This is a genomic window from Streptomyces sp. NPDC054842, assembly GCF_053611025.1.
The window spans coordinates 1-55637 of sequence record NZ_JBSGZN010000042.1; the positions used below are offsets into that span (position 1 = coordinate 1).

Here is a 55637-nt window from a genome sequence, read left to right on the forward strand (position 1 = left end):
GTGCGTGGCCAAGGCCACGCACCCCGCCCGTCGCCGTTTGATCTACCCGTCGGTAGCATCCTGGCCATGGCAGACACCGAGCAGGTTGACGAGAGCACCGGCGCCACGCAGGACGCCAAGGCCGAGCGCAGGGCGGCCCGGCTCGCCAAGGAGATCGCCGCCTTCGCCAAGGCCCACGGCGGCACGGAAGGCCACGTCGAGTACCTCGGGCAGCGCGGCGCCCGGATCGTGCTCGTCGGCGCCGACGGCGGCTGGGGCGACATCGTGGCCCCCACCCACGAGATCGCCGAACAAGCGGTGAAGAAGGCGGGCATCACCGTTCACGAGGAGTTCGACGGCGAGTTCGCCGCCAAGGTGCAGACGGGCCCGTACGAGTGGAAGCGCATGGCAGGCCTCCAACTCGGCACCCCCACAGACCGCTAGACCCGCCCAACCTCCAAGCGGCCGGGCACAGCCCCGCCAAGGGACGCGGGGAACGGCGCGCCCAGCCCCCACAAACCCGCACCCAAGTGGCCGGGCGCAGCCCCGCCAAGGGGCGCGGGGAACGGCGCGCCAAGCCCCCACGAACCGGCACCCGGAAAGCCGGGCGCAGCCCCGGTAAGGGGCGCGAGGAACGGCGCGCCCAGCCCCCACGCAGGGGCACTCAAAAACGCGGACGCAGCCGGGAAACGCACCCCCTCCGCGCCCCCGCGCAGAAACCGGCGCCCACCCCGCAAACAGGTGACAAAGCGGAGCGCCTTCGCACGGGGTGTGCGCCAGCAACACCTCCCGCCCGCTCCACCCGTTAGGACCTGAGAAAGCACGGTCCACTCACGGGAGCCCGGATGATCGAAACGCCGTCCCTCGTGGACCAGTACTGCCACGGAGTGCTCCGCACGGAGCTGGGCCTCGGCACCTTCGAGGCCCACCTCTCCCGCACCGAGGGCCCCGCCGCCCCCGGCACCACGTTCTTCGACACGCAGACGGGCTTCGCGGTACGCCGCTGGTGCCCGCCCCTGCTGGGCCTGGAACCGCACTGCCCGCCGGCGCACTACCTGGCCAGGCGCCGCGAACTGGGCGTCCTGGAGTCGGGCCGCAGGCTCCTGCGGGGCAGCGGCATCACCACGTACCTCGTCGACACCGGGCTGCCCGGCGACCTCACGGGTCCCGGCGAGATGGCCTCGGCGGGGGCTGCCGACGCCCACGAGGTGGTCCGGCTGGAGCTGCTGGCCGAGCAGGTCGCCGACACCTCCGGCACCGTCGAGTCGTTCCTCGCCAACCTCGCCGAGTCCGTGCACGGCGCGGCTTCGAACGCCGTCGCCTTCACCTCCGTGGCCGGCATGCGGCACGGTCTCGCGCTGGCACCCGAGCCGCCGGGGCCGGGGGAGGTACGGGGCGCGGCGGGCCGCTGGCTGGCGGGGCGGCGCGTGGGCGGGGAGCTGAGCGACCCGGTCCTGCTGCGGCACCTGCTGTGGATCGCGGTGGCCTCGGGACTGCCGCTCCAGCTCCACGCGGGCGTGGGCGAACCCGGCCTGCGCATCGACCGCACCGATCCGGCCCTGCTCACCGACTTCGCCCGTGCCACCGCCGGGCTCGGCACCGACCTGGTGCTGCTGCACGGCTACCCGTACCACCGCCACGCGGCCCATCTCGCCGGCGTCTATCCGCACGTGTACGCCGACCTCGGAGCCGCGCTGGTGCGCACCGGGGCACGGGCCGCCGCGGTGCTCGCGGAGATCCTGGAGCTGGCGCCCTTCGGCAAGCTGCTCTTCTCCAGCGGCGCCCACGGCCTGCCCGAACTCCATGTGGTGGGCGCACGCCTGTTCCGTGAGGCGCTCGCGCGGGTGCTCGGCACCTGGGTGGCCGAGGGGGCGTGGTCGCTGGCGGACGCGCAGCGGGTGGCCGGCCTCATCGCGGCGGGCAACGCACGGCGCGTGTACACCCTGGAGTGAGCGTCCCGGGGGTGCGGGAGCGGGCGTCCCGCCGGAGCGGGACGCGGCTCACGCGCGCGTGAGTGCCGATTCCGCCGAGGGGCCGGGCACGTCCGCCACGGCGTCCGGCCGCTCGCGCAGCGCGAGCAGCACGCGCAGGACGCCGATCCACACCAGGCAGGAGCCGAGCATGTGGAGGCCGACCAGCGCCTCCGGGAGGTCCGTGAAGTACTGGACGTAGCCGATGACGCCCTGGCCGAGGAGGATCAGGAACAGGTCGCGGGTGCGGTCCAGCGGGCCCTTGGGGGCGTCGACGGCCTTGAGCACGAACCACAGGGCGAACGTCAGCGTCACCACGATCCAGGCCAGCACGGCGTGCAGCTTGGTGACGGTCTCCCAGTCCAGCGGCATGCGGTCGACGTCGCTGGAGTCCCCCGCGTGCGGACCCGCGCCGGTGACGACGGTGCCGACCGCGATCAGCAGCACGGACGCGGCGACCAGGAACCACACGAGCTGCTGCACGGCCTTGCCGACCAGGGGGCGCGGCTCGCCGTCGCCCTCCCGGGTGCGCTGCCACATCACCGTGGCGACCGCGATGAGTGCCGTGGAGAGCAGGAAGTGGGCGGCGACCGTGTACGGGTTCAGGCCGACCAGGACGACGATCCCGCCGAGGATCGCGTTGCCCATGACCACCCAGAACTGCGCCCAGCCGAGCCGGGTGAGGCCTCGCCGCCACGGCTTCTGCGAGCGGGCCGCGACGATCGCCCAGCCGACCGCGGCGCAGAGCACGTAGGTCAGCATGCGGTTGCCGAACTCGATGACGCCGTGGAGGCCCATCGCGCTGGTGGTGGTCAGCGAGTCGTCCGTGCACTTGGGCCACGTCGGGCAGCCGAGCCCGGAGCCGGTCAGCCGCACGGCGCCGCCGGTGACCACGATGACCACCGCCATGACGAGGGCGGCGAGGGCCGCCCGCCGCACCGTCCGGGGCGTGGGGGTCCAGTGTTCGGCGATGAAGGCGAGCGGACTGCGCGCGGCGAGGGCCACGTCGGCTCGGGTCACGTTTGGCACGTGCACCATCGTAGGCGGCGGCTTGTGCACGCCTTCACGAGGGGGAGGTCTCTACTCCCACCGGAAGAATCGGGCAGCCGCTCCGAGCCCCACGACCGCCCAGACGGCGAGGATGCCCAGGTCGCCCCACGGCATCCCGGCGCCGTGCTGGAGGACGTCCCGCAGTCCGTCCGACAGAGCGGAGACCGGCAGCAGTGCGAGCACGTCCTGCGCCCCGGCGGGGAACTTGTCGAGCGGGACGATGACGCCGCCGCCGACCAGGAGCAGCAGGAAGACCAGGTTGGCTGCGGCCAGCGTGGCCTCCGCCTTCAGCGTGCCGGCCATCAGCAGTCCGAGCCCGGAGAAGGCGGCGGTGCCGAGGACCAGCAGGAGCAGGACGGCCGCCGGGCTGCCGTGCGGGGACCAGCCGAGCGCGAGCGCGATCGCCGTCAGCAGGACCACCTGGAGGATCTCGGTGACCAGGACGGACGCCGTCTTCGCGGTCATCAGCGCCCACCGCGGCAGCGGGGAGGCGGCGAGCCGCTTCAGGACGCCGTAGCGGCGCTCGAAGCCGGTCGCGATGGCCTGACCGGTGAACGCGGTCGACACCACCGCGAGCGCGAGGATGCCGGGGGCCAGGAAGTCGACGGCCTCGCCCTTGCCGGTGTCGACGACGTCCACCGTGCTGAACAGGACGAGCAGCAGCGTCGGGATGACGACCGTGAGGAGGAGCTGCTCGCCGTTGCGCAGCAGCATCCTCGTCTCCAGGGCCGCCTGCGCGGCGATCATCCGGGGGAGCGGCGCGGCTCCCGGCCGCGGGGAGTACGTACCGGCGGCGCTCATCCGCGCAGCTCCTTGCCCGTGAGTTCCAGGAAGACGTCTTCGAGGGTGCGGCGTTCGACGGAGATCTTCTCCGGCATCACCCCGTGCTGCGCGCACCAGGAGGTGACCGTGGCCAGCAGCTGCGGATCGACCTTGCCGCCCACCCGGTACGCGCCCGGCGTCAGCTCGACCGCCGTCGAGTCCGCCGGGAGGGCCTTCAGCAGGGATGCCACGTCGAGCCCGGGGCGGCCGCTGAAGCGCAGGGTGTTCTCGGCGCCGCCGCGGCACAGTTCGTCGGGCGAGCCCTGCGCGACGACCCGGCCGGCGTCGATGATCGCGACGTCGTCGGCGAGTTCCTCGGCCTCGTCCATGTGGTGCGTGGTGAGGATGACGGAGACGCCGTCGGCGCGCAGGTCGCGGACGAGGTCCCAGGTCGCGCGGCGGGCCTGCGGGTCGAGGCCGGCGGTGGGCTCGTCGAGGAAGACCAGCTCGGGGCGGCCGACGACGGCCATGGCGAGCGCGAGCCGCTGCTGCTGGCCGCCGGACAGCCGGCGGTACGTCGTCCGGCCGCAGCTGCCCAGCCCGAGCCGCTCGATCAGCGCGTCCACGTCCAGCGGGTGCGCGTGCAGCCGGGCCACGTGGCGGAGCATCTCGTCGGCGCGCGCGCCCGAGTAGACACCGCCGGACTGGAGCATCACGCCGATCCGCGGACGCAGCCGGGCGGAGTCCCGGACCGGGTCGAGACCCAGGACGCGCACGCTGCCGGAGTCCGGTCTGCGGTACCCCTCGCAGGTCTCGACGGTGGTGGTCTTGCCCGCGCCGTTGGGCCCGAGGACGGCGGTGACGCCCGCCCCGGCCACCAGGTCGAGGCCGTCCACCGCGGTCTTCGTGCCGTACCGCTTCACCAGGGCCTGGACCTGGACGACGGGCTCGCTTCGCATGAGGCGCAAGTCTAGGGACGCGTCGGGGTGCCGCGGCGGGCGGGGGCCACGACCCCGGGGGCCCTAGGCGGTCCCGGGCGGCCCCGCGACGGCTCCCCGGTGATCCACTCCTCGCGCGGGCGGTGCAGCGCGAGCCACCGCTCGGCGTACGCCACGGCGGCGGCCACGGGGAACAGCCGGGCCCCGGCGGCGCCCACCCGGCCCCGTACGACCGCGCGGTCCCGCTCGAAGTCGGCGCCCAGTTCGTCGAAGCGCTCGGAACTGACCGACACCTCGGTCACCACCTCCCAGCGCGCCGCCCCGTCGGGTCCGGTCACCGGGCGTCCCACCTCGGCCAGGGGCGACGGGATGCGGTACTCGGCGAGGTGGAAGGCGGTGCACGTGTCGTATCCGGCGCCGAGCAGCAGGACGCGGGCGTCCATGGCCTCCAGGCGGGCCAGCGGGCTGCGCTCACCGAGGCGGCAGTCCGGGGCGTGCCCGTCGACGACGTGCGCGGCGCGCGGCCCCACGGCGGCGAACGAGGTCTGCGGGTGCGCGCTGCGCAGCGCGCCGGGCCAGGTGCGCACGGTCTCCGGGATCACGCCGACCCCCCGGCTGGGCGTGACGCGCGGGTCGTACGGGGGCATCGTCGCCCGGATGGCGGCCCACCACTCCTCGGGGACCGGCGGGTTCGCCCACAGCGCCGGGTCGGAGAGATCACCCGTCTGGGTGGGGACCACCAGGGTTCCTTCGGGGCCGAGCGCGTCCAGCAGTCCCTGGACGACGGCCGGCGCACCGCCGCAGACCCAGCCGAGCGAGCTGAGCGAGGTGTGCGCGAGGAGGGTCTCGCCGGGGCGGACACCGAGCGTGCGGAGCTGCTCGGCGACGTCCGCGCGGGTGACGAGTGGGCCGGTCGGAGGCGGTATGGGCACGTCCGGCAGTCTGGTGGACCGCCTCCGGGATTACCACCGTATTGATCGATCAAAGATCGTTTCCGCAGGTCAAATTAGGTATACCTAAGTGATGCAGCGCACCGTCCGCCCCGAGGGGCGCGGGTTGTCAGGGTCGAAGGAATTACGCAACAATGGCGTTGTGAAAAAGGTTGGCGAGGCTCCGCAGGAGGAACTCGCGACCGGTGAGCGGTCCACCCGCAACCGTGTCGCGCGCTCCATCCTGGACCACGGCCCGTCCACCGTGGCCGACCTCGCCGGGCGGCTCGGACTCACGCAGGCCGCCGTCCGCCGCCACCTCGACGCACTCGTCGCCGACACCGTCGTGGAAGCCCGCGAGCAGCGCGTCTACGGCGCGCGCACGCGCGGACGCCCCGCCAAGGTCTTCGCCCTGACCGACTGCGGCCGGGACGCCTTCGACCAGTCCTACGACAAGCTCGCCGCCGACGCGCTGCGCTGGATCGCCGAGCGAGAGGGCGGCGACGAGGCGATCGTCGCCTTCGCCCGCGCCAGGATCGCCGCACAGGCCGGGGCGTACCGCGAAGCCATCGAGGCCGCGACCCCCGAGGAGCGCACCGAAGCGCTGGCCAGGGCCCTGAGCGCGGACGGGTACGCTGCTACGGCGCGCAGCGCGCCGGTCGGCGAGCAGCTGTGCCAGCACCACTGCCCGGTCGCCCACGTCGCCGAGCAGTTCCCGCAGCTGTGCGAGGCGGAGACCGAGATCTTCTCCCAGCTGCTCGGCACGCACGTGCAGCGGCTGGCCACCATCGCCCACGGCGACGGCGTGTGCACCACGTTCATCCCCAAGATTTCCCAGACCACTGACAACGCATCTGCAAGCACGGCCGGGAGGAACCCCGCATGACTCTCCCCACGGAGACTGCTCACCCCGAACTCGAGGGTCTGGGCAAGTACGAATACGGCTGGGCCGACTCCGACACGGCCGGCGCCTCTGCGAAGCGCGGCATCAACGAGGACGTCGTCCGCGACATCTCGTCGAAGAAGAACGAGCCGGAGTGGATGACCAAGCTCCGTCTCAAGGGCCTGCGCCTGTTCGAGAAGAAGCCCATGCCGAACTGGGGCTCGGACCTGTCGGGCATCGACTTCGACAACATCAAGTACTTCGTGCGCTCCACGGAGAAGCAGGCGGAGTCCTGGGAGGACCTGCCCGAGGACATCAAGAACACGTACGACAAGCTCGGCATCCCCGAGGCGGAGAAGCAGCGCCTCGTCGCCGGTGTCGCGGCCCAGTACGAGTCCGAGGTCGTCTACCACCAGATCCGCGAGGACCTGGAGGAGCAGGGCGTCATCTTCCTGGACACCGACACCGCTCTCAAGGAGCACCCGGAGCTCTTCAAGGAGTACTTCGGCACGGTCATCCCGGTCGGTGACAACAAGTTCGCCTCGCTGAACACCGCCGTGTGGTCCGGCGGCTCGTTCATCTACGTCCCCAAGGGCGTGCACGTCGAGATCCCGCTCCAGGCCTACTTCCGTATCAACACGGAGAACATGGGCCAGTTCGAGCGGACGCTGATCATCGTCGACGAGGACGCCTACGTCCACTACGTCGAGGGCTGCACGGCGCCGATCTACAAGTCGGACTCCCTGCACTCCGCGGTGGTCGAGATCATCGTGAAGAAGGGCGCCCGCTGCCGTTACACGACCATCCAGAACTGGTCGAACAACGTCTACAACCTGGTCACCAAGCGCGCCGTGGCGTACGAGGGCGCGACCATGGAGTGGATCGACGGCAACATCGGATCCAAGGTCACCATGAAGTACCCGGCCGTCTACCTGATGGGCGAGCACGCCAAGGGCGAGACGCTCTCCATCGCCTTCGCCGGCGAGGGCCAGCACCAGGACGCCGGCTCCAAGATGGTCCACATGGCGCCGAACACGTCGTCCAACATCGTCTCCAAGTCCGTGGCGCGCGGCGGCGGCCGCACCTCCTACCGCGGCCTCGTCGAGATCGGTGAGGGCGCCCACGGCTCGAAGTCCAACGTGCTGTGCGACGCGCTGCTCGTCGACACGATCTCCCGCTCCGACACGTACCCCTACGTGGACGTCCGCGAGGACGACGTGTCCATGGGCCACGAGGCGACCGTCTCCAAGGTCTCCGAGGACCAGCTCTTCTACCTGATGAGCCGCGGTCTCTCCGAGTTCGAGGCGATGGCCATGATCGTGCGCGGCTTCGTCGAGCCGATCGCGAAGGAACTCCCCATGGAGTACGCCCTCGAACTCAACCGGCTGATCGAGCTGCAGATGGAAGGCGCGGTCGGCTGAGACCCGTCCTGACAGCAGCGGCAATTTTCTGACGTAGGAAAGAGAGCAGACCGACAGCCATGGCTGAGGCTACGAATATCCCGGTGGGGTCCACCACCGCCGGCCAGATCGCGGTGGCCGCCGAGTCGACCGTCGCCACGCGCATGAGCGCGCCCCCCTCCTTCGACGTGCGGGACTTCCCGGTCCCGCACGGCCGCGAGGAGGAGTGGCGGTTCACCCCGCTGGAGCGCCTGCGCGGACTGCACGACGGCACCGCGGTCGCCACCGGCGAGGGCGTGAAGGTCGACGTCCAGGCCCCCGAGGGCGTCACCGTCGAGACCGTCGGCCGTGACGACGCGCGCCTCGGCAGGGCGGGCACCCCGGTGGACCGCGTCGCCGCCCAGGCCTACTCGGCGTTCGAGAAGGCCGGTGTCGTCACCGTCGCCAAGGAGACGGTGCTCACCGAGCCGATCCGCATCGCCGTGCACGGCCAGGGCGGAGTCGCCTACGGCCACCAGGTCATCGAGCTCGGAGCCTTCGCCGAGGCCGTCGTCGTCATCGACCACACCGGTGACGCCGTGCTGGCCGCCAACGTCGACTACGTCCTCGGCGACGGCGCCAAGCTGACCGTCGTCTCCGTCCAGGACTGGGACGACAAGGCCGTGCACGTGGCCCAGCACAACGCGCTGATCGGCCGCGACGCCACCCTGAAGTCGTTCGTCGTCACCTTCGGCGGCGACCTCGTACGGCTGCACCCGCGCGTCGCCTACGCCGGCACCGGCGGCGAGGCCGAGCTGTTCGGCCTCTACTTCACCGACGCCGGCCAGCACCAGGAGCACCGCCTCCTCGTCGACCACAACACCCCGCACTGCAAGTCGAACGTCGCCTACAAGGGCGCGCTCCAGGGCGACGGCGCCCACGCGGTGTGGATCGGCGACGTCCTCATCGAGGCCAAGGCCGAGGGCACCGACACCTACGAGATGAACCGCAACCTGGTTCTCACCGACGGCGCCCGCGTCGACTCCGTGCCGAACCTGGAGATCGAGACCGGCGAGATCGTCGGCGCCGGCCACGCCTCGGCGACCGGCCGCTTCGACGACGAGCAGCTCTTCTACCTGATGGCGCGCGGCATCCCGGCCGACGACGCCCGCCGTCTGGTGGTCCGCGGCTTCTTCGCCGAGCTGGTCCAGCAGATCGGCGTCGCCGACATCCAGGAGCGCCTCCTCGCCCGCATCGACGAGGAGCTGGAGGCGTCGGTCTGATGACTGCTGCGTCCTTCGTACGCGCCTGTGCGCTGAGCGAGCTCGAGGAGGACACCCCCAAGCGGGTGGAACTCGACGGCACGCCGGTGTCCGTGGTGCGCACCGAGGGCGAGGTGTTCGCGATCAACGACATCTGCTCGCACGCGAACGTCTCGCTCTCCGAGGGCGAGGTGGAGGACTGCCAGATCGAGTGCTGGCTGCACGGATCTGCCTTCGACCTCCGCACCGGCAAGCCGTCCGGCCTTCCCGCGACGCGCCCCGTCCCCGTATACCCCGTAAAGATCGAAGGGGACGACGTGCTCGTCTCCCTCTCCCAGGAGTCCTGAGGCACCCATGGCAACGCTTGAAATCCGAGACCTGCACGTCACCGTCGAGGCCGACAACGCCACGAAGGAGATCCTCAAGGGCGTCGACCTCACCGTGAAGCAGGGCGAGACGCACGCCATCATGGGCCCGAACGGCTCCGGCAAGTCCACGCTCGCCTACTCGCTCGCGGGTCACCCGAAGTACACGATCACCGGCGGCACCGTCACCCTCGACGGCGAGGACGTCCTGGAGATGTCCGTCGACGAGCGCGCCCGCGCCGGCCTGTTCCTGGCGATGCAGTACCCGGTCGAGGTCCCCGGCGTCTCGGTCTCCAACTTCCTGCGCACCTCCGCCACCGCGATCCGCGGCGAGGCCCCCAAGCTGCGCACCTGGGTGAAGGAGGTCAAGGAGGCCATGGAGCGCCTCAACATGGACCCGTCCTTCGCCGAGCGCAACGTCAACGAGGGCTTCTCCGGCGGCGAGAAGAAGCGCCACGAGATCCTCCAGCTCGAACTGCTCCGGCCGAAGGTCGCCATCCTCGACGAGACGGACTCCGGTCTGGACGTCGACGCGCTCCGCATCGTCTCCGAGGGCGTCAACCGCGTCCGCGAGACCGGCGAGGTGGGCACCCTGCTCATCACGCACTACACGCGCATCCTGCGCTACATCAAGCCCGACTTCGTGCACGTCTTCTCCGGCGGCCGCATCGTCGAGTCCGGCGGCGCCGAACTCGCCGACAAGCTGGAGAACGAGGGCTACGAGTCGTACGCAGTCGACGCGAAGGGTGGCGTATCCGCGTGACACAGCTGCCGGGCCTCCTCGACACCGAGGCGATCCGCAAGGACTTCCCCATCCTGGACCGCCAGGTCCACGACGGCAGGAAGCTCGTGTACCTGGACAACGCGGCGACCTCGCAGAAGCCGCGCCAGGTGCTCGACGCTCTGAGCGGTTACTACGAGCGCTACAACGCCAACGTCCACCGCGGTGTGCATGTGCTCGCCGAGGAGGCCACGGCGCTGTACGAGGGCGCGCGTGACAAGGTCGCCGCCTTCATCAACGCGCCGAGCCGCGACGAGGTGATCTTCACCAAGAACGCCTCGGAGTCGCTCAACCTCGTGGCCAACATGCTGGGCTGGGCCGACGAGCCCTACCGCGTGGACCACGAGACCGAGATCGTCATCACGGAGATGGAGCACCACTCCAACATCGTCCCGTGGCAGCTGCTGTCGCAGCGCACCGGCGCGAAGCTGAAGTGGTTCGGCCTCACCGACGACGGCCGCCTCGACCTGTCCGACATCGAGGAGGTCATCACCGAGAAGACGAAGATCGTCTCCTTCGTGCTGGTCTCCAACATCCTGGGCACGGTCAACCCGGTCGAGGCGATAGTGCGCCGCGCCCAGGAGGTCGGCGCGCTGGTCCTCATCGACGCCTCGCAGGCCGCCCCGCACATGCCGCTGGACGTGCAGGCGCTGCAGGCCGACTTCGTCGCCTTCACCGGACACAAGATGTGCGGCCCGACCGGCATCGGCGTCCTGTGGGGCCGCCAGGAGCTGCTGGAGGACCTGCCCCCGTTCCTCGGCGGCGGCGAGATGATCGAGACGGTGTCGATGCACTCGTCGACGTACGCTCCCGCTCCGCACAAGTTCGAGGCGGGCACGCCCCCGATCGCGCAGGCGGTCGGTCTCGGCGCGGCCATCGACTACCTGAGCTCGATCGGCATGGACAAGATCCTCGCCCACGAGCACGCGCTCACCGAGTACGCGGTGCGGCGGCTCGCGGAGGTCCCCGACCTCAGGATCATCGGCCCGACGACGGCCGAGGACCGCGGCGCCGCGATCTCGTTCACGCTGGGCGACATCCACCCCCACGACGTGGGCCAGGTCCTGGACGAGCAGGGCATCGCCGTCCGGGTCGGACACCACTGCGCGCGCCCGGTCTGCCTCCGTTACGGAATTCCTGCGACCACGCGAGCGTCGTTCTATCTGTACTCCACGCCTTCCGAGATCGACGCCCTGGTCGACGGCCTGGAGCACGTACGGAACTTCTTCGGCTGAGGAGCTGGCTGAGTCGTGAAGCTTGATTCGATGTACCAGGAAGTCATCCTGGACCACTACAAGCACCCGCACGGGCGCGGTCTCCGGGATGGCGACGCCGAGGTGCACCACGTCAACCCCACGTGCGGCGACGAGATCACGCTGCGCGTGAAGTACGACGGCGAGCAGATCGCGGACATCTCGTACGAGGGCCAGGGCTGCTCGATCAGCCAGGCCTCGGCCTCCGTGCTCAACGAGCTCCTCGTCGGCAAGGGCCTGTCCGAGGCGCAGAAGGTCCAGGAGACCTTCCTGGAGCTGATGCAGTCCAAGGGCCGGATCGAGCCGGACGACGCGATGGAGGAGGTGCTGGAGGACGCGGTCGCGTTCGCCGGTGTCTCCAAGTACCCGGCCCGGGTCAAGTGCGCCCTCCTGAGCTGGATGGCATGGAAGGACGCGACGGCCCAGGCACTGGGCGAGAGCGCCGAGAGGAAGACGGCATGAGCGAGAACGAGACCTTGACGACGAAGCCCGCCTCGGAAGAGGAAGTCCGCGAGGCGCTGTACGACGTCGTCGACCCCGAGCTGGGAATCGACGTCGTCAACCTCGGCCTGATCTACGGCATCCACATCGACGACGCGAACATCGCGACGATCGACATGACGCTGACGTCCGCGGCCTGTCCGCTCACCGACGTCATCGAGGACCAGGCCAAGTCCGCCACGGACGGCATCGTCAACGAACTGCGCATCAACTGGGTCTGGATGCCCCCGTGGGGCCCCGACAAGATCACGGACGACGGGCGCGAGCAGCTCCGCGCGCTCGGGTTCAACGTCTGACGCACACCCCGTGAACGAGGCCCCCGGCATCCCGCCGGGGGCCTCGTCCGTGTCCGCCGACGTCCAGGGTCGTGTTGTGTACGCCTGTACACAACGATGTGTACCCTCGTACACATGGGATACCTGCTGCTCGCCGGGGCCATCGCCGCCGAGGTGGCCGCCACGACCGCCATGAAGTACAGCGAGGGCTTCAGCAGACTCTGGCCGTCGCTGGTGACGCTCCTCGGCTACGTCATCGCTTTCGCGCTGCTGGCGCAGACCCTCAAGACCGTGTCGGTCGGCACGGCGTACGCCATCTGGGCCGGCGCGGGCACCGCCGTCATCGCCGCCATCGGGATGGTCTTCCTCGGCGAGGGCCTCACCGCGGCCAAGCTCGCCGGCATCGCGCTGATCATCGCCGGGGTCGTCGTGCTGAACCTGGGCGGGGCCCACTGATGGCCCGCCGCCACGACCCCGAGCGGCGCCGGCGGATCGTCGAGGCGGCGATCCGCGTCGTCGGCGCCAAGGGCATCGCGGGGCTGACCCACCGCTCCGCCGCCGCCGAGGCCGACGTGCCGCTCGGCTCCACCACCTACCACTTCGCAACCCTCGACGAACTGCTGGTCGCCGCGCTGCGCCAGGCCAACGAGGGCTTCGCCAAGGTGCTGGCGGCGCGCGGCGCCCTGGAGGACACCCGGACCGACCTGGCCGCCGAACTCGCCGGGCTGGTGGGCGAATGGCTGGCCGGGGACCGTACGGGCGTCGAGCTGGAGTACGAGCTGTACCTCGCCGCGCTGCGCCGCCCGGCGCTGCGGCCGGTCGCCGCGGAGTGGTGCGAGGACCTCGCCGGACGGCTGGCCCGCCGCACCGACCCGCTCACGGCACGGGCCCTCGTCGCCCTCGTGGACGGGATCTGCCTCCAGGTACTGCTGACGGGGACGCCCTACGACGAGGAGTACGCGCGGGAGGTGCTGGCGCGGGTGATTCCCTGAGGGTGGGTGATCCCTTGAGGGGTGGTCTTTTGGGGGACGGGCGTCGGCGCGGGCCGACGCGGTGGGCAGTGACGCCGGTGTCTCCGGGCCGCTCATCGGGGGTGTCGTGGCCGCCGGAATTCGTGGCCTTCCCCTGCCGGCGGTGGACCGGGGAGCGGGGTCCGTGGCCGCCGTTGTGCTCGGCTCCCTCGATCGGCGGGGTGAGAACGGGGTTCGTGGCCGCGTGCGATCGGCGGTGGGCCGGGAGCCGGGTGTCGTGGTCGCCGGTGTTCCTGGGCGCCCTCCGCCGGGCGGTGGGCGTGTCGGCGGTGGGCCGGGCGGCCCGGTCTCTGAGACGCCTCGCGCACGGGTTCGCCTCCGCGGCCCTCGGCCGGTTAGGTTGCCCTCATGACCGACACGACTGCTACTCGCACCACCGGCGCCGTCGCCGCCGGGCTCGCCACCCTCACCGCCGACGGCACCGTCCTCGACACCTGGTTCCCCGCCCCCGAACTGTCCGCCGAGCCCGGCCCGGCCGGCACCGAGCGGCTGTCCGCCGAGCGTGCCGTGGAGCTGCTCGGCGAGGGCGCCGCCAAGGCCATCGGGCCCGACGCCCGCCGTGGCGTCGAGGTGGTCGCGGTCCGCACGGTCATCGCCTCGCTCGAAGAGAAGCCGACCGACGCCCACGACGTCTACCTGCGCCTGCACCTGCTCTCGCACCGGCTCGTGCAGCCGCACGGCCAGAGCCTGGACGGCATCTTCGGCCACCTCGCCAACGTCGCCTGGACCTCGCTCGGCCCGGTCGCCGTGGACGACGTCGAGAAGGCCCGTCTGAACGCCCGCGCCGAGGGCCTGCACCTCCAGGTGACGTCGATCGACAAGTTCCCGCGCATGACCGACTACGTCGCCCCGAAGGGCGTCCGCATCGCCGACGCGGACCGCGTCCGGCTGGGCGCGCACCTCGCCGAGGGCACGACCGTCATGCACGAGGGCTTCGTGAACTTCAACGCCGGCACGCTCGGCACGTCGATGGTCGAGGGCCGCATCTCGGCCGGCGTCGTCGTGGGCGACGGTTCGGACATCGGCGGCGGCGCCTCCACGATGGGCACCCTCTCCGGCGGCGGCAACGTCCGCATCACCATCGGCGAGCGCTGCCTGATCGGCGCCGAGGCCGGCGTCGGTATCGCGCTGGGCGACGAGTGCGTGGTGGAGGCCGGGCTGTACGTCACCGCCGGCACCCGCGTCACGATGCCCGACGGCCAGATCGTCAAGGCCCGCGAGCTCTCGGGCGCCTCGAACATCCTCTTCCGCCGCAACTCGGTCACGGGCACCGTCGAGGCCCGCCCGAACAACGCGGTCTGGGGCGGCCTGAACGACGTGCTGCACAGCCACAACTGACGTACGCCCCCACCGAGCGCCCTCCCGTCGAGCACGCGGGAGGGCGCTCGGCTGTCAGCGGGGGTGGCCGCGGCGAACCGCGCGGGCATCTCGACGTCACCCTCGCGGACGGACGCCGGCCCGCGTACGCGAGGAGCACTTCCTTCCTGCGGTGGACCCCGTGCGGCCGCTCGGCCGGTGGCGCGTCCCGACGCCCGGTGTACGGCAGCTCGGAGCACGGCAGCGACCGACCGGGGTTCCTTTGTTTTTTCTCGCGGACGCAGGCATAGCGGGGGCCCGTCCGACGCGTCACATGGGGCAGAGGGGACGGGTACATGCCCGCCGGGGAAGAGAAGGTGACGATGGATGCCGAAGGGCAGGAAAGATTCCGGGAGTTCGTGGCGAACCGGTCGTCCGCGCTGCTGAAGACGGCCGTGCTGCTCAGCGGCGGCGACCGGCACGCGGCCGAGGACCTGCTGCAGAACGCCCTGATCAAGGCGGCCGGCCGCTGGCACCGCATCGACGAACCCGAGGCGTACGTACGGCAGATCCTCTACCGCCAGCAGATCAGCCGCTGGCGCCTGAAGTGGCCGCGCCGCGAACTGAGCGTCGCCGAACCGCCGGAGGGGACGGCGGACGCGGACACCTCCGCCGCGGCCGAGCTGCGCCTGCTGATGCGCGGGGCGCTGGCCCGGCTCACCGCCCGGCAGCGCACCGTGCTCGTGCTGCGCTACTTCGAGGACCTGCCGGAGGCCGACGTGGCCCGGCTCCTGAGCTGCTCCGTCGGCACCGTGCGGTCCACGACGCACCGCTCACTCGCCCGGCTGCGCGCCCTCGCCCCCGAACTCGCCCCCGCGGCCCCGGCCGACGGTGCGGAGCGGCCGTCCCGTGACTTCTCGCCCATGGAGGCGCGCCCGTGAACGTCGAAGAACTGGTACGAGAGTCGCTCCGGGAGCAGGCCGACGAACAGCCGCCGCTAGGGCCGGACTTCGCCGACCGGGTGCTCACCGCCGGGCGCCGGCGCCGCACACGTACCTTCGCCGTGGTCGCCGCGGCCACCGCCGCCGTGGTCGCCGTCGCCGTGGCGGTACCGCTGCTGCGGTCCGGCGAGGACGACGCGCGCCTCGCGAGCCAGATGAACCGCAGCGACATCATCGCCCACCCGGACCAGACGCCGCCCCGCGACCTGATCGCGGCCGGGGACACCGCGCTGGCCGCCTACTACACCCTGCACAACGTCCGGAAGAGCGCGAAGTCCGCCGTCAACACCCGCGAGTACTCGCTGCTCGACCAGAAGACCGGCAAGTACGTCAGGACCACCAAGTGGTCCTACCTGAGCGTCGCGCCCGGGATGCGGACCGCCGCCGTCCTGGAGAAGGACCTGCCCGCGAAGCGGATCGGCCTGCTCGATCTGCTCACCGGCAAGGTCGAGCGCTGGATCCCGGCCGAGCGGGGCGTCGCGAGCGTCGAGTTCTCCTCCGACGGCGGCAAGCTCGTCGCGACGACGTACGCCAAGAACCCCGATCTGCTGTACAAGGCGGACTACGACAGCGACGGCGACGGCAAGAACAACGACTGGACCCGGGACTTCGGCCGCAGCGACCGCACGGGGTTCTACGTCGTCGACGTGGACTCCGGCAAGAGCTCCTGGGCGGCGGTCACGGACACGCAGGACGTCAACGCCCGCCAGGACTTCGCCTTCAGCGCCGACTCGAAGCTGGTGTACGGCGGGCTCATCACGCTGCCCACCGAGCAGTTCTACGACTTCGAGGGCCGCAAGGTCGCCAAGCCCGCGAACGAGAAGTACCTGCACTGGCACGTTGAAGCGCGGCTCTCTCCCGACGGCAAGCTCGCCGCCGGTGACTTCGCCGGCGGGGCGAAGACGACGGCCTCCGAGATCATCGACCCCCACACCGGCAAGAGGGTGGCCAAGGTGCACGGCCAGCAGCTGCTGGCCTGGGCCGACGACAAGCGGCTCATCGCCTGGGACATCGAGCCCGGGACCAACGAGTTCCACAACCGGCTGATGCTCGTCACGATCGGCAGCGACAAGGTCGTCCCGCTCAGCGGTTTCCGCAAGGGCAACGACGGCGCGGGCGGGCGCTGGACTCCGGTCTTCGCCCGCCGCTGAGGCGCCGGGCGGGGCGTGCCGGGTAAGGAGGGGCAGGGGGCGGACGGGGGTCGGCCCCGGCCCCTCCGACGGGTGGGGCGGACGTCGGTCGGCCCCACCCGTCAGGACACCTCGGCGACCAGCCGCTCGTACGCGGCCAGCAGCCCGTCGGCCGCCTCGCGGCCGGCGGGCCGCAGCGGCGCGCGCACCGGCCCGGCGGGCAGACCCAGCCTGGCGAGGAGCGCCTTCGCGGTGACCGCGCCGGGCAGCCCCGCGGACATCATCAGCTCGGTCAGTCCGATGACCCGCCGCTGCCTGCGCGCCGCCTCCGCCGTGTCGCCCGCGTCGAACGCGTCCAGCACGGAACGGAACTGACGGGGCGCCACATTCGCCACCGTGGAGACGTAACCCGCGCCGCCGATGGCGTACAGGGCGAGGACCTGCTCGTCGCAGCCCGCGTAGAACGCCAACTCCGTGTGCGCCAGTACCTTCTGGGTGCCCAGAAGGTCGTACGCGCAGTCCTTGACCGCCACGATCCGCGGATGCTCCGCCAGCCGGATCATCGTCGCCGGTTCGATCCGGGTGCCCGTGCGGCCGGGGATGTCGTACAGCACGAGCGGCAGTCCGCAGGCGTCCGCGACGTCCCGGAAGTGGGCCTCGACGGCGTTCTGCGGGGGCCTGCTGTAGTAGGGCGCGGTGACCAGCAGCCCGTCCGCGCCCGCCTGTTCGGCCGCCAGGGCCAGCTCCACGGTGTGCCGCGTGTCGGCCGTGCCCACCCCCGCGACGACCGGGACGTGCGCGCCGACCGCCGAGCGCACCGCGCGCACGAGCGCGGACTTCTCCGCGTCCGAGGTCGTCGGCGACTCGCCCGTGGTGCCGGAGAGCACCAGGCCGTCGCACCCCTCGGCGATCAGCCGGACGGCGAGGCGCCCCGCTCCGTCGAGGTCGAGCGCGCCCGTGTCGTCGAACGGGGTGACCATCGCGCAGAGCGCGCGGCCGAAGGGGGCGCCGGGTGCCGTCCGTACGGCACCCGGGGCGGTGGTCGGCGTAGTCATGCGGTGTCCGGAGTGGTCATACCGACAGTGTCGGCACCCGGACAGTGAAGCTCCACTTAATTTTTCTACGAGATGCTAGGTGCTCTTGCTACACAATGGGGAGCCTCGGGAAGGTGGGGAGCACTGGTGGTGGCGCCGAACGGACCGGTGACGCCGCCTGCTCCCGACAGTGACGGACTCAGGGGCCGGGCGGCCGACGGGACGCCCCTCCCGACCGCCGGACGGGACCGGCGTGAGCCGGTCGCCGAGACCGCGCTCCGCCGGCTACGGCGCGGCGCGTCCGAGAACCCGTCGGCGTGTCCGGATGAACGGGGACTCAAGGGGTAGCCCCCGCCGGTCCGGGTACCCGGCCCTCCTCAAGTGAGAGGAGGCGGGACACCGTGACCGGGATCATGGACAGCAGGCCCGTGCGGGACGAACACGGGAATCAGTCGGTGGGCGAACTCGTCGGCCAGGCCACCGAGCAGCTCTCCCAGCTCGTGCGCCAGGAGATGAGCCTCGCCAAGGAGGAGCTGGCCGAGAAGGGCCGGCGTGCGGGTAAGGGCGGCGGGATGATCGGCGCGGCCGGCGCCGTCGGCTACGTCGGGCTGATGGCCCTGGCCGGAACCGGCGTGGCCGCCCTCTCCCTGGTACTGCCGGTGTGGGCCGCGGCACTCATCGTGACGGCGGTGCTCCTCGTGATCGCCGGAGTACTGGCGGCCATGGGCCGGGCACAGCTGCGCCAGGCCACTCCGCCCACCCCCGAACGGGCGCTCGACAGCGTCAAGGCCGATGTCGACGAGATCAAGGAAAGGGCGCATCGATGACGAACGACAAGACGGGCGCGGACGCCGCGAAGGCGGCGGGAGCGCAGGTCCCCGGGGTGCAGCCGGGTGCTGACACCTCCGGGGCCACCGCGGGCGCCAAGCCCGGCTCGGACGCCCCGGAGTCGGTGGGCGCCAAGGGTCCCGAGGAGCTGCGGCGGCAGATCGAGGAGACCAGGAGCCGGCTCGGCGACACGGTCGAGGAACTCGCCGCGAAGGCCGACGTGAAGGCCCGCGCCCGGGCCCGCGCCGCCGACCTCAAGGACCGGGCGGGTGCCATGACCGTCCAGATGAAGGGCACCGCCGGCCAGGCGGGACAGGTCGTGCAGACCAAGGCCGCCCACGCCGGGCAGGTCGTGCAGGGCAAGGCCGCGCAGTGCGGTCACGTCGTGCAGGAGAACATGCCGGAGCCGGTGCGCAACGCGGCGTCCACCGTCGTCCAGGCCGGACGGCGGCACCCCGGCCCCGTCCTGATCGGCGCGGGCGTGATCCTCGCGGTCTCCCTGATGCTGCGGCGCCACAACGGACACCGCTGACACCCCCACCTGCCGGCGCCCGCCCGGACGCCATCGCGGGCGCGACACCGCGCCAGTGCCGATGAGAATCCACCGGCACTGGCGCTTCGTCGTGTACGGGGGCGGGGCGTGGGCGCGGCAGCGCTGGAACACCCCCGTGGCGGGGGAGAGGGGCGCGGGAGCCGGACCTCGCGACGGTGACGGAGTCGCGAAAGCCGGGCGCCAGAGCCGAGTTCACGACGGTGACGGAGACGGGGAGACGGGCGCCGGAGCCGGAGCCGGAGCCCAGGACAGTGACCGTGGGAGGGGCGCGGACGTGAGCGCGGCAAGCGGTGCAGAAGCAGGCGGCGGGACCGGGTCGGTCCCGCCGCCTGCGTGCCTACATGCCGCCGTGCCTACGTGTCTGCGGGCCCGTGCCCCGTGCCCGCGCACGGTGGAGGCACCGCCCCTGCCCGTCGCGCGAGTCCAGTGCGTCGCCTCAGCCCGTCCTGCCGCCCTGCGCCGCCCGTGCCCGGGCCTCCCTGAGGGCCCGCAGCCGCGGCGGCCATTTGCGGGTGTCCCGGGGTTCCACGTACGGCTCCTCGGTGGCCGGCTGCCCACCGGTGATGGCGCGCTGGCGGGCGAGTTCCGCGTCGAACTCCAGGCCCAGCAGGATCGCCAGGTTCGTCAGCCAGAGCCACACGAGGAAGATGATGGCGCCGGCGAGGGCGCCGTACGTCTTGTTGTACGAACCGAAGTTGGCGGCGTAGACGGCGAATCCGGCGGAGGCGGCCAGCCAGACGAGCGTGGCGAGGACGCTGCCGGGACTCACCCAACGGAAGCCGCGGTCACGGACGTTGGGGGCCGCCCAGTACAGCAGGGCGATCATCAGGATCACCAGCACCAGCAGGACGGGCCACTTGGCGATCGACCAGGCCGTGATCGCCGCGTCGCCGAGCCCGACAGCGGTGCCCGCCCGTTCGGCCAGCGGACCGGTGAACACGACGATCATGGCGCTCGCCGCGAGCATCACCATCAGGGCGATGGTCAGGATCAGCCGCAGCGGGGTGACCTTCCAGACCGGGCGCCCCTCCGGCAGGTCGTACACCGCGTTCGAGGTGCGGATGAAGGCGGCGACGTAACCCGACGCGGACCAGAGGGCGAAGAGCAGGCCGACGATCGCCAGCACGCTCCCCGTTCCGCCGCTGTCACCCAGCTGCACGACCGCGTCGTGCAGGATGTCACGGGCCGGGCCGGGGGCCAGGTCGCCGACGTTGTCGAGGAGTTTGTCCGTGGTGCGCTGACCGGCCACGCCCAGCAGGGACACCAGCACCAGCAGCGCGGGGAACATCGACAGCACGCCGTAGTACGTCAACGCGGCCGCCCGGTCGGAGAGTTCGTCGTCCATGAACTCCTTCGCCGTGCGCCGCACCACCGCCCACCAGGAGTGCGCGGGCAACTCGGAGGGGCTGTCCTTCTCGGTCAGCCCCGCTCTCTCCGGATCCGGTCGCTTCTCGTCCATGACCTGACGTGTCTCCCGAAACGGCGGGGTGAAGCCGGTCCGGTGAGCCCAATCCTGCTTCGGAGGCAGGGCGGGGCGCCGCACGGGGCGGGAGGTGCGCGGGAGCGAGGCGGGCCGGTGATCGCCGGGCCGCCGGGAGGGGTGTACGGGGGTGCGGCGGGGGCATCCGTCGTCCCGTCCGGGAGCACGCGGACGCCGGCGGCCGCGGGGCCCTTCACCTGGTGCGTCGTCCCGTCCGGGAGCCGCGGAGAACCGACAAGCCGAGTCGCCTGGACAAAATAATTGTTCGGTGGGACGGTGGAGTCATGCTGGACGTGACCGTGATCGAGGACGCAGAGGCGGCCGCCGCCTCACTGGACCCGACGAGGGCCCGGCTGCTGGCGGAGCTGGCGGCCGGGCCGGCGTCGGCCGCCATGCTGGCGGGGCGGGTCGGACTGCCCCGCCAGAAGGTGAACTACCACCTGAAGACGCTGGAGCGGCACGGGCTGGTCGAACTCGCGGGCGAGCGCCGCAAGGGCAACGTCACCGAGCGGCTGATGCGCGCGACCGCGGCGTCGTACGTCATCTCGCCGCTGGCTCTCGCCGCCGTGCAGCCGGACCCGGACCGCTTCCGGGACCAGCTGTCCGCGCGCTGGCTGCTCGCGCTCGGCGCCCGGCTCGTCCGGGACGTCGGGGCGCTGATCACCGGTGCGGCGAAGGCGCGCAGGCGGCTGGCCACCTACGCCCTCGACGGCGAGGTGACCTTCGCCTCCGCCGCCGACCGGGCCGCGTTCATCGAGGAGCTGACGCAGGGTGTCGGCGCCCTCGTCCGCAAGTACCACGCCCCGGACGCGGAGGGCGGCCGGGACCATCGGATCGTCCTCGCCGTCCATCCCACGCTCAAGCCCGGACCCGGCGCGGACGAACCGCCCGCGCCGGAGATCGAGGCGCCGTCATGAGCGCCGCCACCGCCGTCCGACCCGCCCCCGAGTGCCCGCCCGGGGCCGAACCGCAGGAGTGACCGTCATGCCCAAGGAATTCGAGATCGCCCGGGAGTTCGAGGTCGAGGCCCCGCCGGAGAAGGTGTGGGAGGCGATCACCACCGGTACCGGCGGCTGGCTGTGGCCCATGGAGTACGAGCCCCAGGAGGGCGGCACCGGACCCTACGGGGCCACCATCACCGCCTGGGACCCGCCGCACCGCCTGACCAGCCGGGTCGAGGACGTCGAGGGGATCGACGTCCAGACGCTCAACCAGCTCGACCACACGATCGAGTCCCGGGACGGCGGGCGCGCTTCCTGGGTGCGCTACGTGCACAGCGGCATCTTCGTCGACGACTGGGACAACCAGTACGACGGCGCCGCCAAGCACACCGACTTCTACCTGCACACCCTGCGCGAGTACGTGACGCACTTCGCGGGCCGCCCGGTCGCCTTCACCACCTTCGACGGGCCGGTGACGTCCATCGACCCGGGGGCCTTCACCGCCGTCGGGCGGGCGCTCGGTCTCGCCGAGGACACCGCCGCGGGCGCGCGGGTGCGGGCCGAGGGGCCCGAGGGGAGCGTCCTGGACGCCGTGGTCGACTACCGCAACCCGTACTTCATCGGCCTCCGTACCGACGACGCCCTCTACCGCTTCTTCGGCCGCAACCACTGGGGCGCGCCCGTCGGCATCAGCGTGCACGACTTCGCGCCCGGCGCCGACGCCAAGGGCGCCGAGACGGCCTGGCGGGGCTGGCTCGACGGAGTCTTCGCCGGCTGAGTCGTCACCGGCCAGGGGTGTCGTCGGGCGGCACCCGGGTCACCGAACACGAGGAGCCCGGCCCCCTGACGCGGGGCCGGGCTCCGGCAGGTGGGCGGCCGTGGCGGCGTACGAGGGCCGCCGGCCGCCGGTGCTACGGCTTGAAGCGGAGCACCTGCGGGTCGTGGTCGCTGATCTGGTCCGAGAACTCCGCGTTGATGTGCACGCTGTCGTACTCGAGGTCGCAGCCGTTGCGGATCGACGGGCTGACCAGGATCTGGTCCAGGACCTGGCTGTTGCCCTGGTAGTCGTACGTGTAACGCTCGCTCTTCGGCAGCGACTTGATCGCCGACCAGAGCTCGCCGTCGCCCTCCAGCAGCTTCGCCGTCCCGGAGAACTCGAAGTCGTTGATGTCGCCGAGCGTGACGACGTCCGCGTTCTTCTGCACCGCGAGGATGTCCTTGACGAAGGCGTTCACCGCGGTCGCCTGGAGGTGACGCTGGGTCTCCGAGCTGCGCACCGGCGGCTGGAACTGCCCGTGCAGCGACTGGTCGCCGCCCTTGGACGCGAAGTGGTTGGCGATCACGAAGACCGTCTTGCCGCGGAAGACGAACTCGCCCGCGAGCGGCTTGCGGCTGTTCTTCCAGGCGTCCGAGGACGGGTCGACACGGCCGGGGGAGACCGTCAGTGCGGCCTTTCCGCGCTCCTTGACGACCCCGACGGCGGTCGCGGCGTCGCCGCCCGCGCGGTCGGTGAAGGACACCCGCTCCGGGTTGAACAGGAACACCTGCCGGATGTTGCCGCCCGGCTCGCCGCCGTCGGCGAGGTCGACCGGGTCGATGGAGCGCCACTCGTAGGCCGGGCCGCCCGCCGCCGCGATGGCGTCGACCAGCTTCTGCATCGTCACGTCGGCAGCGACCGTGCCGTCGTTCTTCGCGCCGTTGTTGTCCTGGATCTCCTCCAGCGACACGATGTCGGGCGACTGGAGGTTGTTCACGATCGCGGACGCGTGCTCCGCGAAGGTCGCGTCGCCCGGGTCCAGGTTCTCGACGTTGTACGTGGCGACGGCCAGTTCCTTGCGGCCCTGCGCGTCGGTGGTCTCCCGCTCCAGGCCGCCCTTGTCCAGGGTGCCCAGCCGGCCGGCGACGAGGGTGTAACCGCCGTACTGGTTGTAGTCGAGCGGGCCGGTGGTGGTGCCCGCCAGCTCGTCGCCCACGTTCGCGACGGGGAAGTCGGCCGCGGCGCCGAGGGACTGTATCTGCAGCCGCCCGGTGTTCTGCGAGTCGTACGAGCCGTACACCGTGCCGCCGCGGCGGTCGGCGTGCTCGCGCGGCTTCACCGTCACCCACAGTTCGGCGTACGGGTCGGTGGCGGTGACCACCCGGACGTCGGAGACCTGGACGCTCATGCCCTCCAGGGACTCGTAGAGGTCCAGGGCGTACGTCTCCGGCCGCAGCGGCAGACCGTTGACCGAACCGCCCGCGGCGGGGTCCCCGTCGGCGGTGTACGCGTCCGGGACGGAGTCGGCGTCCACGACCGTGGCGGCCGGCACCGCGTTGCCCGCGGAGACCACGGTCACCGTCGGCTTCGTGATCTCCGTCAGCGACTGGTTGCCGGTGGAGGCGCCGCCCGGCACGTACTCGGAGACGGTGCCCGTGACCGTCACCTTGTCGCCGACGGCGACCTTCGGGGCGGAGCTGGTGAAGACGAACACGCCCTCACTGGTGGCCGGGTCGGCGTCCGCGTCCGGGTCCTGGAACCAGAACCCCTTCGACGAACCGTAGGTGCGCACGCCCGTGACGATGCCGGTCACGTCCGTGACCTTCTGGCCCGCGAACGGGGAGACGCGGGTGGTGCCCTGGATGTCGTGGATGTGGACGGTGTCCGCGTGGGCGGGTGCGGTGAGCACCACGGCGGAGACGGTGGAACAGACCGCGGCGACGGTCAGCGCGGCGATGCGCGCGGTTCTCTTGCTCGGCAAGGGAATCCCTCCGGGGACGTACGTGAGCGCCGGGACGAGGGCGGAACGATGGGGGAGCGCATCCTGCGTGCGGGACGGTGACGCGCGTAGAAGCCGGTGGGCGGGCGCCCGTTCTACTTCTACGCGCGTCAATCTCGTGTGTGGCCGGGGGAGTTGTCAAGGTTTCGGAGGTGTACGACTCCTGACAGGGACATGAACCGGGCGGCATGGGTCCAAATCCGTCTAGGCTGAGCCGCCACGGCTGTGCGGTGCGGGCGGCGGGGGTCACGCGTCTCCACCACGCCCGCGTCGCCCTGCCGTATCCGCTTCGTCCGCCCCGCCGTCTCCGGCCCGTCCCGTCCGCCCGAACCCGCCCCGGTGCCGCTCCCGGCGCCGACCGCCCGCCCCGCGCCGTACGGCGTCCGCCCGGCCGCTCCGCCCGCCGTGCCGACCCGTTCACCGCGAGCCCCGCCCGTCCTGCTTGTCCGGAGGAGAACCAGCCGATGTCAGACAGCTCACCCCTGCCGCCCGTGCGGCTGTCGTCCGAAGCGGAGCTGGCGCGGGACGCGCTCGCCACCCCGCTGCTCTCCCGTGCCGCGCGGCTCGCCCGCTGGGCCGGTCCGGACACGCGTGTGGGCGCCGGCGGTGAACTCGTCGAGGAGCAACTGCCGCTGGCGGCCGGCGAACTCGGCCTCACCGGCGACGAGGCCGCGGCCTACGCCGGAGAGGCCTGGCGGGTGGCCGTGGACGCGGGTCTGGTCGAGATCGTGGACGAGGAGGAGGGCACCGTCACCGCGGGCGCCGACCTCGCGCAGCTCACCGCGGGCGCTCCGCACGACGTCCTCGGCGTGTGGCTCGCCGCCCTGGAGACCGTGCTGGCCGACGCGAGCGTGCCGGACCTCGACGACATCGCCGGCGCCATGGACGAGGGCGGCAACATCGACTTCTCCCGGCTCGACTGGGACCCCGAGGCCGAGGCCGCCTTCCTCGACGGCGTGCTCGGCAACCTGTACCTGCTGACGGTCGGCGAGGACGTGCCCGGCGAGAGCCCCGTCCCGCTGCCCGCCCTGGCCGCGTCGATGATCGTCCCCGACGGCATGGGCGAGCCCAGCAACGACGTGCTGGAGCGGGTGTCGGACGCGATGATGCGGCTGGACGACCAGTTCCGGCTGCTCGAACCGATCGGGCTCGTCGAGTTCCAGCCCGTGGACGAGGCGCTGATGGCGGACGCCGACGAGGAGCCGGCGGCGGTCGACGAGACGGACGTCTCGCGCTACGGGATGGTGCGGCTGACCCCGCTCGGCCTGTACGGGCTGCGGGCCCGGCTCCTGGAGTCCGGGATCGAGGCGCCGGCGGTCGGCGACCTGACCGACAAGGGCGCCGACGCGCTGCTGCACGGCACGTCCGCCTTCCCCCCGGCGGCGGCCCAGGCCGAGACCGAGCAGTGGCTCGCCCGCCGTGAGCCCCTCGCCGCCGCACGCGAACTGCTCGCCGCCGCCCGGGGCGCCGACGCCGGTGCGCCGCTGCGCCGGCTGAGCTGCCAGCAGGCCCTCTCGCTCGTCGGGGCCGACGCGGAACCGGCGCTGCGCGAGGTGCTCGACGACGCCGAACTCGGCGGCCTGGCACGGGTCTGGCTCACGGAGCGGGGCGCGGCCGACGTACCGGCGCCGTCGGAGGCGATGGTCTTCTGGCTCACCATCGACACCCTGGCCGCTCAGCTCGCGGCCGAGGGCAACTCCGACGAACTGCAGGGCCTCGTCGAGGGGCTCGCCCAGCAGCACGGCGGCTTCTTCGCGACCGCCTGGCGGGTCGACCACCCCGCCACGCCGGACGTCCTGGAGGCGATGGGCCGCCTGCACCCGGACCGCAAGATCGCCAAGGAGGCCCGCAAGGCGGCGTTCAAGGCGCGGTCGCAGCAGGGGGGTTGACGGACCCCGGCCGCTGACGGAGGCAGGCTTCCCGGCACCCCGTCCGCGAGGCCGGGCCCCGGGGCGCTGTCCGGCGCGCTCTGCGGCCTTCCTCGGGCCGCGGCGCCGGGACCGCCCGGATCAGCCGGGTTCCCGGATGCCGTCGATGATGCGGGTCCAGTTGTCGCCGCCGTGCCCGGCCTCGATCGCGCGCCGGTAGTGGGCCTGCACCGCCGACGGCAGCGCCAGGTCCAGGCCGAGTGAGGCGCTGGTCTCGACGATGTGGTCGGACGTCGCGCCCATCATGGTGACCGTGCTGAGGTCGCCGGGGTGCTCCCCGGCGTCCAGCGCGCTGCCGGGGTGCTCCTCCGCCGACCTCAGGATGGCGCCGATCGAGTCGGCTGACGAGAGCAGCTCCGGCAGGGCCTGGGCCGCCTTCATCCCCGCGGCGCCCAGCATCGCCGTCGCGTGCATCAGCCCGGACAGCGTGGTGAGGAACACCGCGAGCTGCGCCTGGTACATCATCTGGGCGAGGCCCGGGTCCTCGCCCAGGTACGTCGGCGTCCCGATCCGTGCCAGGGCCTGACGGTGACGCTCCATCACCTCGGCGGGGCCGCTGTAGTAGACGTGGGCCGCCTCCGTGCCGACCATCGGCGCGGGGACCATGACACCCCCGGTGAGGAACGCGGCGCCGTGGTCCGCCGCCCAGGCCGCGGCCCGGCGCGAGCGGTCGGGGGTGTCGGAGCTCAGGTTGACCAGCGTCCGTCCGGCGAGTGAGCCGGCGGCGTCGCCGAGGATGTCGTACATCGCCCCGTAGTCGGTGAGGCTGAGGATCACGAGGTCGCTCGCCGTGACCGCCGCGACCGGTGTCGCCGCGAGCTCGGCTCCGTCGGTGACGACGCCGTCGGCGCGGCCCGGGGTGCGGTTCCAGACGGTGACCGGGTGTCCGGAGGCGAGCAGGGTGCGGGTCATCGCCCGGCCCATCGGGCCGAGTCCGATCACGGTGACGGCGGTGTTCCGCCCGGTGGTGTCGTTCTGTCGTTCGTTCACCCCTCCATGCTCGGAGAGCGCCGCCCCGCCCGGAAGTACCTACTATTTTCTGCGGTACTCACCTTTAGGTAAGGGGGATCAGCGATGGCCAAGGCACCGAGAAACGGCCCCTACATCTGCGGGATCGACGCCGCGCTCGACGTGGTCAGCGGCAAGTGGAAGGGGCTGATCCTCTGGGAACTCCACGCGCACGGCGTACGCCGCTTCGCGGAGCTGCGCCGCGGGCTGCCGGGGGTCAGCGAGAAGATGCTGACCCAGCACCTGCGTGAGCTGGAGGCGGACGGGCTCGTGCACCGGAAGGTCCACGCCGAGGTGCCCCCGCGGGTCGAGTACACGCTGACCGAGCACGGGCGCACCCTGAACGAGGCGCTCGGACCGCTGGGTGCCTGGGGCGTCGAGCGGATGCGCCGCGAGGGCTGCGAGACAGTCGGCACGGCCGGGACCGGGCACGGGTGAGCGTCCCCGCCGGTGACCGGGTGGATTCACGTGATGGGGTCCCCCGATGTCGGGCGGCGTTCAACCGCCGTTCAGCCGCGGGCGGGACCGTGGCGCCGCAACGAGGTCCGCCACCCCCCTCACGCAGTCCCACTCCACCGTCACAGGAGACAGCATGTCGCTCACCCGCAGGGACTTCGCCACACGATCCGCGCTCACCGGCGCCGGCGTCGTGCTGGCCGGCAGCGTCGGCGCCCTCGCCACCGCGCCGAACGCCCTCGCGTCCACCGACACCGAGAGCACGGGCGACGACTCGGCGGACCGGCACGGGGGTGTCGGCTACGGACCGCTGATCCCCGACCCCGAAGGTCTGCTCGCGCTGCCCGCCGGGTTCAAGTACCGCGTCATCACCTACAGCGGCCGGACCAAGCTGGAGTCCGGCGAGTTCACCCCGTCCAACCACGACGGCACGGCCACCTTCGACGGGCCGCGCGGCGCCACCCTCCTGGTCAACAACCACGAACTGTCCGGTGCCCGGTCCAAGTGGAAGTATCCCGTCCCGCTCACCGAGGGCCTGGTCTACGACCCGGCCGCGTCCGGCGGCTGCACGGTCGTCGAGGTCCGCCACGACAAGGTCGCCGAGTGGGTCGGCATCGCCGGCACCGCCACCAACTGCGCGGGCGGCAGCACTCCTTGGGGAACCTGGCTCACCTGCGAGGAGACCGAGGACAAGGCCGGCCAGAACGGCATGACCAAGGACCACGGCTACGTCTTCGAGGTCGACCCCGAGGACCGCCGCCGCAACCGTGACCCCAAGCCCATCAAGGCCCTCGGCCGGTACGCCCACGAAGCCGTCGTCGTCGACCCCAAGCGCGGGCGCCTCTACCTCACCGAGGACGCCTCGAACCCGAACGGCCTCCTGTACCGCTGGACCCCGCCGCAGGGCTTCGAGCACGGCCACGGCCGGCTGGCCGAGCTCGCCGACGACGCGGGCGCGCTCCAGGCGTTCAAGTGCTTCGACTCCGGCGGCCAGTTCGTCGACGACCTGTCCCGCGCCACCAAGGTCGGCACCGTGTACGGCGTCGACTGGGTGGACGTCCCCGACCGGGACGCCAAGACGGTGTCCGTGCGCAAGCAGTTCGGCGCCGGCCAGGTCACCCGGGCCCGCAAGCTCGAAGGCATGTGGTGGGGCGACGGCGGCGCCTACATCGTCACCTCGTTCGCCCGCGCGGAGAGCCCCGTCCAGCACGACGGCCAGGTCTGGTTCTACGACCCCAAGCGCCGCACCCTGACCCTGAAGGTCCTCCTCGGCGTGAACCCGGACCCCGCCGAGGACGGCGCCCTCGACGGCCCCGACAACATCACCGTCTCCCCGTACGGCGGACTGGTCATCGCCGAGGACGGCGCGGGCGTCCAGCACCTCTTCGGGGCCACCGACAGCGGCCGCACGTACCCGATCGCCCGCAACGAACTCAACATCGGCACCGAAGAGGAGCCGGAGTACAGCGAGTTCACCGGCGTCACCTTCTCGCCCGACGGCCGGACCCTGTTCGCCAACATCCAGGACCCGGGCATCATGCTGGCGATCACCGGACCGTGGAAGCGTCAGCAGCGCCGCTGAGAACGCGCCCGCGGCGGGACGGTTAATTCATTGGCCGGTTCCATGGCCGCCCTTTTAGAGTGATGCCTGTCCAGGTGCGAAGGCAGGACCTACTTCCACTCATAATGGGGCGGCCACGGGTTCGAATCCCGTCACCGGTACCACATGCCGGTGTAGCTCAGGGGCAGAGCACCTACGTCGGTTCCGCCGACCTGAACTCTGGACACCACAACTTCACGCACCTCCCGGTGCGCGGGCTGCGGCTACTTCTTTCCACAGAATCCCCGCCGCCGCCGACTAGATCTCGGGAGGCGCAGCTCATGGTGGGTGCCCGGTGCGCAGGCAACGGTTACTTCCTTCGGATCGGACGGTTGCGGGTTCGAGTCCCGTCATCGACCCCGGGTCGATGTAGCTCAATCGGGTAGAGCATCTGACAAGTCCGTCGCCGACCCCTGATCTCGGGCACCCACCATCTGCCGTGCCTTCCGCCGGAATGACGCGACGAAACCGTCGCCCACGAATTCGGGGGAATTCATCATGGCGCGATTCAACATCAGGACCGCGAAGCCCAGAGGCCTTTCGCGGGTGACCTCGACCGGCCGTGTCCTTCGTACCTACGAGGGCGGCCGCGGCCGTGAGCGCGACACGCGCTCCGAGCTCTTCCTCCTGGCCGTCGCCAACTTCGTCTCGCAGAACACCTTCTACGAGACCGGCGCCGACCGGGACGACCGGTTCGCGGCGCTCGTGCGGCAGCTCGCCGTCGAGGACCCGTCGTGGACGGCGGGACTGCTCGGCTGGCTGCGCGGCGAGGGCAACCTGCGGACCGCCTCGATCGTCGGCGCCGCCGAGTACGTGAAGGCGCGGCTCGACGCCGGCGCCACCGAGGGCCCCGCCAACCGCGAGGTCGTGGCCTCCGTGCTGCGGCGCCCCGACGAGCCCGGCGAGCTGCTCGCCTACTGGACCTCCCGCTACGGCCGCAACGTGCCCAAGCCCGTCAAGCGCGGTGTCGCCGACGCCGCACGGCGGCTGTACCACGGCGCGTCGCTGCTGAAGTACGACACCGCGTCCAAGGGCTACCGCTTCGGCGACATCCTCAACCTGGTGCACGCGGCGCCGGACCCCGACAAGCCCTGGCAGGGCGACCTCTTCCGGTACGCGCTCGACCGGCGCCACCACCCCGACACCGCCGTCCCGCCCTCGTCGAACCGCGTGCTCGTCGCGCACCACGAGCTGATGGCGCTGCCGGTCGCCGAGCGGCGGGCCGTGGTCACCGCGCCCGACGGGCCCGAGCGGCTGCGGGCGGCCGGGCTCACGTGGGAGGCGCTCGCCGGATGGCTCCAGGGCCCGATGGACCGGGCGGCCTGGGAGGCCGTGATCCCGTCCATGGGTGCGATGGCCCTCGTGCGCAACCTGCGCAACTTCGACGCGGCGGGCGTGAGCGACGAGGTCGCGGCGCAGGTCGCCGCGAAGATCAGCGACCCGGCCGAGGTGGCGCGGTCCCGGCAGTTCCCCTTCCGCTACCTCGCCGCCTACCAGCACGCGCCCTCGCTGCGCTGGGCGTACCCGCTGGAGCAGGCGCTCGCCCACTCGCTGGCCAACGTGCCGGTGCTGGGCGGACGCACACTCGTCCTCGTCGACCGGTCCGGCTCGATGTTCCACTCCCGGCTCTCGGAGCGCTCCGAGCTGAACCGGGCGGACGCGGCCGCGATCTTCGGCACGGCGCTCGCGCTGCGGGCGGCGGACGCGGACCTGGTCGAGTTCGGCACGAGCAGCTCGCCCGTGCGGTTCCGCCAGGGCGAGTCGGTGCTGCGGGTCCTGGAGCGGTTCGGGGACCTCGGCGGCACCGACACGAGCGCCGCGGTGCGCCGGCACTACAAGAAGCACGACCGGGTGCTCATCGTCACCGACGAGCAGGCCATGTACAGCCACCACGGCGACCCGACCGAGCAGGTCCCGGCCGACGTCCCCGTCTACACGTGGAACCTCGCGGGGTACCGGCCGGGCCACGGCCCGTCGGGCGGGCCCCACCGGCACACCTTCGGCGGGCTCTCGGACGCGGCCTTCCGGATGGTGCCGCTGCTGGAGGGGGCACGGGACGCCGACTGGCCTTGGGCGGCCTGAACGGGGGGCGGGCTCGGCCAAGTTCAGCCCCGTGCAGCCGGGTTGATCCGGTTTGATCCGGGTCGGGCTGAGGCTGCCTGGGGCGAACTCAGCGCTGCTGGGCTGGGTCTTCCTGGGCCGGGACGCCCGTGCCGGGTCGGGCGGGTCGGCCCGGCGGAGTTCCGCGGGACGTCGTGGCCGGTGAGGGCGAGGTGATGTGCGGGAGGGCGGTCCGTGGGGGCACGGGCCGCCCTCTTGCGGGTCCGGGTAGCTGATATCTAACATTTCAGTTGTGGAGACGATGCGACCCGTGCGGCGGACCCTGCTGCGGGACCGGGCCTACGAGGCCATCCGGGACGCCATCGTGGCCGGTGACCTCGCGCCGGGCGCGGTGGTGCGGGACGCCGAACTCGCCGAGCGGCTCGGGCTGTCGCGGGCTCCGGTCCGCGAGGCGTTCGCCCGGCTCGTCGACGAGGGGCTCCTGGAGTCCAAGCCGCAGAGCTACACCCGGGTGACTCCCGTGAACGCCGCCGACGTGCGGGACGCCGCCGCCGTGGTCGGCGCGATGCACGAGCTGGCGGTGCGGACGGCCGTGCCCCGGCTCGACGCCGGCCACATCGCCGTGATGCGGGAGGCCAACACGCGGTTCGCCCGCGCCGTACGGGACGGCGACGTGGACGCCGCCCTGCGTGCCGACGACGAGCTGCACGACGTCCTGGTGCGGGCTTGCGGCAACCGCGCCGCCGCGGCCACCGTCGCGCGGTACACCCCCCTCATCCGGCGGCTGGAGCGGCGCCGCTTCGGCGAAGGGGGCAACTGCCGGTCGGCCGGTCTGCACGAGCGGCTGATCGACGCGTGTGCCGACGGGGACGTGGACGAGGCCGTCCGTGTCACGGCGGACATCTGGCGCGGGCTGGAGGAACTGGTGGATGGGGGTGCCGGTCCGGATGGGAGTGGCGGCGAAGGCGGCGGTGACGGGAGTGGGGGAAGTGGCATGCCGTGACGCTGTTGCCCGAGGTGCCCGAGGTGCCCGAGGTGCCCGAGGTGCCCGTGGTCGCGCCCGTGGTCGTGCCGGCCGTCGCGGTGGCGGTCGCGGTGGTGTGGGTGCCGGTGTCCGTCGTGGTGCCGGTGCCGTCCACGACGGTGGAGAAGCGGTGAACGTGCTGGTTTCCGAGACGGCACCCGAATCGGGGAGGACCCCCTCATGTCCCTTGACTCGTACGCCCGTTACCCCCTGCTCTTCGGGCCCTCGCCCGTGCACCCCCTGGAGCGCCTGACCGGGCATCTCGGAGGCGCCGCACTGTGGGCCAAGCGGGAGGACTGCAACTCCGGCATCGCCTACGGCGGCAACAAGACCCGCAAACTGGAGTACCTCGTCGCCGACGCGCTCGCCCAGGGCTGCGACACACTGGTCTCGATCGGCGGGGTCCAGTCCAACCACACCCGCCAGGTCGCCGCCTGCGCCGCCCGCGCCGGTCTCAAGTGCGTGCTCGTGCAGGAGAGTTGGGTGGACTGGCCCGACGCCGTGTACGACAAGGTCGGCAACATCCTCATTAGCAGGCTCGCCGGCGCCGACGTACGGCTCGTCCGGGCCGGGTTCGGCATCGGCGTCAAGGAGAGCTGGGAGCTGGCGCTGCGCGAGGTCGAGGAGGCGGGCGGCCGGCCGTACGCCATCCCGGCGGGGGCCTCGGACCATCCGCTGGGCGGCCTCGGGTTCGCCGGCTGGGCCTACGAGGTCGCCGCGCAGGAGAAGCAGCTCGGCGTCTTCTTCGACACCGTGGTGGTGTGCTCGGTGACCGGGTCCACCCAGGCCGGGATGGTGGCCGGGTTCGCGGCGCTCGCCGAGGCGGGCGGGCGACCGCGGCGCGTCCTCGGGATCGACGCGTCGGCGGAGCCCGCCCGCACCCGTGAGCAGATCCTGCGCATCGCTCGGCGCACCGGCCGGCTGATCGGTCTGCGGGCCGAACTGACGGAGGCGGACGTCGAGCTCGACGAGCGGTACCACGCCGGTACCTACGGTGTCCCCGACGAGGCCACGCTGGACGCGATGCGGCTCGCGGCGCGTACCGAGGGGATGGTCACCGACCCCGTGTACGAGGGAAAGTCGATGGCCGGCCTGGTCGATCTGGTCGCGCGCGGCGAGATCCGGCGGGAGGCGACGGTGCTGTACGCCCATCTCGGGGGGCAGCCCGCGCTGAACGCCTACAGCGCGCTGTTCTGACCCGAGCCGATCCGATCCGAGCCCGATCCAGAGGGGCCTTCTCCGCTGCTCGTTACGATGCGGAGAGGGGCCCCGGTTGGTGAGGAGCGTGGGGATGGCGGGTGTGGGTGCGGGTGTGGGTGCCGCTTTGGGTTCGGGGGCGACTGCTGGCTCCGGTGCGGGGGCCGGTTCGCGTGCCGGTGCCGGTGCCGGTTCGGGGGCGACTGCGGGTGCGGGTGCCGGTGTGGGGGCTGTGCGGTCCATGAGGGCTGACGCGCGGCGGAATTACGAGCGGTTGCTCAAGGAGGCCGCGGTCGCGTTCGCCGAGCACGGGGAGAGCGCGTCGCTGGACGACATCGCCAAGCGGGCGGGCGTCGGGTCCGGCACGCTGTACCGGCACTTCCCGACGCGGCGGGCGTTGCTGGAGGCGGTGTACGTCGGTGGCATCGAGGCGATCGCGGCGCGGGCGGACGAGCTGGCGCGGGAGCTGCCGCCGGGCGAGGCGCTGGGGGAGTGGCTCAACGAGCTCGGCGAGGGCATGATCCGGATGCGCGGGCTGAAGGCGCTGCTGGGGTCGGCCGTCGCGGACGGGTGCTCTCCCGTGCTGAGCGCGTGTGGGGAGCCGTTGAAGCGGGCGGCGGGGCGGTTGGTGGGGGCGGCTCAACGGGAGGGGACGCTGCGGGTGGATCTGGAGCCGGTCGAGGTGCTGCGGCTGGCGCACGGCGTCGTGACGGCGTCGGAGTTGGCCGGCGGTGGCGGGCCGTGCATCCGGCGGTATCTGTCGCTGCTCACGGAGGGGCTGCGGGCGTAGGGCCTGCGGTGCCCTCCGGGTGGGCGTCGGGCGCGGTGCCCTCCGGGTGGGCGCCGGGCGCTGCCGGTTCGGTGGGTGGGTCGGGGCCGTGCCGGTACATCCGGCCGTCGGTAGTTGTTGTCGGCCTCTGCTACCAGCGTTCCTCGGTTGCGTAGGCCCCGTGCCCGACGGCCATGTGATGTACCGGCACGGCCCCTCCGGTGCGATGGCGGCTGCGGGTCGTCGTTCCCTGCGGTCCGGGCAGGTGGGAGCGTCGCTTGCGGGCTTCGGCAGGCGGGGCGGGCGTCGAGTGCTTTCCGCCGGTGGTGGGTCGGGGCCGTGCCGGTGCGTCCGGCCGTCGGTAGTTGTCGCTGGCCCGAACCAGCGTTCCTCGGTTGCGTACCTCCCGTGCCCGACGGCCATGTGATGTACCGGCACGGCCCCTCCGGTGCGATGGCGGCTGCGGGTCGTGGGCGGTTGGGCCGCGGGGGCTCGGGCCGGACGCCCGGCTGCGGGCGGGCGGTGAGGGGCGGTGCCTACTCGTGCGCTCCGGCTGCGGGCATGCGTGCAGCCGGAGCGATGCGGCCGGGTGGGCGCAGGCGGCGTCCCGTTCGTGCGGGCTCGCCGATCCACCCCAAGGTCGATCGCAGCGCAGGGAGGTGGTGCCCATCGGCATGGTGGCGCCCGGAGTGGGCCCACCTACGTCGTGGCGGCGCCCGGAGTGGCCCACCCGGGCGGGTTTCCCCCGAGGGCCGGGTGGGCTCGGTGGGGGTGGGTCAGAGGGCGGCGGCCGACGGCTTGACCATGCCGCGGACCGTGCGGGACTTGACGAAGTCGCCCACCGCCGTCATTTCCCACTCGCCGGAGAACTGCTTGATCATCTTGGCCATGATGACGCCCGTCTGGGCCTCCGCGTTGGTGAGGTCGAAGCGGACCAGCTCCTCGCCCGTCGCCGCGTCGAGGAGGCGGCAGTACGCCTTGGCGACCTCGGTGAACTTCTGGCCCGTGAAGGAGTTGACCGTGAAGACGAGGCCGGTGACCTCCTGGGGGAGACGGCCCAGGTCGACGACGATCACCTCGTCGTCACCGCCGCCCTCGCCCGTGAGGTTGTCGCCGGAGTGCTTGATCGCGCCGTTCACGATGGAGAGCTTGCCGAAGTAGCAGCTGTCGATGTGGTTGCGCTGCGGCCCGTACGCGATGACCGAGGCGTCCAGGTCGATGTCCTTGCCGCGGAACGCGGGCTCCCAACCGAGGCCCATCTTGACCTGGGAGAGCAGCGGGCGGCCGCCCTTGACCAGGGACACCGTCTGGTTCTTCTGCAGGCTCACCCGGCCCTTGTCCAGGTTGATCTTCCCGGAGGAGGGGGCGGCGGGTGCGGCGGCGGGCGGTGCGGCCGGGACGGGCGGGGCCGCGACGGGCCGCGCCGGGGCGGCGGCGGGCTGGGCCGGGGGCGCGGCGGGTGCCGGTTCCTCGACCGTGACGCCGAAGTCCGTGGCGATGCCGGCCAGGCCGTTCGCGTAGCCCTGGCCTACCGCGCGGGCCTTCCAGACGCCGTTGCGCAGGTAGACCTCGACGATCACCAGGGCCGTCTCCGCGCCCAGCTGCGGCGGGGTGAAGGACGCCAGGACGGAGTTGTCGTCCGCGTTGCGGATGGTGGCCGTGGGCTCGACGCCCTGGAAGGTCTGCCCCGCGGCGTCCGGGCTCGCGGTGACGACGATCTTCTCGATGCCCGGCGGGACCGCGGCCGTGTCGACGGTGATCGCGTCCGGAGCGGAACCGCCGCCCGAGCGGTACGTCACGCCGGGGCCCGCGGGCTGGTTGTAGAAGATGAAGTCGTCGTCGGAGCGCACCTTGCCGTCGGCGGTGAGCAGCAGGCCCGAAACGTCGAGCCGCACGGGAGCGGCGACGTCCACCGTCACGCGCGTGACGGGGAGAGGGATGTTCGAGCCGGGGGTCATAGCTGTCATGCCGGGTGAACGACCGACACCGCTTTACCGTTCCCTTACCCTGCGGCCAATCGGGTCAGCGCCGGTTGCGGGGGTGGTCGCGCGCCGTGCGTTCGTTGCCGTGCTTGTAGTTCCCGGTCCAGCGGGCCATCACCAGCTGGGGGTCCCCGGCCTCGGTCTCGGCGAGGAACTGTTCGGCACGGGCGCCGCGCAGGGTGCCTGCGGCCCGGTCACGGTGGGTGATGGTGACGGAGCCGTCCGCGTGCTCCTCGTACCGGAATCCCTGGGGTGCTGGCATGGCCGGATGCTAGGCGCCCGGCCATGCCCGGTGCCAGCGGATTACGGCGTCACCACGATCTTGCGGCCGACGCCCGCCGCGAACTGCTCCAGCGCCTGCGGGTAGCTCGCCAGTGGCAGCCGGTCGCTGATGAAGACGTCCGGGTCGAGGACGCCGTTCGCGAACAGCTCGGCCGCGCGTTCGAAGCTGTGCAGGACCGCCATGGAGCCGGTGATGGTGATCTCCTGGTTGTAGATGCGGTAGGGGTCGATGGTGACCCGGGTCGCGTAGTCGGCGACGCCGAACTGGAGGAAGGTGCCGGCCTTCGCGACCCGGTCCAGGCCGTCCTGGATCGCGGCTCCGTTGCCGGTCGCGTCGACGACCACGTCCCAGCCCTGCGGGCGGTCCAGCTCGTCGGCGCCGGTGGCCGCCCCGGAGACGCCGAGCAGCCTGGCCGTGGACAGCCGCTGCTCGTTGAGGTCCACCACGTCGACGCTCGCCGCGCCGGTCCGCTTGGCCAGCTCCAGCATCATCAGGCCCATCGTGCCCGAGCCGTAGATGAGGACGTGGGCGCCGAGACGGGAGTTGAGGACGTCGTAGCCGCGGACCGCGCAGGACAGCGGCTCGACGAGGGCGGCGTCCTGGGTGCGGACGTGCTCGGGCAGTTTCACGCAGTTCGCGACGGGGGCCACCGCGTACTGGGCGGCGCCGCCGGCCGTGGTGACGCCGATGGCGGCCCAGCGTTCGCAGAGGTTGTTGTGGCCGTTGCGGCACTGGCGGCATTCGTGGCAGTGGAGGGAGGGGTCCACGGCCACGCGGTCGCCGGTCGCCAGCTCGGTGACACCGGTGCCGACAGCGACCACCTCGCCCGCGAACTCGTGTCCCGGCACGATGGGCAGCCTCGGCGCGAACTCGCCCTGGAGGATGTGCAGATCGGTGCCGCACAGACCGCAGGCGGCGACCTCGACGACCACCTCGCGGGGCCCCGGCGTCGGGTCCGGGACCTCGGTGACGACGGCCCTGCCCACGGACTCGATGACGGCGGCCTTCATTTCACGGCTCCCAACGACAGGCCCTGGACCAGCTTGTCCTGGGCGGCGAACCCCGCGGCGAGCACCGGCAGGGAGATGACGAGCGACGCGGCGCACACCTTGGCCAGGAACAGGCCCTGACTGGTGATGAAGCCGGTCAGGAAGACGGGCGCGGTCTCGGCCACCACGCCGGTCAGCACCCGGGCGAACAGCAGCTCGTTCCAGCTGAAGATGAAGCAGATCAGGGCGGTGGCCGCGATGCCGGGCGCGGAGATCGGGGCCACGATGCGGGCGAGGACCGTCGGCAGCCGCGCTCCGTCGATCTGTGCGGCCTCGATGACCGCGACCGGCACCTCCGCGAGGAAGGACTGCATCATCCACACCGCGATCGGCAGGTTCATGGAGGTGTACAGGATGACCAGCAGCCAGATGTTGTCGAGCAGGCCGGTGTTCTTCGCGAACAGGTAGATCGGCAGCAGGCCGGCGACGACCGGCAGCATCTTGGTGGAGAGGAAGAAGAACAGGACGTCGGTCCACTTCTTCACCGGCCGGATGGACAGCGCGTACGCCGCGGGCAGGGCCAGCAGCAGCACGCACAGGGTGGAGACGACGGACGCCACCGTGGAGTTGATGAGGGACGGCCAGGGGCTGGCGCCGCCGCCGGAGCCGAAGAACTCGCGGTAGCCGTCGAGGGTGAGGGAGGCCGCGAAGGACGGCGGGTTGGTCGCCGCGTCCGACTCGGAGTGGAAGGACGTCAGCGCCATCCAGGCGACGGGCAGGAAGAAGACGAGGCCGGCCAGCCAGGCGACCAGGCCGAGGCCCGCGCCACGGCTGCGGCGGCTGCTTACGGGTGCGGCGGTGGCGCTCATGCGCGGGACGCCTCCTCGCTGAACAGGGACGACACCACGCGCAGGGCGAAGGTCGCGATGATGATCGAACCGATGACGACCAGGACGCCGGCGGCGGACGCGAGACCGTTCTCGTGGGCCTGGTAGAAGCTCTGGTAGACGGTGTACGGCAGGTTCGCGGTGCCGAGGCCGCCCGAAGTGAGGGTGAAGACGGCGTCGAAGTTCTGCACGATGTAGATCGAGCCGAGCAGGGCGCCGAGTTCGAGGTAGCGGCGCAGGTGGGGCAGGGTCAGGTGGCGGAAGACCTGCCAGTCGCTCGCGCCGTCGACGCGGGCCGCCTCGATCTGCTCGGGGGAGCGGCTCTGCAGTCCGGCCAGCAGGATCAGCATCATGAACGGCGTCCACTGCCAGATCAGCGAGGCCTCGACCGCCAGCAGCGGGGTGCCGGAGATCCAGTCCGGCTGTGGGCCGCCCACATAGTGGAGGAGCCCGTTGAACAGGCCGTACTCCGGGTTGTAGAGCACATGTTTCCAGAGCAGTGCGGCGGCCACCGGGACGACCAGGAACGGTGCGATGAGCAGCGTGCGGACCAGGCCGCGGCCCCGGAACCGGCGGTCCATGAGCAGGGCGAGGCCGAGCCCCAGGACCAGGCTGACGACGACCACGGTGGCGGTCAGCACGATCGTGGTGAGGACCGACTTGCGCAGGTCGGGGTCGCTGAGGACGTCCCCGTAGTTGGCGAGGCCGGTGAAGTGGCGGGCCTTCGGATAGAGGGAGTTCCAGTCGAAGAAGGAGATCACCAGCGTGGCCACGAAGGGAAGCTGGGTCACGGCGATCATGAAGATCAGGGCGGGGAGCAGCGGGGCGCGGGTGGCCCATACGCGGAGCCGGCCGGAGGACCTGGGGGCGGTGCTCGCCGGAGCGGTGGCGATCGGGGCTGTCGTCGTGGCGGTCATCGTCCCTCGTACTCCTCGGAGATCTGCTCGGCCAGCCGCTGGGACTTCCGCAGGGCCGACTCGACGGACTGGCGTCCGGCGACGGCCGCGCTGATCTCCTGGGAGACCTTGGTGCCGAGATCGGTGAACTCGGGGATGCCGACGAACTGGATGCCGGGCGCCGGGCGCGGCTGCACTCCCGGGTCGCGGGGCCGGGCCCCCTCGATCGCGGCCCGCGTCATGTCCTGGAAGGCGGCGGCCTCCTCGCGGTACTCGGCGTTGGCGTAGGTCGAGGCACGCTTCCCGGCCGGGACGTCGGACCAGCCGACCTTGTCCCCGACGAGCCGCTCGTACTCCTTGCCCGACGCCCAGGAGACGAACTTCCAGGCCTTGTCCGGGTTGTGGGAGGCCTTCTGCATGCCCCAGGCCCAGGTGTAGAGCCAGCCGGAGCTCTTCGTCCTCTCGACCGGTGCCGGCGCGTAGCCGATCTTGCCCTTGACCGGCGACTTGGCCGACTCCAGCGATCCTGCGGCGGAGGTGGCGTCGTACCACATGGCCGTCTTGCCCTGGGTGAGGTTGTTCAGGCACTCGGCGAAGCCGGACTGGGCGGCGCCGGACTCGCCGTGCTCGCGGACCAGGCCGACATAGAACTTCGTCGCCTTCACGAAGTCGGGGGAGTCCAGGCGGGCCTTCCAGTCCTTGTCGAACCAGGTCCCGCCGAAGGTGTTCACCACCGTCGTGAGCGGCGCCATGATCTCGCCCCAGCCGGGCAGCCCGCGCAGGCAGATGCCGCGCATCCCGGGCTCGGCGCCGTCCACCTTCGCGGCGAGGTCCGCCACCTGCCGCCAGGTCGGGTGCGCGGGCATCTTCAGGCCCTTCGCGGCGAACACGTCCTTGCGGTACATCAGGAACGACGACTCGCCGTAGAACGGCTGCCCGTAGAGCTTGCCGTCGTCGCCGGTCAGGGACTGGCGCATGGGCTTGAGCACGTCCTGCTCGTCGTACCCGGGGTCCTCGCGGACGTACGAGTCCATCTCGTGCAGCCAGCCGTTCCTGGCGTAGATGGGTATCTCGTAGTTGCTGAGGGTGGCGACGTCGTACTGTCCGGCCTGGTTGGCGAAGTCCTGGCTGATCTTGTCGCGGACGTCGTTCTCGGGCAGGACGGTGAAGTTGACCCGGATGCCGGTCTCCTTGGTGAAGTGCTCGGCGGTGAGCTTCTGGAGTTCGACCATCTGTGGGTTGTTGACCATCAGCACGTTGAGGGAGTCGCCGCCGGAACCGGCCCCGCCCGCCCCGGCCCAGCAGCCGGAGAGCAGCGGGGCGAGCAGCGTCCCTGCGGCGGCCGCGGCGAGTGCGCGCGGCCTCCGTCGGCTCTGGGTTCGCATGGATCGCTCCTGGACGTAGGGGGAGTGAAGGGAAGGCATGGGGGTGCCGTCGCCCCACGCGAGTCGCGGGGCGCGGTGGGATGCGGGGGCGGGTCGCCGGGGTCGTCAGACGCGGATGACCTGGGGGCCCTGGAGGGAGTACCGATGGGCTTCGGACGAGGGGAGCAGGGTGCTGGTGACGATCGCCTCCAGCACGCTGATGTCGGCGAACCGGCAGAAGCTCACCGCTCCGAACTTGGTGTGCACGCCCGCGAAGACGGTCCGCCGCGACGCGCGGACGGCCTGTGCCTTGACCTCGCTCACCGCCGGGTCGGGAGTGGTCAGGCCCTGTTCGCGGGAGATGCCGTTGGCGCCGATGAACGCCAGGTCGATGACGAAGTCGGCGAGCATCTTCGTCGTCCAGTGGTCGACGGTGGCGAGCGTGCCGGGGCGGACCCGGCCGCCGAGCAGCAGGACGCTCGTGTTGTCGGCCTCGGCCAGGGCGCCCGCGGTGGCGAGCGAGGCGGTGACCACGGTCAGCGGGCGGTCCCGGGGCAGCGCCTCGGCGATGAGCTGGGGGGTGAAGCCCTCGTCGATGAAGACGGTCTCGGCGTCCCCGAGCAACTCGGCCGCCGCGGCGGCGATCCTGCGCTTCTCGGGGACATGGCTGGTGGTGCGGAAGGCGAGGGTCGTCTCGAAGCCCGCGCTCTCCACCGGATAGGCGCCGCCGTGGGTGCGCCGTACCAGGCCGTGATCCTCCAGGGTGCGCAGATCGCGCCGGACGGTCTCCTTGGCCACGCCCAGTTCGGCGGCGAGTGTGGTGACGTCCACCGAGCCGGTGCGGCGCGCGGCCCGGACGATCTCACGCTGTCGTTCTTCCGCGGTCATGGCCGTCATCTGCTTCCTGTGCCCCCTGCCGTACTGCCCGTTCGGGCCCGGTGGGGCCCACGTGGGAAGTTCTACAGCGCGTGTCGGCGAGTGACCAGGTCTGTTCCCTGCCCGATGCTGCCCGGCTGTGCCCGTTTCGTACGCCGCCTGTCCGTGCCGGACCTGCGGCCGAGCCGACGAGGGGGTGTGTTCGGGCAGCCGCTGTGCCCGAACAGGGGAGCGGGCGGGCCCGTTCGGTGCCCGCCCGCTCCTGAACGCCTCGCGTCGCCGTGTCAGTACGGCCAGATCGGCGGGTGCGTGACGAAGTGGCCGCCCAGGTGGGCGTGGTCCGGGTTGTCCGGGTCGAGCTCGCCCTGTTCGGCGACGAGCTTCTCGGCGTACGGCTCGGAGTCGTCCTGCGGCTCGTAGCCGAGGGCCCGCGCGGTCGTGAGGTCCCACCACAGACGGGTGTTGGCGGAGGAGCCGTAGACGACCGTGTGCCCGACGTCCTCGGCGGTGAGGGCGGCGTGGAAGAGGCGGGCGCCGTCCTCGGGGCTCATCCACACGGAGAGCATGCGGACGCTGGTGGGCTCGGCGAAGCAGGAGCCGATCCGCACGGAGACGGTCTCCAGGCCGTGCTTGTCCCAGTAGAACTGCGCGAGGTCCTCGCCGAAGGACTTGGACAGGCCGTAGAAGGTGTCCGGGCGGCGCGGGGTGTCGATCGGGATCAGCGCGCCGGGGTCGAGGGGGGCCTCGCCGCGCGGGCGGGGCGTGAAGCCCACCGCGTGGTTGGAGGAGGCGAAGACGATCCGGCGCACGCCCTCCTCCAGAGCCGCCTCGTACAGGTTGTAGGTCCCCTCGATGTTCGCCTTGAGGATCTTGTCGAAGGAGGCTTCCAGGGAGATGCCCGCGAGGTGGATGACCGCGTCCACGCCCCGGACCGCCTCGCGCAGCGCGGTCCGGTCCGAGAGGTCCGCGGTGATCGCGTCCGGCTCGCCCTCCACGGGGCGCAGGTCCAGCAGGCGCAGCTCGTACCCGTACCGCGGCAGCAGTTCCCTCATGAGGGTGCCGAGTCCGCCGGCGGCGCCGGTGAGCAGAACGGTGCGGGGAGCGGGCATCCTCGGTCTCCTTGCATCGGCAGCCGTATGACATGCGTATGCGTGTACGGCATTCACATTCGTGGACACGCTAGGGATCTCCGCCGCCCTGCGTCAAGTGTCGCGCGGAGGCGCCGAATCCGCCTCCGTGTCGCCGGTTTGCGCGCTTGACCGGCCCCGAGGTCGCGGCTTAGCGTGGGCGCGTTCAGAAATATAGACGTGGATCAGAGACGTGCACTGTGTGGTGTGTGCGTGAGCGCCGACGCGGCGCGGCGCGCCGGGCGCCGTGCCTGTTCAGGGAGAGCCCGTGACGCCAGCCCCGCTCGCCGCCCGACTGCGCGCCCCCAGCGGCCCGCTGTTCTTCCCCGTCACCGCGTACGGCCCCGAGGGCTCCGTCGACCTCGACGTCTACCGCGAGCACGTGCGCCGGGGCGTCGACGCCGGAGCGGCCGCCGTGTTCGCGTGCTGCGGCACGGGGGAGTTCCACGCGCTCACGCCCGAGGAGTTCCAGGCGTGCGTGCGGGCGGCCGTGGAGGCGGCGGCGGGACGGGTGCCGGTCGTCGCCGGCGCCGGCTACGGCACCGCGCTCGCCGTCCGCTTCGCCCGCCTCGCCGAGGAGGCGGGCGCGGACGGCCTGCTCGCCATGCCGCCGTACCTCGTCGTCGCCGGGCAGGAGGGCCTGCTGCGCCACTACCGTGAACTCGCCGCCGCGACCTCCCTCGACATCGTCGTCTACCAGCGCGACAACGCCCTCTTCACCCCCGGGACGGTCGTCGAACTCGCCCGCACCGACGGCGTCATCGGCTTCAAGGACGGGCTCGGCGACCTCGACCTGATGCAGCGCATCGTCAGCGCGGTGCGCAGCGAGGTCCCGGGAGACTTCCTCTACTTCAACGGCCTGCCCACCGCCGAACTCACCGGGCTCGCCTACCGCGGCATCGGCATCACCCTGTACTCCTCCGCCGTCTTCTGCTTCGCCCCGGAGATCGCCCTCGCCTTCCACACCGCGCTGAACACGGGCGACGACACCACCGCCAACCGGCTGCTCGACGGCTTCTACCGGCCGTTCGTCGACCTGCGGGCGCTGGGCCGCGGCTACGCCGTCTCGCTCGTGAAGGCGGGCGTACGGCTGCGGGGACTCGACGTCGGCGAGGTCCGGCCGCCCCTGCACGAACCCCCGGAGGAACACGTCAAACAGCTCGCCGAACTCGTCGAGCGGGGCCACGCGCTGATCGAGGAGGGCCGGTGAGCGCGGCCGGCCGCCGGGCCGAGCCGCCGCGCGCGTCGGCGTTCGTCTACCCGTGGGACGTCAACGGCGACCCCGGCGCCGCGGCCCGCATCGCCGGGCTCGGCGTGCAGCAGGCGACGCTCGCCTCCGCCTACCACTCCACCCGCGCCCTCACCCCCCGCCACCCGCGGCACCGGGTCGTCACCGCCTCGCACGCCGCCGTGCTCTACCCGCCGGACGGCGAGCACTGGAAGGGGCAGCGGCTGCGCCCGTACCCGGCCGGGGACTGGGCGCCAGGTGACGCGTACGGGGAGGCCGCCGCCGCCCTCGCCGCGGCCGGCCTCGACGTGCACACCTGGGTGGTCCTCGCCCACAACTCCCGCCTGGGCGAGGAGTTCCCGGACACGTCCGTCCTCAACGCCTACGGGGACCGCTATTCCTGGGCGCCCTGCATCGCGCAGCCCGGCACGCGCGCGTACCTGACCCGCCTCGCCGTGGAGGCGGCCGTGCGCCCCGGCGCCGCCGGGACGGAACTGGAGTCCCTCGGCTGGTACGGGTTCGCCCATCTCCACGCCCACGACAAGACGGCGGGCGTGCGCCTCGGGGACGCCGGCCAGTACCTGATGTCCTTGTGCTTCTGCCCCTCCTGCCGCGACGGGTACGCGGGCCTGGGCCTCGACCCCGACGAGACGGCGGACGCGGTGCGGCGCGCGCTGGAGCCGGTCTGGCGGGGCGACGCGCCCGGCGAGGGCTGGGAGGCGGTGGAGAAGCTCCTCGGCGGGGAACGCGCGGCCGCCACGCGCGCGTGGCGGGACTCCGTCGCGCGGTCCCTCCAGGAGGAGACGGTCACTGCCGTACGCGCCGCCGCCCCAACGGGCTTCCGCGTCCTGCTCCACGCCGACCCGGTGTCGTACCACTGCGGTGCGAACGCCGGAGTGGACCCCGGGCACATCCTGTCGGTCGCCGACGGCGTGGTCGTGCCCTGCACCGGCGGGCCGGAGCTGCTCGCCCCGTTCGCCGGACAGGGGGTCGAAGGGCGCGTGCTGGCGGCCAACTTCACCGTGGTGAGCGGCATGGGCGGCAGCCCCGCCACGCTGGGCGCCGACATGGCACGGGCGGCCGGCCTCGGGGCCGGCGAAGTGCGGCTGTACCACGCCGGGTTGGCGTCCGACGAGGACCTGTCGCTCGTCGGGGAGGCGCTCGCACGCCGCGCGTGAACCCTCATCAGCGGCACGATGCCCACCGGCAGGACCGCTCCCAGCACCACCAGCACCGGCTGGTGGGGGACCAGTTCGACCAGGCCGGCGCCCACGCCGAGACCCACCGCGTTCGGCGCGAACACCAGGGTGCCGGCCGTCGCCGCGGCACGGCCCGCCAGCGCGTCCGGCGTCTCCCGCTGGGCCGCCGTCAGGGCGGCCACCGGCACGCACGGCAGGCCCAGGCCGATCGCCGCACTGCTCACCAACGCCACGGCGTCGGACGGAGCAGCCCGCGCCGCCCGGCGACCGCGGTTACGGCGATCCCGACAGCGGCGAAGCGGGGGCCGCCGAACCCGCGCAGCAGCGGGCCCGCGGCCAGCCCGGCGACCACCGAACCCGCCCCCTGGACGGTGTAGAGCACCCCGGCGTAGGCGGGAGGGCGCCCCAGTCCGTCCACCACCGCGTACAGCAGCGCGCCGTTGACGCCCGCGCAGAACATGGTGGTGCCGCCCGCGACGACCAGCGCCCGCAGCGTCGCGTGGCGCCACAGCACGCGGGCGCCCCCGGCCGTACGCTCCCACGGGCCGCCCCGGCAGCCGGCGCGGCTTCTTCTCACGGACGCGCAGCAGGGCGTACAGGGCCGCCGCGATCACGAAGGTGCACGAGTCGAGAGGCGACTGCCCTACACGGCGACGGTGACCACCAGCTTGCCCCGGGGGTGGCCGTCGGTCAGGTGGCGTACGGCGTCGGCGGCCTCGGCCAGCGGGTAGACGCGGTCGACGGCCGGGACGATGTCGCCGCTCTCCGCCAGGCGCCCCAGCGTCAGCAGGTCCTCCCGGCGGGACACGGACGTCAGGTTGCGGAGGTTCTGGCGCACGAAGGGCGACAGCATTACGGCACGCAGCTGGCGGTCCAGGCCGCCCAGCCACGGACCGCCGCCCTCGCCCCCGGCGATGACCAGGGTGCCGCGTGGGGCGAGGACACGGCGCAGGCGCGGCAGCGGGCGGTTGCCCGCCACGTCGAGGATCACGTCGTAGCGGGCGGGGCCCTCGGTGACGTCCTGGCGGGTGTAGTCGACGACCTCGGCGGCGCCCAGGGAACGGACGAGGTCCGCGCCGCCGGGGCCGCAGACGCCGGTCACCTCCGCGCCGTACATCACCGCGAGCTGCACCGCGAAGCTGCCCACGCCTCCGGAGGCGCCGATGACGAGGACCTTCTGCCCCGGCCGCGGGCGGGCGGTGCCGCTCAGGGCCTGCAGGGCGGTCTGGCCGGAGACGGGGAGGGCGGCGGCCTGCTCGAAGGTGAGGTTCGCCGGCTTGGGGACGAGTCGGTCGGCCCGGGCGCACGTGTACTCGGCGAAGGCGCCCTCGCAGGTGCCGAACACCTCGTCACCCGGGCGCAGGCCGGTCACCTTCGCCCCGACGGCCTCCACGGTGCCGGCGCCGTCCCAGCCGCGCACGGGGTTCCTCGGTCTGCGCAGCCCGAGGACGACGCGCGCGACGTAGGGACGGCCCGTCATGAGGTGCCACACGCTCGGGTCGACGCCGGCGGCGCGGACCCGGACGAGCACCTCGTCGTCGCCGGGCACGGGACGGTCGATGTCCCGCAGTTCCAGGACGTCGACGGGGCCGTAGACATCCTGAACGATCGCTTTCATGGGGATCCCCTCTCGCGGGCCGGTGCACGGAGCACCCCGGCGGCGATGACTTCCGCGCCCGCCGCCGGTCTACCTCAGGAGTGGAGACGCCGATGGAGGAGTTCAGGATGACCGACACCATGCTCGACCTCGGACCGCAGGCCCGGATCGTGGCCGGGCTCGCGGAGCGGGTGGGCGAGGACCAGCTCGACGGCGCGACCCCGTGCCCGGAGTACGCGGTGCGCCATCTGCTCGGCCATCTGACCGGGCTGGCCATCGCCTTCCGGGACGCCGCGCGCAAGGACCTCGGGCCGACGACGGACACGCCCCCGGGCAGCAGCCTGCCGGACATCGGGCCCGGCTGGCGCGAGACGCTGGCGAAGGCCCTGGACGAACTCGGCGAGGCGTGGCGCGACCCGGCCGCGTTCACCGGTGAGACGCGGGCGGGCGGGGTGGCGCTGCCGGGCGCGGTCGCCGCCGCGGTCGCCGCCGACGAACTCGTCGTGCACGGCTGGGATCTGGCGCGCGCCACCGGCCAGGAGTACGAGCCCGACGCGGACGCGCTCCGGGCCGTCCACGCGTTCCTCGCCGCCTCGGCGGCGGAACCGGGCGGCGGGGGCGGCATCTTCGGCCCCGTCGTGCCCGTGCCGGACGACGCGCCGCTCCTGTCCCGGGCGATCGGCCTGAGCGGCCGCGACCCGCACTGGAAGCCGTAGGGCTCCCCGCTCCGGGCCTCCGGCCCGCCCGGGGGCCGGCACTCCCGGCGCACCTCGGGTGCGCGGGCTCGGGGTGCGGATGGGCGACCGGGGCCGGTCCCGCGAGGCCGACGTGCCCCTGCGCTCGCCGGGGGCGCCGGAATCGGTGCGGGCGCGCGACCGGGTTCCGCCGCGCAAGGCCGGTACGGCAGGCGGCCGTCGGGGGGACGGCGAGACCGGGAGGTGCGGTGGGCCGGGTCCCGTCCCGCGTGGCCGGTACGGCAGGCGACCGGCCCGTCCCGCGGGACCGACGTGCGGGGGCGCCGGGTGTGCCGTGCGGGCGAGCGGCCGGGTCCCACCCCACGCGGCCGGTGCGGCAGGCGACCGGCTCGTCCCGCGGGACCGACGTGCCCCTGCGCTCGCCCGGGGGTGCCGGGTGTGCGGTGCGGGCGCGCGACTGGGTCCCGTGCCGCGTGGCCGGTACGGCAGGCGCTGGACGGGGGACGGCGGACCAGGGGGTGCGGTGGGCCGGGTCCCACCCCGCGCGGTTGGTGCGGCAGGCGGCGGTCGGCGGGACGCCGGGACCAGGGCGGTGCGGCAGGCGACCGGCTCGTCCCGCGGGACCGACGTGCCCGTGCGCTCGCCCGGGGGCGCCGGGTGTGCGGTGCGGGCGAGCGGCCGGGTCCCGTCCCACCCCACGCGGCCGGTACGGCAGGCGCCGGACGGGGGACGGCGGACCAGGGGGTGCGGTGGGCCGGGTTCCACCCCGCGCGGTCGGTGCGGCAGGCGTCGGCCGGCGGGATGCCGGGACCTGGGCGGTGCCCCGGCACCACCGGCCGCTGCCCGTCCGGGTGATGCGGTCGGTCGGCTTCCCCGGTGTCACGAGGGTGGGTGGCCCGTGCCCTAGGGGGCCGGAATCCGTAGGCTCGGTCCCGTGGCGATCACTCTCACCGTCCTCGGCACCGCCTCCCCGCATCCCGGGCCCGGCCGTCCCTGCTCCGGGTACCTGCTGAGCGGCGGGGGCGCCGAGGTGTGGGTCGACGCCGGGCCGGGCAGCTTCGCGGAGTTGCAGAGGTACACGGACCCGGCACGGCTGAGCGCGATCTGGATCTCGCACCTGCACGCGGACCACAGCGCCGATCTGCTGTCGGCCGTCTACGGACTGGCCTACGGCGGGCTCACCCCGGCACGGCCCGTTCCCGTCCTGGCGCCCGAGGCGTGCGGGCAGCGGCTCGCCGGGTTCCTCGGGCGGCCCGACGCGGGATTCCTGGCCGGGATCCTCGACTTCAGGCCGCTGCGGGACGGTGCCGAGGCGCGCTTCGGCGGGCTGCGGCTGACCAGCCGCGCGGTCGTGCACGACACCGAGGCGTACGGGCTGCGCGCCGAGTGCGCGGGCGGCGTCCTCGCGTACTCCGGGGACACCGGTCCCTGTGCCGCGCTCACCGAACTCGCGGACGGCGCGGACGTGTTCCTCTGCGAGGCCGACGTCGACCGGCATCCCGGCGGCGAAGAGCAAACGCGGGTCCACCTCACGCCGGAGGAGGCGGGCGAGGCGGCCCGCAGGGCCGGCGTCGGTGAACTGCTCGTGACCCACGTCGGACCCACGCTCACCCGGGAGTCGGCGACCGCGCGGGCCGCCGCCGTGTTCGGCGGACGCACCGTCACCGCCCGCGAGGGCGACGTCCGGACGATCCGGGGCGCCGCGGGATCCCGCCGGTAAGTCGTCGCAACTTCTTTTGCCGGAAGCGTTGACGAAACACGAGCGCGCTTCTAGCTTCAACGCGTCGTACTTCGTACGTCATATATGAGACGCGATACGCGAGATCAGATGTACGCGATCCGCACGTGAGATCCGAGAGGCGCGCATGACCTCTGTGCCCATACCGATTCCGTCCCGCACGCAGTACGTGCTGGAGGGGATCAAACACCGCATCCTGACCGGGCAGTTGACCCCGGGCCAGGCCCTGGTCGAAACCGAACTCGCCGCGCAGTTCGGGGTGTCCAAGACCCCCGTGCGCGAGGCGCTCAAGACCCTGGCCGGCACCGGGCTCGTCGTGATGAACCAGTACAAGGGCGTCACGGTGCGCATGGTGGACGCGGACATGGCGCGCGAGGTGTACGACGTACGGCTGCTCCTCGAACCCGAGGCACTGCGGCGGGCGGTGCGCCGCGGAGCCTCCCTGGACGCGGCACGCGACGCCCTCGGCCGTTCCGACGACGCCTCCGACACCGCCGAACGCTCCCTGGCCAACCGGGAGTTCCACCGCGCCCTGTACGTGTCCTGCGGCAATCCGCTGCTCGGCCGGATGCTGGACGAGGTCCGGGACCAGGCCGCGTTGGTCTCCGCCGTCGCCTGGGCCGCCGACCCGTCCTGGGAACGCGAGGCGAGCGAGCACCGGGAGATCCTGCGGCTCGCGCTCGACGGCGACGCGGACGGCGCGGCGAGCGCCCTGCACGCCCACATCGCGTCGTTCGTGCGACGGGCCTTCCCCGAGGCCCAGGGAGAGGAAGGTCGGACATGACGGCGGCGTTCGAGATCCAGCGGGCCGCGCTCGCCGAGGTCGTGGCGATCCCGGTGACCCCCTTCGCCGAGGACGGCTCGGTCGATGTCGACACCCACCGGGCCCTGCTGCGCCGGCTGCTCGACGGCGGCGTGCGCACCCTCACCCCGAACGGCAACACCGGCGAGTTCTACGCGCTGACCCCCGAGGAGCGGCAGCTCGTCACGGAGCTGACCGTCGAGGAGGCGGGTGACCGCGCCGTGACCCTGGTCGGCGTCGGCCACGACGTGCCGACCGCCGTCGCCTCCGCCCGGCACGCCCGCGAACGGGGCGCGCAGATGGTGATGGTCCACCAGCCCGTGCACCCGTACGTGTCCGACGGAGGCTGGGTCGACTACCACCGGGCCATCGCGGAGGCCGTGCCCGAGCTGGGCGTCGTTCCGTACCTGCGCAACGCGCTGCTCCCGGGCGCGCGGCTCGCCGAACTCGCCGACGCCTGCCCGAACGTCATCGGCGTGAAGTACGCCGTCCCGGACGCGGCGCGCTTCGCGGCCTTCGCCCGCGACGCCGGCCTCGAACGGTTCGTGTGGGTGGCCGGACTCGCCGAGCCGTACGCCCCCTCGTACTTCTCCGCGGGCGCCACCGGCTTCACCTCGGGGCTGGTGAACGTCGCCCCCTCCGTCTCGCTGAACATGATCGAAGCGCTTCGCTCCGGGGACTACCCGGCGGCCATGAAGGTGTGGGAGCAGATCCGCCGGTTCGAGGAGCTGCGGGCCGCCGACGGCTCCGCGAACAACGTGACCGTGGTCAAGGAGGCACTGGCCTCCCTCGGTCTGTGCCGCCGCGACGTACGGGCCCCGAGCAAGCCGCTGCCCGGGGCCGAGCGGTCGGAAGTCGCCGCCATAGCCGCAGGGTGGTCGCTGTGAAGCGCCCCGAGGACCTCAGAAGCCACCAGTGGTACGGCAGCGGCGTCAGCTCGGGCCTGCGCTCCTTCAGCCATCGGGCGCGCACCCGCCAGCTCGGCTACCTCCCCGAGGAGCACCTGGGCAAGCCGGTCATCGCGATCCTGAACACCTGGTCGGACATCAACCCCTGCCACGTGCACCTGCGGGACCGCGCGCAGGCCGTGAAGCGGGGGGTGTGGCAGGCCGGCGGCTTCCCGCTGGAGTTCCCGGTCTCCACCCTGAGCGAGACCTTCCAGAAGCCGACCCCCATGCTCTACCGCAACCTGCTCGCGATGGAGACCGAGGAGCTGCTCCGGTCCTACCCGGTGGACGGCGCGGTGCTCATGGGCGGCTGCGACAAGTCCACGCCCGCCCTCCTGATGGGCGCGGCCTCCGTCGACCTGCCGGCCGTCTTCGTGCCCGCCGGGCCCATGCTGCCCGGCCACTGGCGCAACGAGGTCCTCGGCTCCGGCACCGACATGTGGAAGTACTGGGACGACAAGCGCGCCGGGCTCATCGGCGACTGCGAGATGGCGGAGCTGGAGAGCGGACTCGCCCGCTCCCCGGGCCACTGCATGACGATGGGCACGGCGTCCACGCTCACCGCCGCCGCCGAGGCCCTCGGCGTCACCGTCCCGGGCGCCTCCAGCATCCCCGCCGTCGACTCCGGGCACGACCGGATGGCGGCCGCCGCGGGCCTTCGCATCGTCGAACTGGTGCACAAAGACCGCAAATTGAGCCACATCCTCACCGAGGACGCCTTCACCGACGCGGTCACCACCGTCCTCGGGCTCGGCGGTTCCACCAACGCGGTGATCCACCTGATCGCGATGGCCGGCCGGGCGGGCGTGCGCCTCACCCTGGACGACTTCGACCGCATCGCCCGCACGGTCCCGGTGCTCGCCAACGTCCGGCCGGGCGGACAGAAGTACCTGATGGAGGACTTCCACTTCGCCGGCGGCCTGCCCGGGTTCCTCTCCCGGATCCCGGACCTGCTGCACCTGGAGCGGCCCACCGTCTCGCACGACACCATGCGCGAGCAGCTCGCCGGCGCCCGGGTGCACGACGACGACGTCATCCGCCCGCGGGACAACCCGGTCGCGGACGAGGGCGGAGTCGCCGTGCTGCGCGGCAACCTCTGCCCCGACGGCGCCGTCATCAAGCACATCACCGCCGAGCCGCACCTGCTGCGGCACACCGGACCAGCCGTCGTCTTCGACGACTACCGGACCATGCAACGCACCATCAACGACCCGGACCTGGGCATCACCGCCGACAGCGTGCTGGTGCTGCGCAACGCCGGCCCCAAGGGCGGCCCCGGCATGCCGGAGTACGGCATGCTGCCGATCCCCGACCGGCTGCTCAAGCAGGGGGTCCGGGACATGGTGCGGATCTCGGACGCCCGGATGAGCGGCACGAGTTACGGCGCCTGCGTCCTGCACGTGGCACCGGAGTCGTACGTCGGCGGGCCGCTCGCCCTGGTGCGCACCGGCGACAGCATCACCCTGGACGTCGCCGCACGCTCGCTGCGACTCGACGTGGACGACGCCGAGCTGGAGCGGCGCCGGGCGCGGTGGACGCCGCCGCCCGAGCGGTACGAGCGGGGCTACGGCGCGCTCTACACCGAACAGATCACGCAGGCCGACACCGGCTGCGACTTCGCCTTCCTGGCCAGGCCGGGGAAGGTGCCGGACCCGTACGCGGGCTGATCCCGCGGCCGTGACCCTCGCGGCCGACCACACGAACACCGTACGTGAAGCGCTTCGACGGAACCGCTCAGAAGCGCACAGCACCACCGGCTCGTCCGCACCGGCGCCCACTCCGCGACCGGCACGACCGCACCGGCGTGACCCGCCCGGCTCGCAGACCGGCGCGAGCGGGCCGACGCGCGCACCCCGAGAACGGCTCGACCCGCACACCACGAACGGAGAACAGTCATGGCACAAGCCGCAGCCGTGGCGAAACAGCCCGCGCCACCCCGGCGGCGCCGTGGCTCGTCGACGCCCCGCAGGCTCCCGTACCTCCTGATCGCGCCGGCCGGCCTGCTCATGCTGGGCTTCATCGCCTACCCGGTCATCAGCGTCTTCTACTACAGCCTGCAGCACTACAACCCGACGAAGCCCTGGCGCAACGGCTACGCGGGCCTCGACAACTTCGTGCACGCCTTCAGCGAGGACCCGCAGTTCTGGGACACGCTGACCTTCAGCGCCCAGTGGGTCGTCGTCGAGGTCGGACTGCAGCTGCTCTTCGGCCTCGCGCTCGCCCTGATCGTCAACCAGACCTTCGTGGGCCGGGCGATCGGCCGGGCGCTGGTCTTCTCGCCGTGGGCCGTCTCCGGCGTGCTGACCTCCGCGATCTGGGTGCTGCTCTACAACTCCCAGACAGGCATCACCCGTTACCTGGCCGACATGGGCATCGGCGAGTACGGCACCAGCTGGCTGTCGGACACGGCCACCGTCTTCCCGGCCGCCGTGGTCGCCGACCTGTGGCGCGGAGTCCCCTTCTTCGCGATCCTCATCCTCGCCGACCTCCAGTCCGTCTCCAAGGACCTGTACGAGGCCGCCGAGGTCGACGGAGCCAGCCGCTTCAAGCAGTTCCTGCACATCACGCTGCCCCACATCAAGGACGCCATCGTGCTGTCCACGCTGCTGCGCGCCGTGTGGGAGTTCAACAACGTCGACCTCCTCTACACCCTGACCGGCGGCGGACCCGCGGGCGAGACGACCACCCTCCCGCTGTACATCGCCAACACCAGCGTCGACGCCCACAACTTCGGCTACGCGTCCGCCCTCACCACGGTCGCGTTCGTGATTCTGCTGTTCTGCTCGGTCGTCTACCTGCGGCTGAGCAAGTTCGGAGGCGGAGACAAGTGATCACCAAGGACGCCGAGACCCTCGTCCCGGTGGCGCCCGCGCCGGTCGCCGAGGAACCCCGGCCGCGCCCGCGCCGCACCCGCCGCGCCTGGGACGAGGTCCCCCGCTGGCACATCTACCTCCCGCTCTCCCTCTACCTCGTCTTCACCCTCGTCCCCTTCTACTGGATCCTGCTCTTCGCCCTGCGGCCGGCCGGCTCGACCTCGCTGCTGCCGTGGCCCGTCACCTTCGAGCACTTCGACAAGGTGTGGACCGAGCGCAGCTTCGGGGTCTACTTCCAGAACAGCGTCCTGATCGCGGTCACCACCCTGGTGATGACCACGGTCGTCGCGCTGGCCGGCGGTTACGCCCTCGCCCGCTTCGACTTCAAGGTCAAGCGCGCCTTCATGCTGGCGCTGCTCTGCTCGCAGTTCGTGCCGGGCGCCCTGCTGCTCGTGCCGCTGTTCCAGATCTTCGCCAAGCTCCAGATGATCAACTCGATCGGCAGTGTGGTCGTCGCCGAGACGGTCTTCCAGCTGCCGCTGTCGATGATCCTCATCAGCGGGTTCATCCGGAACGTGCCGTACTCCCTCGAAGAGGCCGCCTGGGTCGACGGCTGCAACCGTTTCCGCGCCTTCCGGATCGTCGTACTCCCGCTGCTGCGGCCGGGGTTGATCGCCGTCGGCTCCTTCGCCTTCGTGCACGCCTGGAACCACTTCCTGTTCGCCCTGATGTTCCTCAGCAACCAGGACAAGCAGACCCTCCCCGTCGGCCTCAACACCCTGATGAGCTCGGACAGCGTGGACCTGGGGGCGCTCGCCGCGGGCGGCATCATCGCGGCCGTGCCCGTGGTCCTCGTCTTCGCCTTCATCCAGAAGTGGCTGATCACCGGCTTCAGCGCGGGGGCGGTGAAGGGATGACGCCGCCACGTCAACCGGCTGTCCCCGCCCCCCTGTCGGCGCCGGGCACGGACGCGGGGAGGAACCGATGAGCACCGGGAAGAACGGGGCGCCGCTGCCCGTCGTCCTCGCCGGCGCCCGCGGCCACGGCCGCTGGCATCTGGCCAACATCCGCCGGCTCCAGGACAAGGGGCTCGTCCGGCTGGCGGGCGTCTGCGAGCTGACGCCGCTCACCGACGAGGAACTGGACGGATTCACGGCACCGGGGCAACTCCCGGCGCAGTCGGCCGACTTCGGCGCCCTCCTCGACTCCACCGGCGCCGGGATCGCGGTGATCTGCACGCCCATCCCCACCCACGCCGACCTCGCGCTGACGGCGGCCGGACGGGGCGTGCACCTGCTCCTGGAGAAGCCGCCCGCCCCGTCGTACGCCGAGTTCCAGAGGATGGCCGAGGGCATCGCCGCGGCCGGTGTCGCCTGCCAGATCGGCTTCCAGTCGCTCGGCTCGCACGCCGTGCCCGCCATCCGCGAACTGATCGCCGAGGGCGCGCTCGGAGCGGTGGCCGGGATCGGCGCGGCCGGCGCCTGGGCCCGGGACGAGGACTACTACCGGCGGGCGCCGTGGGCGGGCAGGCGCCGGATGAACGGTGCCGACGTGGTCGACGGCGTGCTGACCAACCCTCTCGCGCACGCCGTCGCCACCGCGCTCGCGCTCGACGGCAGCACACGCGCCGAGGACGTCGCCGGGATCGAGACCGAGCTGCTGCGCGCCAACGACATCGAGTCCGACGACACCTCCTGCGTCCGCGTGACCACCCGGGACGGCGGCCTGGTCACCGTGGCCGTCACCCTGTGCGCCGAGCACCCGGACGAGCCGTACGTGGTGGTGCACGGCGAC

Annotated in this window: 55 protein-coding genes and 1 tRNA gene (1 of these 56 running past the window's edge); 38 read left to right on the top strand and 18 right to left on the bottom strand. The window is 72.3% G+C overall.

Annotated features, from left to right (window positions below; all coding sequences use genetic code 11):
- Positions 1 to 66 precede the first annotated feature (66 nt).
- Together ACWGIS_RS27655 and ACWGIS_RS27660 are read left to right on the top strand one after the other, a co-directional pair.
- On the top strand, positions 67 to 423 hold the full coding sequence (locus ACWGIS_RS27655) for a hypothetical protein (RefSeq protein WP_453365163.1): 357 nt from the start codon (positions 67 to 69) through the stop codon (positions 421 to 423).
- Between the two features lie 401 nt (positions 424 to 824).
- Positions 825 to 1931, top strand: a complete 1107-nt coding sequence (locus tag ACWGIS_RS27660) for an amidohydrolase family protein (protein ID WP_453365164.1) — start codon at positions 825 to 827, stop codon at positions 1929 to 1931.
- Between the two features lie 48 nt (positions 1932 to 1979).
- Here the strand turns inward: ACWGIS_RS27660 and ACWGIS_RS27665 are convergent, their stop codons facing one another.
- From ACWGIS_RS27665 to ACWGIS_RS27680, 4 genes are read right to left on the bottom strand one after another with little or no spacing between them, the layout of a single operon-like run.
- Positions 1980 to 2987 (bottom strand): COX15/CtaA family protein, encoded by a 1008-nt coding sequence (locus ACWGIS_RS27665; protein WP_453365165.1) that lies wholly within the window; start codon positions 2985 to 2987, stop codon positions 1980 to 1982.
- A 42-nt stretch (positions 2988 to 3029) separates the two neighbouring features.
- Entirely contained in the window at positions 3030 to 3800 is a 771-nt protein-coding gene (locus tag ACWGIS_RS27670) for an ABC transporter permease (RefSeq protein ID WP_453365166.1), read from the bottom strand.
- Positions 3797 to 4720, bottom strand: coding sequence for an ABC transporter ATP-binding protein (locus tag ACWGIS_RS27675; RefSeq protein WP_453365167.1), 924 nt, complete (start codon positions 4718 to 4720; stop codon positions 3797 to 3799). The genes ACWGIS_RS27670 and ACWGIS_RS27675 overlap by 4 nt, the downstream gene beginning before the upstream one ends.
- An 11-nt stretch (positions 4721 to 4731) precedes the next feature.
- Positions 4732 to 5631, bottom strand: a complete 900-nt coding sequence (locus tag ACWGIS_RS27680) for an aminoglycoside N(3)-acetyltransferase (protein ID WP_453365168.1) — start codon at positions 5629 to 5631, stop codon at positions 4732 to 4734.
- A gap of 160 nt (positions 5632 to 5791) precedes the next feature.
- On the opposite strand from ACWGIS_RS27680, the gene ACWGIS_RS27685 reads away from it, so the two are divergent.
- The 13 genes from ACWGIS_RS27685 to ACWGIS_RS27745 all read left to right on the top strand — a co-directional run bounded on the left by ACWGIS_RS27685 (position 5792) and on the right by ACWGIS_RS27745 (position 16806).
- Positions 5792 to 6514, top strand: a complete 723-nt coding sequence (locus ACWGIS_RS27685) for a helix-turn-helix transcriptional regulator (protein ID WP_355786272.1) — start codon at positions 5792 to 5794, stop codon at positions 6512 to 6514.
- Positions 6511 to 7932 (top strand): Fe-S cluster assembly protein SufB, encoded by a 1422-nt coding sequence (gene sufB, locus ACWGIS_RS27690; protein WP_355786275.1) that lies wholly within the window; start codon positions 6511 to 6513, stop codon positions 7930 to 7932. Before ACWGIS_RS27685 ends, sufB begins: the two co-directional genes overlap by 4 nt.
- 59 nt (positions 7933 to 7991) lie before the next feature.
- Positions 7992 to 9173, top strand: coding sequence for a Fe-S cluster assembly protein SufD (gene sufD / locus ACWGIS_RS27695; RefSeq protein ID WP_453365169.1), 1182 nt, complete (start codon positions 7992 to 7994; stop codon positions 9171 to 9173).
- The gene (locus ACWGIS_RS27700; protein ID WP_355790809.1) at positions 9173 to 9499 is read left to right on the top strand and encodes a bifunctional 3-phenylpropionate/cinnamic acid dioxygenase ferredoxin subunit; all 327 of its coding nucleotides are present in this window, start codon (positions 9173 to 9175) and stop codon (positions 9497 to 9499) included. Before sufD ends, ACWGIS_RS27700 begins: the two co-directional genes overlap by 1 nt.
- Positions 9500 to 9506: 7 nt before the next feature.
- On the top strand, positions 9507 to 10280 hold the full coding sequence (gene sufC / locus ACWGIS_RS27705) for a Fe-S cluster assembly ATPase SufC (RefSeq protein ID WP_453365170.1): 774 nt from the start codon (positions 9507 to 9509) through the stop codon (positions 10278 to 10280).
- Entirely contained in the window at positions 10277 to 11533 is a 1257-nt protein-coding gene (locus tag ACWGIS_RS27710; protein ID WP_453365171.1) for a cysteine desulfurase, read from the top strand. The genes sufC and ACWGIS_RS27710 overlap by 4 nt, the downstream gene beginning before the upstream one ends.
- Positions 11534 to 11548: 15 nt before the next feature.
- Positions 11549 to 12013, top strand: a complete 465-nt coding sequence (gene sufU, locus ACWGIS_RS27715) for a Fe-S cluster assembly sulfur transfer protein SufU (protein ID WP_355790818.1) — start codon at positions 11549 to 11551, stop codon at positions 12011 to 12013.
- Positions 12010 to 12348 carry a metal-sulfur cluster assembly factor gene (locus ACWGIS_RS27720; RefSeq protein ID WP_355790821.1) on the top strand — a complete coding sequence of 113 codons (339 nt, stop codon included), beginning with the start codon at positions 12010 to 12012 and terminating at the stop codon, positions 12346 to 12348. Before sufU ends, ACWGIS_RS27720 begins: the two co-directional genes overlap by 4 nt.
- 114 nt (positions 12349 to 12462) lie before the next feature.
- Positions 12463 to 12783 carry a DMT family transporter gene (locus ACWGIS_RS27725; protein ID WP_453365172.1) on the top strand — a complete coding sequence of 107 codons (321 nt, stop codon included), beginning with the start codon at positions 12463 to 12465 and terminating at the stop codon, positions 12781 to 12783.
- A complete protein-coding gene (locus ACWGIS_RS27730) occupies positions 12783 to 13319 on the top strand; it encodes a TetR/AcrR family transcriptional regulator (RefSeq protein WP_453365173.1) in 537 nt (178 codons plus the stop codon). The genes ACWGIS_RS27725 and ACWGIS_RS27730 overlap by 1 nt, the downstream gene beginning before the upstream one ends.
- Before the next feature lie 387 nt (positions 13320 to 13706).
- The gene (dapD, locus tag ACWGIS_RS27735) at positions 13707 to 14696 is read left to right on the top strand and encodes a 2,3,4,5-tetrahydropyridine-2,6-dicarboxylate N-succinyltransferase (RefSeq protein ID WP_453365174.1); all 990 of its coding nucleotides are present in this window, start codon (positions 13707 to 13709) and stop codon (positions 14694 to 14696) included.
- Positions 14697 to 15037: 341 nt separating this feature from the next.
- On the top strand, positions 15038 to 15595 hold the full coding sequence (locus ACWGIS_RS27740; RefSeq protein WP_453365221.1) for a SigE family RNA polymerase sigma factor: 558 nt from the start codon (positions 15038 to 15040) through the stop codon (positions 15593 to 15595).
- Positions 15592 to 16806: a WD40 repeat domain-containing protein gene (locus ACWGIS_RS27745; RefSeq protein ID WP_453365175.1), complete on the top strand. Its 1215-nt coding sequence runs from the start codon at positions 15592 to 15594 to the stop codon at positions 16804 to 16806. Before ACWGIS_RS27740 ends, ACWGIS_RS27745 begins: the two co-directional genes overlap by 4 nt.
- Before the next feature lie 101 nt (positions 16807 to 16907).
- Here the strand turns inward: ACWGIS_RS27745 and dapA are convergent, their stop codons facing one another.
- A complete protein-coding gene (gene dapA, locus ACWGIS_RS27750; protein ID WP_453365176.1) occupies positions 16908 to 17840 on the bottom strand; it encodes a 4-hydroxy-tetrahydrodipicolinate synthase in 933 nt (310 codons plus the stop codon).
- 380 nt (positions 17841 to 18220) lie between these two features.
- Here dapA and ACWGIS_RS27755 point away from each other — a divergent pair, with 380 nt between their 5' ends.
- Entirely contained in the window at positions 18221 to 18646 is a 426-nt protein-coding gene (locus ACWGIS_RS27755; protein ID WP_453365177.1) for a phage holin family protein, read from the top strand.
- Positions 18643 to 19179, top strand: coding sequence for a DUF3618 domain-containing protein (locus ACWGIS_RS27760; RefSeq protein WP_453365178.1), 537 nt, complete (start codon positions 18643 to 18645; stop codon positions 19177 to 19179). The genes ACWGIS_RS27755 and ACWGIS_RS27760 overlap by 4 nt, the downstream gene beginning before the upstream one ends.
- Positions 19180 to 19636: 457 nt before the next feature.
- Here the strand turns inward: ACWGIS_RS27760 and ACWGIS_RS27765 are convergent, their stop codons facing one another.
- On the bottom strand, positions 19637 to 20659 hold the full coding sequence (locus ACWGIS_RS27765) for a YihY/virulence factor BrkB family protein (RefSeq protein ID WP_453365179.1): 1023 nt from the start codon (positions 20657 to 20659) through the stop codon (positions 19637 to 19639).
- Between the two features lie 305 nt (positions 20660 to 20964).
- Between ACWGIS_RS27765 and ACWGIS_RS27770 the strand changes: the two genes are divergently transcribed.
- Both ACWGIS_RS27770 and ACWGIS_RS27775 read left to right on the top strand, forming a co-directional pair.
- Positions 20965 to 21597 carry an ArsR/SmtB family transcription factor gene (locus ACWGIS_RS27770; protein ID WP_453365180.1) on the top strand — a complete coding sequence of 211 codons (633 nt, stop codon included), beginning with the start codon at positions 20965 to 20967 and terminating at the stop codon, positions 21595 to 21597.
- A 67-nt stretch (positions 21598 to 21664) separates the two neighbouring features.
- Entirely contained in the window at positions 21665 to 22399 is a 735-nt protein-coding gene (locus ACWGIS_RS27775) for an SRPBCC family protein (RefSeq protein WP_453365181.1), read from the top strand.
- Positions 22400 to 22532: 133 nt separating this feature from the next.
- On the opposite strand, the gene ACWGIS_RS27780 is transcribed toward ACWGIS_RS27775, so the two are convergent.
- Positions 22533 to 24359, bottom strand: coding sequence for an endonuclease/exonuclease/phosphatase family protein (locus tag ACWGIS_RS27780; protein WP_453365182.1), 1827 nt, complete (start codon positions 24357 to 24359; stop codon positions 22533 to 22535).
- Between the two features lie 482 nt (positions 24360 to 24841).
- Here ACWGIS_RS27780 and ACWGIS_RS27785 point away from each other — a divergent pair, with 482 nt between their 5' ends.
- Entirely contained in the window at positions 24842 to 26266 is a 1425-nt protein-coding gene (locus tag ACWGIS_RS27785) for a hypothetical protein (protein ID WP_453365183.1), read from the top strand.
- A 120-nt stretch (positions 26267 to 26386) separates the two neighbouring features.
- Here the strand turns inward: ACWGIS_RS27785 and ACWGIS_RS27790 are convergent, their stop codons facing one another.
- Positions 26387 to 27295: an NAD(P)-dependent oxidoreductase gene (locus tag ACWGIS_RS27790; protein WP_453365184.1), complete on the bottom strand. Its 909-nt coding sequence runs from the start codon at positions 27293 to 27295 to the stop codon at positions 26387 to 26389.
- Between the two features lie 84 nt (positions 27296 to 27379).
- Here ACWGIS_RS27790 and ACWGIS_RS27795 point away from each other — a divergent pair, with 84 nt between their 5' ends.
- The 8 genes from ACWGIS_RS27795 (at position 27380) to ACWGIS_RS27830 (ending at position 34441) form a co-directional block, all read left to right on the top strand.
- Positions 27380 to 27751, top strand: a complete 372-nt coding sequence (locus ACWGIS_RS27795; protein ID WP_453365185.1) for a winged helix-turn-helix transcriptional regulator — start codon at positions 27380 to 27382, stop codon at positions 27749 to 27751.
- A gap of 154 nt (positions 27752 to 27905) precedes the next feature.
- A complete protein-coding gene (locus ACWGIS_RS27800) occupies positions 27906 to 29351 on the top strand; it encodes an alkaline phosphatase PhoX (protein ID WP_453365186.1) in 1446 nt (481 codons plus the stop codon).
- Between the two features lie 64 nt (positions 29352 to 29415).
- A tRNA-Met gene (locus ACWGIS_RS27805) sits at positions 29416 to 29494 on the top strand.
- Between the two features lie 373 nt (positions 29495 to 29867).
- Positions 29868 to 31451, top strand: coding sequence for a TROVE domain-containing protein (locus tag ACWGIS_RS27810; RefSeq protein ID WP_453365187.1), 1584 nt, complete (start codon positions 29868 to 29870; stop codon positions 31449 to 31451).
- A 271-nt stretch (positions 31452 to 31722) separates the two neighbouring features.
- Positions 31723 to 32433: a GntR family transcriptional regulator gene (locus ACWGIS_RS27815; RefSeq protein ID WP_453365188.1), complete on the top strand. Its 711-nt coding sequence runs from the start codon at positions 31723 to 31725 to the stop codon at positions 32431 to 32433.
- Complete coding sequence (locus tag ACWGIS_RS27820) at positions 32430 to 32588, top strand: hypothetical protein (RefSeq protein ID WP_453365189.1); 159 nt, start codon at positions 32430 to 32432, stop codon at positions 32586 to 32588. The genes ACWGIS_RS27815 and ACWGIS_RS27820 overlap by 4 nt, the downstream gene beginning before the upstream one ends.
- A gap of 46 nt (positions 32589 to 32634) precedes the next feature.
- Positions 32635 to 33651, top strand: a complete 1017-nt coding sequence (locus tag ACWGIS_RS27825) for a 1-aminocyclopropane-1-carboxylate deaminase (RefSeq protein ID WP_453365190.1) — start codon at positions 32635 to 32637, stop codon at positions 33649 to 33651.
- Between the two features lie 223 nt (positions 33652 to 33874).
- A complete protein-coding gene (locus ACWGIS_RS27830) occupies positions 33875 to 34441 on the top strand; it encodes a TetR/AcrR family transcriptional regulator (protein ID WP_453365191.1) in 567 nt (188 codons plus the stop codon).
- A gap of 755 nt (positions 34442 to 35196) precedes the next feature.
- Here ACWGIS_RS27830 and ACWGIS_RS27835 read toward each other — a convergent pair.
- The 8 genes from ACWGIS_RS27835 to ACWGIS_RS27870 all read right to left on the bottom strand — a co-directional run bounded on the left by ACWGIS_RS27835 (position 35197) and on the right by ACWGIS_RS27870 (position 42806).
- Positions 35197 to 36378, bottom strand: a complete 1182-nt coding sequence (locus ACWGIS_RS27835) for a TerD family protein (RefSeq protein ID WP_453365222.1) — start codon at positions 36376 to 36378, stop codon at positions 35197 to 35199.
- A 64-nt stretch (positions 36379 to 36442) separates the two neighbouring features.
- On the bottom strand, positions 36443 to 36664 hold the full coding sequence (locus ACWGIS_RS27840; protein ID WP_453365192.1) for a hypothetical protein: 222 nt from the start codon (positions 36662 to 36664) through the stop codon (positions 36443 to 36445).
- Positions 36665 to 36705: 41 nt separating this feature from the next.
- The gene (locus ACWGIS_RS27845; protein ID WP_453365193.1) at positions 36706 to 37695 is read right to left on the bottom strand and encodes a zinc-dependent alcohol dehydrogenase family protein; all 990 of its coding nucleotides are present in this window, start codon (positions 37693 to 37695) and stop codon (positions 36706 to 36708) included.
- Entirely contained in the window at positions 37692 to 38543 is an 852-nt protein-coding gene (locus ACWGIS_RS27850) for a carbohydrate ABC transporter permease (protein ID WP_453365194.1), read from the bottom strand. The genes ACWGIS_RS27845 and ACWGIS_RS27850 overlap by 4 nt, the downstream gene beginning before the upstream one ends.
- The gene (locus ACWGIS_RS27855; protein WP_453365195.1) at positions 38540 to 39478 is read right to left on the bottom strand and encodes a carbohydrate ABC transporter permease; all 939 of its coding nucleotides are present in this window, start codon (positions 39476 to 39478) and stop codon (positions 38540 to 38542) included. Before ACWGIS_RS27855 ends, ACWGIS_RS27850 begins: the two co-directional genes overlap by 4 nt.
- Complete coding sequence (locus tag ACWGIS_RS27860) at positions 39475 to 40842, bottom strand: ABC transporter substrate-binding protein (protein ID WP_453365196.1); 1368 nt, start codon at positions 40840 to 40842, stop codon at positions 39475 to 39477. The genes ACWGIS_RS27855 and ACWGIS_RS27860 overlap by 4 nt, the downstream gene beginning before the upstream one ends.
- A gap of 105 nt (positions 40843 to 40947) precedes the next feature.
- Positions 40948 to 41718 carry a DeoR/GlpR family DNA-binding transcription regulator gene (locus ACWGIS_RS27865; protein WP_453365197.1) on the bottom strand — a complete coding sequence of 257 codons (771 nt, stop codon included), beginning with the start codon at positions 41716 to 41718 and terminating at the stop codon, positions 40948 to 40950.
- 263 nt (positions 41719 to 41981) lie between these two features.
- Positions 41982 to 42806, bottom strand: a complete 825-nt coding sequence (locus ACWGIS_RS27870) for an NAD-dependent epimerase/dehydratase family protein (RefSeq protein WP_453365198.1) — start codon at positions 42804 to 42806, stop codon at positions 41982 to 41984.
- A gap of 286 nt (positions 42807 to 43092) precedes the next feature.
- Here ACWGIS_RS27870 and ACWGIS_RS27875 point away from each other — a divergent pair, with 286 nt between their 5' ends.
- Together ACWGIS_RS27875 and ACWGIS_RS27880 are read left to right on the top strand one after the other, a co-directional pair.
- Positions 43093 to 44034 (top strand): 5-dehydro-4-deoxyglucarate dehydratase, encoded by a 942-nt coding sequence (locus ACWGIS_RS27875; RefSeq protein ID WP_453365199.1) that lies wholly within the window; start codon positions 43093 to 43095, stop codon positions 44032 to 44034.
- Positions 44031 to 45230: a hypothetical protein gene (locus ACWGIS_RS27880; protein ID WP_453365200.1), complete on the top strand. Its 1200-nt coding sequence runs from the start codon at positions 44031 to 44033 to the stop codon at positions 45228 to 45230. The genes ACWGIS_RS27875 and ACWGIS_RS27880 overlap by 4 nt, the downstream gene beginning before the upstream one ends.
- A gap of 241 nt (positions 45231 to 45471) precedes the next feature.
- On the opposite strand, the gene ACWGIS_RS27885 is transcribed toward ACWGIS_RS27880, so the two are convergent.
- Both ACWGIS_RS27885 and ACWGIS_RS27890 read right to left on the bottom strand, forming a co-directional pair.
- Positions 45472 to 45765, bottom strand: coding sequence for a hypothetical protein (locus tag ACWGIS_RS27885; protein ID WP_453365201.1), 294 nt, complete (start codon positions 45763 to 45765; stop codon positions 45472 to 45474).
- A 129-nt stretch (positions 45766 to 45894) separates the two neighbouring features.
- Positions 45895 to 46869 carry an NAD(P)-dependent alcohol dehydrogenase gene (locus ACWGIS_RS27890; protein WP_453365202.1) on the bottom strand — a complete coding sequence of 325 codons (975 nt, stop codon included), beginning with the start codon at positions 46867 to 46869 and terminating at the stop codon, positions 45895 to 45897.
- Between the two features lie 107 nt (positions 46870 to 46976).
- Here ACWGIS_RS27890 and ACWGIS_RS27895 point away from each other — a divergent pair, with 107 nt between their 5' ends.
- The 8 genes from ACWGIS_RS27895 to ACWGIS_RS27930 all read left to right on the top strand — a co-directional run.
- Complete coding sequence (locus ACWGIS_RS27895; protein WP_453365203.1) at positions 46977 to 47564, top strand: TIGR03086 family metal-binding protein; 588 nt, start codon at positions 46977 to 46979, stop codon at positions 47562 to 47564.
- 913 nt (positions 47565 to 48477) lie between these two features.
- Positions 48478 to 49263 carry an MBL fold metallo-hydrolase gene (locus ACWGIS_RS27900; protein ID WP_453365204.1) on the top strand — a complete coding sequence of 262 codons (786 nt, stop codon included), beginning with the start codon at positions 48478 to 48480 and terminating at the stop codon, positions 49261 to 49263.
- 145 nt (positions 49264 to 49408) lie between these two features.
- A complete protein-coding gene (locus ACWGIS_RS27905) occupies positions 49409 to 50065 on the top strand; it encodes a GntR family transcriptional regulator (RefSeq protein ID WP_453365205.1) in 657 nt (218 codons plus the stop codon).
- Positions 50062 to 50970: a dihydrodipicolinate synthase family protein gene (locus ACWGIS_RS27910; protein WP_453365206.1), complete on the top strand. Its 909-nt coding sequence runs from the start codon at positions 50062 to 50064 to the stop codon at positions 50968 to 50970. The genes ACWGIS_RS27905 and ACWGIS_RS27910 overlap by 4 nt, the downstream gene beginning before the upstream one ends.
- A complete protein-coding gene (gene araD / locus ACWGIS_RS27915) occupies positions 50958 to 52697 on the top strand; it encodes an L-arabinonate dehydratase (protein ID WP_453365207.1) in 1740 nt (579 codons plus the stop codon). Before ACWGIS_RS27910 ends, araD begins: the two co-directional genes overlap by 13 nt.
- 228 nt (positions 52698 to 52925) lie before the next feature.
- A complete protein-coding gene (locus tag ACWGIS_RS27920) occupies positions 52926 to 53861 on the top strand; it encodes a carbohydrate ABC transporter permease (RefSeq protein ID WP_453365208.1) in 936 nt (311 codons plus the stop codon).
- Complete coding sequence (locus ACWGIS_RS27925; RefSeq protein WP_453365209.1) at positions 53858 to 54760, top strand: carbohydrate ABC transporter permease; 903 nt, start codon at positions 53858 to 53860, stop codon at positions 54758 to 54760. The genes ACWGIS_RS27920 and ACWGIS_RS27925 overlap by 4 nt, the downstream gene beginning before the upstream one ends.
- A 67-nt stretch (positions 54761 to 54827) precedes the next feature.
- On the top strand, positions 54828 to 55637 hold the 5' portion of the coding sequence (locus ACWGIS_RS27930; protein ID WP_453365210.1) for a Gfo/Idh/MocA family protein. It continues 366 nt past the right edge of the window; the window shows 810 of its 1176 coding nt (coding positions 1–810); the start codon lies at positions 54828 to 54830; the stop codon falls past the right edge of the window.

Coding starts and splice junctions, on each gene's coding strand:
- ACWGIS_RS27910 (WP_453365206.1), top strand. CDS start 50,062: ATGACGGCGGCGTTCGAGATCCAGCGGGCCGCGCTCGCCGAGGTCGTG.
- ACWGIS_RS27665 (WP_453365165.1), bottom strand. CDS start 2,987: ATGGTGCACGTGCCAAACGTGACCCGAGCCGACGTGGCCCTCGCCGCG.
- ACWGIS_RS27860 (WP_453365196.1), bottom strand. CDS start 40,842: ATGCGAACCCAGAGCCGACGGAGGCCGCGCGCACTCGCCGCGGCCGCC.
- ACWGIS_RS27835 (WP_453365222.1), bottom strand. CDS start 36,378: ATGACCCCCGGCTCGAACATCCCTCTCCCCGTCACGCGCGTGACGGTG.
- ACWGIS_RS27700 (WP_355790809.1), top strand. CDS start 9,173: ATGACTGCTGCGTCCTTCGTACGCGCCTGTGCGCTGAGCGAGCTCGAG.
- ACWGIS_RS27725 (WP_453365172.1), top strand. CDS start 12,463: ATGGGATACCTGCTGCTCGCCGGGGCCATCGCCGCCGAGGTGGCCGCC.
- sufC (WP_453365170.1), top strand. CDS start 9,507: ATGGCAACGCTTGAAATCCGAGACCTGCACGTCACCGTCGAGGCCGAC.
- ACWGIS_RS27920 (WP_453365208.1), top strand. CDS start 52,926: ATGGCACAAGCCGCAGCCGTGGCGAAACAGCCCGCGCCACCCCGGCGG.
- sufD (WP_453365169.1), top strand. CDS start 7,992: ATGGCTGAGGCTACGAATATCCCGGTGGGGTCCACCACCGCCGGCCAG.
- ACWGIS_RS27840 (WP_453365192.1), bottom strand. CDS start 36,664: ATGCCAGCACCCCAGGGATTCCGGTACGAGGAGCACGCGGACGGCTCC.
- ACWGIS_RS27675 (WP_453365167.1), bottom strand. CDS start 4,720: ATGCGAAGCGAGCCCGTCGTCCAGGTCCAGGCCCTGGTGAAGCGGTAC.
- dapD (WP_453365174.1), top strand. CDS start 13,707: ATGACCGACACGACTGCTACTCGCACCACCGGCGCCGTCGCCGCCGGG.
- ACWGIS_RS27800 (WP_453365186.1), top strand. CDS start 27,906: ATGTCGCTCACCCGCAGGGACTTCGCCACACGATCCGCGCTCACCGGC.
- ACWGIS_RS27740 (WP_453365221.1), top strand. CDS start 15,038: ATGGATGCCGAAGGGCAGGAAAGATTCCGGGAGTTCGTGGCGAACCGG.
- ACWGIS_RS27720 (WP_355790821.1), top strand. CDS start 12,010: ATGAGCGAGAACGAGACCTTGACGACGAAGCCCGCCTCGGAAGAGGAA.
- dapA (WP_453365176.1), bottom strand. CDS start 17,840: ATGACTACGCCGACCACCGCCCCGGGTGCCGTACGGACGGCACCCGGC.
- ACWGIS_RS27670 (WP_453365166.1), bottom strand. CDS start 3,800: ATGAGCGCCGCCGGTACGTACTCCCCGCGGCCGGGAGCCGCGCCGCTC.
- ACWGIS_RS27865 (WP_453365197.1), bottom strand. CDS start 41,718: ATGACGGCCATGACCGCGGAAGAACGACAGCGTGAGATCGTCCGGGCC.
- ACWGIS_RS27850 (WP_453365194.1), bottom strand. CDS start 38,543: ATGAGCGCCACCGCCGCACCCGTAAGCAGCCGCCGCAGCCGTGGCGCG.
- ACWGIS_RS27810 (WP_453365187.1), top strand. CDS start 29,868: ATGGCGCGATTCAACATCAGGACCGCGAAGCCCAGAGGCCTTTCGCGG.
- ACWGIS_RS27870 (WP_453365198.1), bottom strand. CDS start 42,806: ATGCCCGCTCCCCGCACCGTTCTGCTCACCGGCGCCGCCGGCGGACTC.
- ACWGIS_RS27890 (WP_453365202.1), bottom strand. CDS start 46,869: ATGAAAGCGATCGTTCAGGATGTCTACGGCCCCGTCGACGTCCTGGAA.
- ACWGIS_RS27825 (WP_453365190.1), top strand. CDS start 32,635: ATGTCCCTTGACTCGTACGCCCGTTACCCCCTGCTCTTCGGGCCCTCG.
- ACWGIS_RS27775 (WP_453365181.1), top strand. CDS start 21,665: ATGCCCAAGGAATTCGAGATCGCCCGGGAGTTCGAGGTCGAGGCCCCG.
- ACWGIS_RS27785 (WP_453365183.1), top strand. CDS start 24,842: ATGTCAGACAGCTCACCCCTGCCGCCCGTGCGGCTGTCGTCCGAAGCG.
- ACWGIS_RS27660 (WP_453365164.1), top strand. CDS start 825: ATGATCGAAACGCCGTCCCTCGTGGACCAGTACTGCCACGGAGTGCTC.
- ACWGIS_RS27655 (WP_453365163.1), top strand. CDS start 67: ATGGCAGACACCGAGCAGGTTGACGAGAGCACCGGCGCCACGCAGGAC.
- ACWGIS_RS27905 (WP_453365205.1), top strand. CDS start 49,409: ATGACCTCTGTGCCCATACCGATTCCGTCCCGCACGCAGTACGTGCTG.
- ACWGIS_RS27760 (WP_453365178.1), top strand. CDS start 18,643: ATGACGAACGACAAGACGGGCGCGGACGCCGCGAAGGCGGCGGGAGCG.
- sufB (WP_355786275.1), top strand. CDS start 6,511: ATGACTCTCCCCACGGAGACTGCTCACCCCGAACTCGAGGGTCTGGGC.
- ACWGIS_RS27765 (WP_453365179.1), bottom strand. CDS start 20,659: ATGGACGAGAAGCGACCGGATCCGGAGAGAGCGGGGCTGACCGAGAAG.
- ACWGIS_RS27895 (WP_453365203.1), top strand. CDS start 46,977: ATGACCGACACCATGCTCGACCTCGGACCGCAGGCCCGGATCGTGGCC.
- ACWGIS_RS27795 (WP_453365185.1), top strand. CDS start 27,380: ATGGCCAAGGCACCGAGAAACGGCCCCTACATCTGCGGGATCGACGCC.
- ACWGIS_RS27845 (WP_453365193.1), bottom strand. CDS start 37,695: ATGAAGGCCGCCGTCATCGAGTCCGTGGGCAGGGCCGTCGTCACCGAG.
- ACWGIS_RS27770 (WP_453365180.1), top strand. CDS start 20,965: ATGCTGGACGTGACCGTGATCGAGGACGCAGAGGCGGCCGCCGCCTCA.
- ACWGIS_RS27730 (WP_453365173.1), top strand. CDS start 12,783: ATGGCCCGCCGCCACGACCCCGAGCGGCGCCGGCGGATCGTCGAGGCG.
- ACWGIS_RS27855 (WP_453365195.1), bottom strand. CDS start 39,478: ATGACCGCCACGACGACAGCCCCGATCGCCACCGCTCCGGCGAGCACC.